Raw genomic sequence first — 57671 nt, forward strand, 5'->3', positions numbered from 1 at the left:
TTGTTGCGCCGCGCGTACACGGCGCTGGCCGCCCGCCGCGAACGCGGCAGCGAAGACGGCGCGCCGCAGGCCGATCTGCCCGGCGCGGCCGCAACGACGCCCGCACCCACCACCAGCAAAGCGACTGAAGCCAAAGGCAAGCAGAAAGCCGTGCATCACTGGACGCTCCTGCAGCGCCTGCCGCGCGCGCTGCTGACGATGGTCCTGCGCCTGCTGCCGCTGGCGGTGTTCATCGGCGCAGCGAGCGCGCTGATGTCGATCTTCACCGACGACGGCACGCCGCAAGACCGTGCGCTCGATTCGTTAATCGACATCTACGTGCTGTGCCGCCTGATCGTGATCGGCAGCGGCTTCTTCCTGCAGCCCACCGCCCCGCGCCTGCGCCTGTTGCGCATGAGCGATGCGTGGGCCGTTTTCGTGCAGCGCTGGATCGTGCGGATTGTCGCCGTGGTCGGCGCCGGTTCGGCGATCGCGGAGATCGCGCAGTCGCTCGGCTTGAACGATGCGGCGCACCTCGCGCTGATGAAGGTCGTCGCGCTCGCCGGCCACATCATGATCTCGATCCTGATCCTGAAATGCGCGAAGCCGGTCGGCGAATTGATTCGCAAACGCTTTGCAGCGAGCGAATCGCTGCAAATGTTCGGCAACGCGCTCGCCGATGCGTGGGCATGGTTCGCGGTGTTCGTGGTGATGGCACTGTGGTTCGTCTGGGCGCTCGACGTGCAGAACGGCTATCGCACCCTGCTGCATCTCGGCGGCTTTACACTGGCGATCCTGGTGGGTGCGCGGGTCATCGCGATCGTGATTTTCGGCGCCATGGCGCGGCTATTCAATGTACAGGGTGACGCGGAGAAGTCGCTCGTGCAGCAACATGCCTATCGCTATTACCCGCTGCTGCGGCGGGTCGTCTCGTGGATCATCTGCATCGTCACCGCGCTCGCGCTGCTGCAGGTCTGGGGCGTCGACGTGGGCGAGCTGTTCCAGACCGGTTCGATCGGCCATCGGCTGGCTTCGGCGATGGTCACGATCGGTGTCGCTGCGGTGATCGCGCTGGTGGTGTGGGAAAGCGTCAACGTGGCGGTCGAACGGCGGCTGGACCGCTGGACCACCAGCGGCGACCTCGTGCGTGCCGCGCGTCTGCGCACGCTGCTGCCGATGCTGCGCAGCGCGCTCTTCTGCGTGATCGCGCTGGTGGTGGTGCTCACCGGCCTGAGCGAACTCGGCGTGAACATCGCGCCACTGCTGGCGGGTGCGAGCATTTTCGGCGTGGCGCTCGGCTTCGGCTCGCAAAAGCTGGTGCAGGATTTCATCACCGGCATGTTCCTGCTGATGGAAAACGCCATGCAGGTCGGCGACTGGGTCACGCTCGCGAGCGTATCCGGTACGGTTGAATATCTGTCGATCCGCACCGTACGGTTGCGCGGCAGCGACGGTTCGCTGTACACCGTGCCGTTCAGTTCTGTCACCACAGTGAACAACACCAATCGCGGACTCGGCAATGCAGCGGTGAAGGTGAATATTGTGTTCGGCGAGGATGTCGATCTGGCGATCGCCACGCTGAAGGAAATCGGCGCCGCGCTGCGTGAAGACGAGAAGTTCAAGGACGGCATCCTGTCTGACTTCAGCTTCTGGGGCGTAGATGGCGTGGATGGCTCGGCGGTGACGCTGGCCGGCCAGATCCAATGCCGCGACACCGCGCGCTGGGGCGTGCAGCGCGAATTCAACCGGCGCATTCTCGACCAGTTCAGCGCACGCGGCATCGACATCGCGAACCCGCAGCGGCATCTGCTGACGTGGGACCCGCAGAGCGTACCGGCCAAAGTCGAATCGAACGGCGCGCCGGATGACGGCCAAGAGGCCGCAGCGACAGACGACCCGCCGTCAACGCCGCCCGCCGATGCCGAGCTGAAGGCGGCGGCCGGGAAAGCCGACGCGCCGCTGGAAGATCAACTGCCCGTCGACGCTAAGCCGGCCGGTGGCCCAGGAACGCCAGCAAATCCTGGTTCAACTTCTCCGCATGAGTAAAGTACAGGCCGTGGCCGGCGCCTTCGTAGACGTTTAGCGAAGCGCCTTCGATCAGCGCCGCAGTCGGCCGCCCGGTCAGTTCGAGCGGCGCAGAAGCGTCGCGATCGCCATGCACGACCAGCGACGGCACCCGGACGCGGGCCAGCTCCGCGCGGAAATCGGTGATGGTCTGGATCCGGGCGAGTTCGAGCATGGCCTGATGCGAGGTTTGCAGCATCATGCGGATCGTCCAGTCGCGCGGCGCGCGCGACACGGCCGGGCCGAAGTACGGTACGGCATTCGCCTCGATCCAGTCGGGGAAGGAGCGGCTCAGCGCAACGCGGCCTTGCTCGAACAGGGCGGCGTCGATGCCGTTCGGGTTGTCTTCGGTTTTCAGCAGATACGGCGTGGCTGCGGGCGCGATGAACGCAATCCGGGCGACGCGCTCCGCACCATACCGTGTCAGATAGCGTACCGCTTCGCCGCTCGCGATCGAATGCGTAACCAGCGTCACATTGGTTAGATCGAGCGTGCTGAGCACGCTGTCGAGATCGTCCGCGAGCGTGTCGAAGTCGTAGCCCCGTCCCGGATCGCTCGAACGGCCGTGGCCGCGGCGGTCATAAGCGATGCAACGGCAACCGAGACGCGACAGCGGCTCCATCTGATAGGCCCACATGTCCGAATTCAGCGTCCAGCCGGACAGGAACACAAGCGGCGTGCCGTGCCCCCAGTCGCGGTAGAAAAGGCGCGTGTTGTCCGTGGTGCGGATGGTGTTGGGGTCGTCGGTGAGATGCGGTGCGGTCGCGTTCATGGAAGCCTCTTTACCGTGGGTTGGAATCGTTGTGCCGTGCCGCCACTTTGCCGGGCCGCCGTAGGCAGGTCGATTACGTGGGAGGTAAAGAGATCGGCTTGCGAGCCGTCGATCAGCCGCCTGGTGCCCTATTGCACCTGCCACCAGCGCGGCAACAAGCGCTGCACTTCCGGCCGCCGGTAGCGGTCGTCGATCAGATGCACCACACCCTGATCCTGCTCCGTGCGAATGACGCGGCCGGCGGCCTGCACGACCTTCTGCAAGCCCGGATACAGATACATGTAGTCGTAGCCGTTGCCGAACTTCGCGTCCATCGTGCGGCGCATCTGCTCGTTGACGTCGTTCATCTGCGGCAGGCCGAGCGTCGCGATGAAAGCGCCGATCAACTGCTGACCGACCAGATCGACCCCCTCGGAGAACGCGCCGCCCAATACCGCGAAGCCCACGCCCTGGTTCATGGTGCGAAAACGCGCGAGGAACGCGTCGCGCGCCGCCTCGTCCATGCCCGGTTCCTGCGCCCATACCGGCAGTCCGGGATGACGCTCGCGCATCAACGCCACCACCTGCTGCAGATACTCGAAGCTGCTCAGGAAGCCGAGATAATTGCCCGGCTGCGCCGCGTACTGCTTGGCGATCAGATCCGCGATCGGCACGAGTGAACGCTCGCGGTCACGCCAGCGCGTCGAAACATTGGCGGCCACGCGTACCTGCAATTGCTCGGCGCGGAACGGCCCTTCGACGTCGAGCCAGGTCGTTTGCTCCGGCAGACCCAGCGTGTCGCGATAGAAATGGTGTGGATTGAGCGTGCCGGAGAACATTACCGTGGTGCGCGCAGCGGCGTAACGCCCCGCGAGGAACGGTGCCGGGATCACGTTGCGCACGCACAGCGTGGCGCTCGTTTTGTCGCGCGGCGCGTAGCGATCCGCGGTGAGCGTGATGTCGAAAATCGAATGCTCGCCGAACTGCTCCGCCAGCGCGACGAAATGCATGGCGTCGAAAAAAAAGCGCAGCGACGCTTCGTCGATCGAAAGCGGTGCTTCGGCGAGTTGGTCCGTCACTGCGCCGATCAGATTCTGTGCGGCCGAAAGCAGTTTGCCTGGGACGTCGGCGTAGACCTGATACGTGTCGGTCTGTACGCGCTTCACGGCATTCCACTCGCGTTGAAGCCGATCAAGCGGCTTCTTCAACGTCGCGGGCGCGGTTTTGCGCGCGAGCCGGAACGCTGCCTGATCGAGCGACGCGCTGTACATGCGCCGTGCGCGGTCGAGCAGGTTGTGCGCCTCGTCGACCAGCACGCCGACGCGCCACTGATTGATCTGCGTGAGCGCGTACAACATCGCGCTGCTGTCGTAGTAGTAGTTGTAATCTCCGACCACCACGTCCGACCAGCGCGCCAGTTCCTGCGCGAGATAGTACGGGCAGACGTCGTTCTCGAGCGCCGCTTCGCGCACCGACGCCCGGTCGAGCCTCTGGCCAGTCAACGCCGCGCTGCGGGCCGCGTCGAGCCGGTCGTAGAAGCCGCGCGCGAGCGGACAGGACTCGCCGTTGCAGGCCTTGTCGGGATGCTCACAAGCCTTGTCGCGCGCGACCAGTTCCAGGGTTCTCAGCGGCAAGCGCGCTAAGGACGGCTCGGCGCTGTGATGGAGCGTTTCGATCGCATCGAGGGCGAGCGCGCGGCCCGGCGTCTTCGCGGTGAGGAAGAACACGCGCTCGATCTGATCCGACGCACACGCCTTCAGCAGCGGAAAGATGGTCGCCAGTGTCTTGCCGATGCCGGTAGGCGCCTGCGCCATCAACGGCTTGCCGTCACGCGCCGCGCGATACACCGACACCGCCAGCTCGCGCTGACCACTGCGGAACTGACCATGCGGAAACTGCAAGGCGCTGAGCGCGGCATTGCGCGCGGCGCGATGGGCCTCTTCCTGCACCGCCCAATCGAGGAAGCGCTCGCATTGCTCGACGAAAAAAATCTCCAGCTCACGCGCGGTGTGCTGTTCAGTCAGCAACGTTTCCTTCTGACTACCGATATCGAAGTACACCAGCGCGACCGTCAATTCGGCGAGCCCGCGGGTCCTGCACAACAGATGACCGTACACCAGCGCCTGCGCCCAATGCAGCGCGCGGTGATTGGCGGGCATCCGTTCGAGCGCGCCGCGATGGGTCTTGACCTCTTCCAGCCGGTTCGACGCCGGGTCGTAACCGTCCGCGCGGCCACGTACGGTCAGACCGCGATGCGTGCCGGTCAGCGTGATCTCGGTTTCATAGCGGCTCGCGCGCCGCCCGGCGACTGTCACGTGGCCCGCCATGCCTTCCAGCGAAGTGGGCGCGGGCGTGAAGCGCAGATCCAGATCGCCGCGCCGCGCGGTGAATTCGCACATCGCCCGCACGGCGACCAAGTAGGTCACGTGGGAGCCTCATTGGTGATGGCTACTTTTGTTGTCACTGTGGTGACATCCGCGTTGGCCTCTTTCGGTGCCGCTACCTTGACTTCTGTCATTGCCCCATTCGTGTCCCCTGCCGTTCCCTCCAGCGTGACTTCGGACATGGGGGCACCTTCATCGGCCCATCGTACGTCGAGCACACGCACCGGCATGCCGTGCTGCGCGCAGTATGCGAGCCAGCGGATCTGGTTGTCCTGCAAGCGGTCGCCGGGGCCCTTTACTTCGATCAACTCATAACGGCGCTCGGCCGGCCAGAAACGGATCAGGTCCGGCAGGCCCGAACGGTTGCCGCGGATGTCGCGCAGCAGACGCTCGAACCATAGTTTCAGATGCGCGGCAGGTAGGCAATCGAGGGCCAACACGACCAGTTCCGACGTCAGCAAGCCCCAGAATACAAATGGCGATTGCAGACCTGCCTTGCTTTGCAAATGACGCAGAATCGTTTCTCGATAGGCATCGCTGTCGAGTTGTGCGAGACACGCGGAGAATTGTTCGGCGCGGCGCGCGTGAAAATCCGGCGCATGCAGATCGGCCGGCCCGCGCTGGAAAGGATGGAAAAACGCGCCAGGCAGCGCCGCGAACACCGGCTCCCAGCACAGCAAACCGAACAGCGAGTTGATCAGCGCGTTTTCGACGTAGTGAACCGGCGCTGAGTCGCAAGTCAAATGATCGCGTGTGACGTATTCGACCGATTGCGACTCGTCAGGCCTCGGCAGCACCAGTGTGCTGCGCTCGACCGGCCGTGCAGCAGGCACGCGCGCCACCCGCTCGCCACGCTTGCGCTGCAAACGAGGCAGCATGCGTGCGACGCGCTGCGCCTCCTCTTCGCTTTCAGGCGTGGCAGCGGCTTGCGAAGCGAGGGCGAAGGCTTCGTCGAATCGTTCGCTGCGTTCCAGCACGCGTAAGCGCCGATGGCGCGCGCCGGGCCACGCACAACGCTCATAGACGGCCAGTGCAGCGGGCCAGTTCTGCTGACGCTCGCAATGCTGGCCGATACGAAACAGTAGTTTCGCGCGACGTGTTTCGAGCCAGGCGTTCGAGGTTTCGATCGCGGCGATCGCGGCGACGATCTCGTCGACCGCCTCGGCTTCAGACTCTCCTGCGGGCAGCCATTCGAGCGCTTCGCGGCACGCATGCAACGCAAGGTAGACGTCGACATCCACGCGTTGCTGGAATGCGCGCGACGATGGCGCGAATGCAACCTTCTCGTACTGGAACACGCCGAGATCGGCAAGCACGAACTCCGACCAGTCCTGTTGCAGATTGCCGAAGAACATCAGGCGCAGACGGTCGCACAGGGGCGCGATGGCCACGTGGAAGACGCGATCGGTGGTCTGGCTGTGCCATGTGGACAACGGCTGCGCAGGGGTGCCTGGCTCCTCGTCTTCGCCTTCGTAAAACGGCCGCAGCGTTTCCAGCAGATCGGGTTTGCGCAAGCCTTTCGCGCCAGGAGTCAAGGCGATGGCGTCCGCAAAGATCAGCAGCAACTCGGGACGCGTGGTGAGCGCGAACAGATCGTCGAGCGTCAGGCCAGGTTCAGTGTCGACCCAACCGAGCACCGCCAGGGGCGCAACGGCCCGTAAAGGGCAACCGATCTCGTCATAAGAAAGACGGCTGGCGCGGAACAGCGTGCCCTTGCGCATCAGCATGCGAACCAGCAACGCGCGCGACGGCTGCGGCAAAACGGCGAAGTCGCGCAGGAAGCTGTGTTCCTGCGCGTCCAGCAGATCGTCATAACGCTCGGCGAGCCACGCCAGCGCACGCTCGAAGTTCAGCAGGTAATAGGGGGCATCAGAGCGGAGGTCTGACGGAGCATCTGTCGCCACGGGGATTTCGCGAAACCTGTATGTTTATACAGTGATGATATCAAAGTCCGTGGAGGGGGTGCCCGGCAACCTGCAAAACTATCTCGTGCCACGCACGGAACGCAGCAACATTGGATGGGCCGTTGCTAATCAGGCACCCATTGGCGACGCAGACCCGATCACTTTCTCGCAACTCCGCCGAGATACTCCGCAAGGAACGCGTCCATCGCTTCATAGAACTCGAGCTCGTTTTCTTCGTTTTGAAAACCGTGCCCTTCGTTTTCCTTGAGAATGTATTTCACATCGACACCGCGCGCCCGCAAAGCGGCGACCATCTGATCGCTCTCGGCCTGTTTGACTCTCGGATCGTTGGCACCTTGTGCGACAAGGAGCGGTGTCACGATCCGGTCCGCGAAAAACAGCGGCGACGCATCGTGCAGTGTCCGCTTGCCCTCTTCGGTCTGCGGGTTGCCGATCATCTCGTACATCATGTCGCGCATCGGCTCCCAATACGGAGGCATCGATTCGAGCAAAGTGAAGAGGTTCGATGCGCCGACATAGTCAACGGCAGCCGCGTATCGAATTTGAGCACGAGAGGCGCTGTCATGCGCGCCAGAAAGTCCCTTGTGATGGCTTACCGGACGTGTGGCCGCGACAGGCCGGGATCACCTCTTCGACTGTGCGGCATCGCATGGTGATTGAACGTTCGTCCTCCTCGTCAGCAGGTAGTAGATCGATAATCGACACGGAGCTGGCGTCCGCAGGTCGGAATAATGTCGCGATTGAATGACACTTCGTGGGCTAACAGAGGACTTAGGGGAAGGACTGCACCGACCCGAAACAGCCACAGGCGTACTGAAAAAGCGGACCGTTGCTAAACGACCAGTTGCTGTCGGCGGGGCGAACGAGAAGGATGACACGCGAAGATTTTGCCGCATACTCGTGAACGGCAATTGCCCCTGCACTTACGAGCGCTCACGCAAAAGCACGCCGACGGCCGTCGGTGGATATATATCGCGGACGCTATTGACGACGTGGCAGGCGCACAGCGAACACGGTTTCCGCCTCGTCGGACCGCGCCTCGATCTCGCCCCCATGGGCCTTGGCAATCTCGCGCGCGATATACAGTCCGAGCCCGAGGTTGCCGTCTGCGTTATATGAACCTTCCTGATTCAGGCCACGCTGGAGCGGGTCAAAGATCCGGGCCAGAGTCATTCGCTCGATGGCGGGCCCGTGGTTCCTGACCTCGAAACGAACGTCCCGCGCCTCGCCGGTCATCACCACTCGCACCGGCGCGTCTGGCGCTCCGTACTTGATCGCATTCAAGACCAGATTTTCAAGCAACTGCTGCAGACGGCGGCCGTCCCAAACACCCCGACAGTCACCTGCCACGTCCAGATCAACTCGACGGTCTGGATGCGCTGCCCGCAACAGGTCGAGTTCGTCGGAGAGCAGTTTCTCCAGGTCGGTATCAGTCGGCGCGATATTGACACCCAAACCCAGCCTGGTTCGATTGAAATCAAGCATATCGTTCAGAAGGGCCTGCATGCGAGCGCCGCTTCTGATCAAACGGGATGCGGCTACGGATACCTGCTCCCCAGCGTTCAGCGCCGCCAGATATTGGGCCGTCATCAGGATGGTCTGGAGTGGGCTGCGCATATCGTGCCCGAGCATGCCAAGCAAGAGGTTGCGAGCCTGGTCGACTTGCGCGCTGAAATACCCGACCGATTCGGCAAGTGCCTGGTCGATGGCCTCGTTGAACCGGATGACATCATCTGGATCTGGGGCCTCGGGCTGACATTCGTCCATCCAGAGCCGCAGGACGCTGGCCCGCAGGGCGCGGTACTCGGCAGCCAACTGGTTGATGTCGAACCCGCCTCGCGCCCGCAGAAGGGCGTGCGTTTGCGCAGCTGTCTCCGGCGCTCCGATCAGTACGGGGGCTCGTCCCATCGACTTTTCGGCTTGCGCCTCCCTGGACTGGGCCGTCGACAGATCCTTCGCTACGGCTTGCAGAATCTGTTGCGCATGGTCTCGCAGAGCGAGCGATTTCATGTTTGCGGCTGCCGGCAACAGGGTGCCGGCAAACGCCTCCCATTGCACCACAATCGTTTCCATGTCGCGCAGGATGAAGTCAGCCAATCGCATGTGCGCCCTCGAGGAAGGGAAAAAAGTCCATATGGCGCATTCGCCGAATTTGTATTGCGCGCAAATAGCTGCTTCGATTCTATCGGGTCCCTAAATTGCGTGATATAGGGGGCAACCTATAGGAACCCAATGTCCACTGCCAAAGCGGAGCGCTTACTCATCGCGGACGACGACCCGGATTTGGTCGAGGCGTACGTGCTGTTCTTCGAGACTTACGGTTACGCCATCCAAACGGCTGCAGACGGCATAGGCGCGCTCGCCGCGTACTCCGCCTGGCATCCTGACGTGGTGATGCTTGATATCCAGATGCCCCGTATGGATGGTCGGGCAGTGGCGAGAGAAATCCGGCGCATGAGCGTCATCCCCTGGCCGTTGCTGCTGGCGGTAACCGCACTGGGCGCGCCCTCCGAACGGGACGAATCGCTCAAGGCCGGCTTCGATCACCATTTTGTAAAACCGGCCCAACTGCCGGTCATTCTGGCTGCAATAGCGTCCCACGCAACCATTTGAGACGGGAACGTCTTGTGGGAGATCGAAGGCGGCGTTGAGCGACTGCTTTCCGGACCGCATCCGACCGACCGTTCTTGGCCGCCGAACCCGGTCCGACGTTGAACCGACGGCGTGGGCCGCCGTTGGTCGGTCCGCGTCCGGCAGAAGTCGCCCCCAGGAGACATCGGCCGCGGCAACAAGCGGCCAGTCAGTCTGCGTCGTTAATAGTTCAACCTCGGTTCGGCTAGAGCGACATTGACGATCGACGTGTCAAGGACAACGACGATGTAGCTGATGCTGGTTGCCGCCAGCACACGCGCGATCTGCGATGCTGCCGTTTATCACCGAGCATCGCTCGCACGGGAATTCAAAGCTGGGGCCAGTTTCATGAATCCAACCCATCCCCAATAAACGCGGTGATGGCGAATGAGACCATGCTCGATATCCATCACCTCGACGAGGTCGACCTGATCACCATCTGGCGTTTCGCGCGGATACTCCCACGTCAATTGCCGGCCATTGGAAAAGAACGTGCCCGTCCGGTACCAATGGCCGAGTCCGCAGCCTGCATCCCGCAGGCCAGCAGCGAAAAATGAGGCGATGGAGATTTTTCCCTTGAGGACACCATGATCGTGATTCTTCAGGACGGCAAGAATGAGCGGAGTTTCAAGAATCGCGTCATCGGCGTAGAGAGCCGTCAACCCTTCGAGATCTCGCTGCACGACACAAGCGTGCCATTGTTCGTAGATGTGTCGAATTTCGATATCGGTATTTGCGCACATGATCAGTCCCTCGATTAAAGATGACTGGTCACAGTCTATGGCTGGATCGACGCCTGATGCTTCGACCGGTGTCGAAACATGCCGAGCTTTCCGATGCTATCGTGATGGCGTGCCTGGAGATCGACACATGGATATTCAACCGACTGTGGCATCCGCCGCCCGCCTGATTGCGGACCCGACGCGAGCAGCAATGCTCATGGCGCTCACGGACGGACGCGCCCGCCCTGCTGGTGAACTGGCGTTCGCGGCTCGGGTATCAGCGCAGACCGCCAGTTCGCACCTTGGCAAACTCCTCGCCGGAGGCCTGCTAGTCGTCGAACCGGAAGGGCGGCATCGCTACTACCGGCTGGCCGGCGCTCACGTCGCTTCGGCGCTTGAACATCTTGCGACCATCGGGCCAGTCGACCCTGTACGGTGCAAGCCGCTCAGCCGCGAAGCGCAATATCTCCAGTTCGCACGTTGTTGCTACGACCACCTGGCCGGGCGTGTGGGCGTCGCCGTCGCGCAGGCCCTGCAAGCGCGCGGCTATATCGTCGCTGCAGCGGATAAGCAGTTCGATGTGACGGCGGCCGGCATCGCGTGGTTTAACAGCATGGGGCTGGATGTGGCCGCACTCAAACCAACGCGGCGAGGCGTGGCTCGCCAGTGCCTGGACTGGACCGAGCGGCAACATCATCTCGCCGGTCCCCTCGGCGTCCAGTTCACAGCGCTGCTGTGCGCGAAAGGATGGTTGCGACGGCACACCGGATCACGCGCCGTGCAGGTCACACCGCGGGGATGGGCTGGCCTCAAGGAGCAGCTCGGTATAGATGCAGATGAGGCTTCACTCCTTCCCTGATCGTCACGACGTCTCATGCACACGTCTCAAGAGCCGTCGTCGAGTGGGGCGCGAGCTGTTCGAGCACATGACTTCCTCTGCGCATCGCGTCGACAATCACCAGTATGAGAGGCACGCGCGTCCAGTGTGGCGAAACATACCTCCTGCACTGACAGGAAAAATATCGCACTAACGCCTAAACTGGTCTATGAGGCCAACCAGTGCGCCCTGATTCTATCCCGCTGCTGCAGCGAGCCCTGATCCAGGTCCTGCGGACACGGACACCGTGTCGTGCCGGACGAGGCGCGGAGATACGAGGTGAGTATCGTGAAAAGGCGTGACTTGTGCCGGCTACTGCTCGTGCTGGCGGCGCTGTGCATCAGCGCCGCAGCCACCGCGGGCAGAGGCGGCGGCGGCTGGTACCACGGAGGCGGCGGCTATGGTGGTGGCTACGGGGGCGGCTATGGCGGTGTCAACCACGGCAGCAGCTCGAGCGGCAGCAGCAGCGGCAGCAGCAGCTGGAGCAGCGGCTACCATGGTGGATATTACGGCGGCGGCTCGTACCACGGTGGCTATTACCACGGTGGCTACTACGGGTGGTACCACGGTGGCTATTACCGCGGCGGCTACTACGGTTGCTGCGGATCCGTGAGCGTCGGTTTTTACTTCGGTCCGGGCTTCATCTACGGTTATCCGTTCTATCCGTACTACTACCCCCCCTACTACACCAGCGTCTACTACCCGTACGTGTCCGGCGACCCGTCGCAACCTACGCAGTACATCGAGCAGGGGCCGGCACAGCCCGGCGGCGCGGACATGTATGACCAGGGCGGCGGCGCACCACAACTCGCCTTCTGGTACCACTGCGACAACCCGCAGGGCTACTACCCATTCGTACGGACATGTCCCAGCGGCTGGCAGAAGATACCAGCGCGGCCGCCCGACAGTTGAATGACAGGTGAGTGATGCTCGAATGCCGCATGGGTGGCGGCAGGTCGCCCTACTATCCGGCGCAAAGCGTCTCCGCACGATGCGGCGATTTGCTCCCAGACGCCAAGGCACCCGCTAGATTCCTTGCGGACTGCCTACCCATGCCACCGTCAACGACCTTACCCCCTGCGCACCCCGAATCAGCACGCCTTCGATATCCGCCGTGGCCGAGGGGCCGGTGACCAGCGCCGCATAGCGTGCATCGCGGAAGTCGTCGCGACGGTACACGTCCTGCAAGCCGTCGAGCAATTGCGCCGGATCGAGCAGCACCACCAGATGCTGCACGATGTACCCCAGCGAATTGACCACATACTCACGTTCGCTGAACCACACTGAGCCCGTTTCAGCCACGCCGAAGCGCGCTCGCACCACACCCACATCGATATCCTGCAACGAAGCGGGTTCGGTGTCGGCCGTGATGACGCGTGTGCCCGGCACTTCGGGCGTCGCCGACGCCACCGACGCCGCATCGCCGAACCGTTCACGGATCAGCGCAAGCACGTCACCCGCAGCCGGCACCTCGACGCACGTGCCACCCATCGCCTGCAATGCCGTCATGAAGCGCGCCCGCAAATCCCCGCCCGCCGAAGTGAACAACGGCACATCAGGCCGTGGCCGCGCCGGCGGCTGCGCCTCACGCACCTTCGCCAGAAAAGCTTCACGCGTTGCCATCGCCACCTCCACGATTCTTCTTGTACCAGGCGTGGAAGGTCAGCTTCGGCGCCTCGGGCAACTCACGCTGCCGCCCCCAGATATTGAGCGGGTTATACAGCACGAAATTCGGCAGCCGCCGCAGCGCGCCGCCCATCGATGACACCGTCGCCCGATACAGCGTCGGGCTCGCGAGTAGGCGCCCCGCCATTTTCAACACTTCCTGCTTCACGAACGGAACCTCGTGACGCTCGGCGATCACCGTGCGCCATTTGTAGATCTGCTCGTGAATATTGATCTTCACCGGACACACATTCGTGCAACTGCCGTTGAGCGTCGACGCGAACGGCAATGCACTGTAGCGCTTCAGATCGAAGGTCGGATTGATGATCGCGCCGATCGGCCCCGAATACGTGCCGCCATACGACAGGCCGCCACTGCGCCGGTACACAGGACAGGTGTTCATACAGGCGCCGCAACGGATGCATTTGAGCGAATACCAGAAGTCCTCCATCGCAAGCCGCTCCGAGCGACCATGATCGACGAGGATGAAATGCATCTCGGTACCCGGACGCGGCGCGCGAAAATGCGAGGTGTATTGCGTAATCGGCGAACCGAGCGCACTGCGTGACAGCATGCGGATGAACACGCCGAGGTCCGACACCTTCGGAATCAGCTTCTCGATACCGATCGACGCGATATGCAACGGCGGCACATTCGCCGACAGGTCGGCATTGCCTTCGTTCGTACACACCACGACCGTGCCCGTCTCCGCCACTGCGAAATTACAACCGGTCATGCCGGCCGTTTTCTCGCGCACGAAGTACGGCCGCGTGTTCATTCGCTGGCTTTCCGCGAGGTAGTGAATATCGCTGTTCTCTGGATCGGTGCCGATGGTTCGGCCGAACAGTTCAGCCACGTCGCCACGCAGTTTATGGACCGCGGGCACCACCATATGGCTCGGGTCCTGATGATCGAGCTGCTGGATGCGCTCACCGAGGTCGGTCTCCATCACCGTGATGCCGCGCGGCTCCAGATACTCGCGCATCTTGCATTCGTCGGTGAGCATCGACTTGCTTTTGACGAGTGTGGTCATGCCACGCTCGGACATGATCTTGTGGACCAGCGCGTTATGCTCTTCAGCCGTCGCGGCCCAATGCACCATGACGCCATTGGCTTCAGCCGCAGCGGCGAACTGTTCGAGGTAGTCGGACAGATGCGACAGCGTGTGCTCCTTGATGCCCGATGCCAGTTCGCGCAGCGTCTCCCATTCCGGGATGCCGTGCGCCTGCGCATCGCGCTTCTCGCGCAAATCCCATAGACGTTTGTCGTGAAACGCGACGTGCTCCGTCTTCCTGATGAAAGCGCCCGCGGCTTTCGCGTGATCGATCCGGCTCATGCGCGTGCTCCGTTAAGGACCTGCGCGATATGGATGAAGCGTGCGTCGGCTTTCATTCGTTCTGCGCAGCCTTGCTGGTGCATCAGGCACGACATATCGCCCGATACGATGTATTGCGCACCCGCGTTGAGATGATCGCGGACCTTATCCTGCCCCATGCGCACCGACACCGGTTCTTCGGTCACCGAGAAGGTACCGCCGAAACCGCAGCATTCATCGGGTCGCGACGGTTTGACGAATTCGATGCCTTTAACGCCTTCGAGCAAAGTGCGTGGCTTCGAAAACGGCGACCCTGCAATCTCCGAAACCGACGCTTCCTTCAGATGCCGCAACGCACTGCAACTGTTATGCAGGCCGACCCGATGAGGAAATTCGGCCCATGGAAATTCGCGCGCGCCAACCACGTCATGCAGAAATTCGACGAGTTCGTAGGCATTGGCGCGGACCTTCCTGACTTCATCGGTCTGTTCGAGCGCGATCAAATGCTCGCGCACGTGGTGGATGCAACTTGCCGACGGCCCGACGATGTAGTCGTAGCCGGCGAAGTTGCGCGCAAACACGCGTTCGGCGCCGGCTGCTTCGACCTGCGCACCGCTGTTGGCCATCGGCTGGCCGCAGCAGGTTTGCTCCTGCGGATAGTCGACCTCGATGCCAAAGCGTTCAAGCAATTCGAGCGTGGCGATTCCGACTTCGGGATAGAACGCGTCGATGAAGCACGGGATAAACAGGGCGACTTTCATAAGCTCATTGAAAAGAAGAAGCGGCAGCCGGTGATTCACCTACCCTACGACGAAAAGATGGCGGCGGGGGCTTTTCCTGCTGACGCCATGCTCGCGGTCGAATCAGTAAGACTGGTCATGTTGGTCTTACCACGAAATATAAGGAAGTCGCCGGGTGCTGTCAACCGGGAGAACGTTGGTGAAGCAGGCTGCGCAGACCTCAGCGCGGCAATGGGCGCACGTGACCCGCCGCCCGCGCGTGGGCGCAAGCGGTGGTCAGGAAACCAGCGAATCAGGAAGTCGGAGGGCGGCCGGAGACCAGCAACTCAGGAAATCGCGCTTGGCGAAGGTTTCGCCGCGTCTTCCTTGTACATTTCGCGCACATAGGTCAGATGACGCTCGGCGGCCTTGCGCGCCTTTTGCGCATCGCGCGCGATGACCGCGTCGTAGATGGCCTGATGCTGGCTCATCAGCTGTTTTTCCATCGCGTCGTCGTAGTCGATCAGGCGATGGTACTGGCGCATGCCTTCGCGAATCAGCGTATGGATACCGTGCATCACGTGAGCGAGCGCGATGTTATGCGTGGAGTCGGCGATGGCGAGGTGAAACGCGGCATCCAGTTCCGCGAGGTTCACGCGATCTTGCGACTGGGAACCGGCCTTCAATGCTTCGAATGCCTCGGTGATCTTCTGCAGATCCGCCGCCGTGGCGCGCTCCGCAGCGTACACCGTCGAAATCGATTCGAGACCCTGGCGCAGTTCGAGAATATCGGCACTGGTGCGCGGATTCTGCAGCAACAGTTCGGCGAGCGGCTTGGAGATGATCGGCGCGGTAACGTCGACGACCGTGAAGCCGCCCCGCCCCGACGTTTCGATATAACCGTCCGCTTCCAGCCTGATCAGCGCTTCCCGCAACGACGGCCGCGACACACCGAGCTGCGTGGCCAGATCGCGTTCGGCCGGCAACCGGTCGCCAGGCATCAGCGAGCCGTCCGAGATCAGTTGCTTGATCTGGTCGGACACCACGTCGGAAAGTCGTTTGCGCGTGAAGGACTGGATCGGAAGAAATGGCATGGGCAGCGCGGGTGAAGCCTAGGTTGGTGAAGCCTGGTTGGCGAAGCCGTGGACAACGGCATGGACGCACCTTCGAACGAGCGCGCCACAGTGGAGGAATTATACCGGTCGACGACTTGCCGCTCCTCGCAATACTAGCCCGCGCCCGCCGCATAGAAGCTCGCCAGATCCCGCTTGAGCGTATGCAACGCGGCATCGTCGAGATAGATCATGTGCCCGGTCGGGTAGTAGGTGATGCGCACGTTGGCGCGCAGCGGCGCGTCGACACCCAGATGCGCGAGCGCGTACTCGGTCGCATAGAACGGCGTGGCGAGGTCGAAATAGCCGTTCAGCGACATCACGCGCAGTTGCGGATTCTGGCGCATCGCTTCGGCGAGATCGCCCGCCGCATAAGGCTGGGTCAAGTGTTCGCCCCACCACTCACGGTGTTTCCAGTCCCACTGTTTCAAGGCATCGTCGTTGAAGACGCGATAGCGGTCGGCAGGCGTGAAATGCAGGTCCTGCGCAAGATGCTGATGAAGCGCAGCGTCGAAAGCGCTCGACACGCTGCTCACCGATGCATCGAAATCGGGACGCTCGGACACGCCGTCATACTCGAGCCCTTCGAAACGCGCATCGAAACGGCCGACGCTGCGCGACCGATCACGCAACAATTGCTCGCGAAAGCGCGATGGATAGAGACGCAGACGGCTGCGTTTCACGTAATCGACATCGAGCCCGGTGAACTGCGCGACGCGTGCTGCAATCTCGTCGCGCTGCGCATCAGGCAACGCGTCGCCCTGCGCGAGCGCCTGCGCGTAGGGCCCCCGTGCGAAGGCGCGGGCCTCGTCGAGAAAGGCCGGCAGACTGGCTGGCTTCGGCACAATCTTGTCGTGGTACCACGCGATGGCCGCGAAGCTCGGCAAGTAGCTTTCGCTCTGGAAATCGAAGCCGGGTGAAGAGGCCGCAGAATCGAGCACCGACGACATCAGGATCACGCCGTTGAGCGCGATATTGTTTTGGCCCAGCTGATACGCGAGCATCGCGGCGCGCGCGGTGCCGTACGATTCGCCGAGCAGGTACTTCGGCGAATTCCAGCGCTGGTTCACCGTCAGATAGCGGTCGATGAATTGCGAGAACGCGTCGAGGTCCTGATCGACGCCCCAGAATTCTTTCCCCGTGCCATGCCCGACGACCCGCGACAAGCCCGCGCCCACGGCATCGATAAACACCAGATCGGTGGTGTCGAGCAGGCTATCGGGGTTGTCGTCCAGCACATACGGCGCGGGCGGCGTGATCGCGGGACTCGCCGTACGCACCCGCTTCGGCCCGAACGAGCCGATCATCAGGAACACACTGCCCGAGCCCGGTCCGCCGTTGAACAGGAACGTGATAGGGCGTGTCGACGGCGCTTTGGTGGCGACCGTGTAGGCGACATAGAAGACGCTCGCATTGGCCTGCCCCGTTTTGTCACGTAGCAGCAGGTTGCCGGCGGTCGCCGTGTAGTCGATCTTGCGGCCGCCGAGCCGTATCGAATGCTGGGTCACCGCGGCGCTTTCCGGCGGCACGGGGATCGCCGTGGTCTCGGGTTTGGCCGTGTGCTGCGGGTTATCCTGAGGATCGTTCTGGCTGGCGGCGGCAACCCGTGGCGGACGGCCGGTACGTGCTGGATTAGCGCTCGGCTCCTTGACGGGCTGGCCGTTCGTAGCGGCAGCCTGGCCCGCAGTCTCCGCCTGAGCGTTGGGCATACTGGGCACGCCCACGGAGCTGGCTGGCGACGTGGCTGTTTCGGTGCTGGCAGTTGCAGCCGATGAGTCGTCCGGTTCGGCGGCCGCGCACATTTGACTGAACGCGGCGAGGACGGCGAGAACCAGCGCCATCGCCACGAGCGCGGCCGCCACGGATCCTGCCACCAGTGATCGGCGCAACGAGAGATAGAAGCGAAGGGCCATGTGGTTTCCGGCTGCGAGTCGATAAGCGTCGATGTCGCGGTTGTCCAGATTAAGACGAACCAGGCGAACGATTCTTGACGCAAGCATAAAAGACGTCAATCGAAAACTGGCTGCAACGCACACTGCTCTCACAACGCATCATTTCATTGAGTTAAACGAAAACAAACTGAAAGCCAGCGTTCATCCAGGACTGATCTGGAGAAACCACGTCAAAACCAGAACGCCCGAAGCGGCTAAGCGGTTTTCAATCCACCGACGAACGCGGCAATCCGCTCGCAGGCGTCGATCAGGCTTGCTTCGTCGACCACGAAACCCAGTCGAACGAAACCATTCGCCGTTTCCCCAAACGCGCTGGCGTCGAGCAGCGACACCCCCTGTGCGCGAAACAGTTGCCAGGTGAAATCGACCGTGTCGAGGCCCGTGCCGCTGACGTCGACCATCATGAACATGCCGGCCTCGGGTAGCAGGCAACGCAAACCCGCCACGCGATGCAAGCGCTCGAACACGACATCTCGACGGCGCCGGTAAATCTCGCGCATCTCGGCGACGATCGGCGCCTTGTTCTGCAAGGCTGTCAATGCGGCCTGCTGGATGAAGCCGGGCAAGCCATAGAGCATGGCCAGCGCGAGCCGCCCCATATGCTCGATCAGCGTGGCCGGACCGATCGCCCAGCCCACACGCCAGCCTGCCATTGCATGCGATTTCGACAGACTCCCGAGCGTCACCGTACGCTCCGCCATGCCGGGGAACGCAGCAATGCTCACATGCTCCCGCTCGAAGGTGAGATCCGCATAGACCTCGTCCGATAGCACCCACAGATCGTGCTCGCGGGCGAGTCGCGCGATGCGCTCGAGGTCGGCACGCGGCATCACCACGCCAGTCGGATTGCAGGGTGTGGCGAAGAAAATGGCCTGGGTGCGCGGTGTGATGGCCGCTTCGAGTGCGTCGCAGTCGAGGTGGAACGCCCGCGCGGGATCGACCGGCACCGGCACGAGCGTGGCGCCCGCGGCGCGCACACAGGCCTCGTACGTCAGATACATTGGCTCGGGGACGATCACTTCGTCGCCGGCCTCCAGCAGGCACAACGATGCGGCGAACACACCGTTCTGCGCACCCGCCGTCAGGATCACGTTGGCCGCGCTCGCGGCGCAACCGGTGGTGCGAGCGTGTTCTTCCGCGATCGCCGCACGCAGCGGCTCACGTCCGGACACGGCGCTGTAGTGCGTATCGCCCTCGCGCAACGCCGCGATTGCACGCTCGACGATCGGAGCAGGTGTGGCGAAGTCGGGGTCGCCAACGCTCAGCACGATCACGTCTTCGCCATTGGCAAGCGCCTGTTGAGCGACACGATGGATTTCCCACGCTGACGTGCGTCTGCCTTGCAAACGCTCGACCAGATTCGAATACTTCATTGACGCACCCCGTTTCGACTTGAGCCGCCAATGTAATGGGGCGCGCACGAAACGTCCAGATACGAAAAAAGAGTCACGCGAGCACTCAGTCTCACGTGACCGTTCAAAGAAGCCCGCGCTTTTACGACGGCGTAGTACGCCTATACCTGGCGGCGCAGTTCCGCCGGCGGCACTTTCATCAGATGGCGATATTTCGCCACGGTGCGCCGCGCCACCAGCACGCCCTGATCCGCAAGCATCCTGGCGAGCGTCACATCCGTCAGTGGATCGCGCGTGTTCTCTGCGGCGATCATTTCCTTGAGCAGTGCGCGCACTGCGGCGGCCGAACAGGTGCCACCGCTTTCGGTGCCGAGTTCACGCGGGAAGAAGTGCTTGAACTCGAAAATACCGCGCGGCGTGGCCATATATTTGTTGCCGGTCGCACGCGAGATGGTGGACTCATGCAGACCGAGTTCTTCGGCCACATCGCGCAGCACCATCGGCTTGAGCGCGATTTCCCCGTACTGGAAGAAGGCCTTCTGATGCGCGACGATGCATTCGGCCACGCGTTGAATCGTATCGAAACGTTGCTGCGCATTGCGGATCAGCCAGCGTGCCTCCTGCAATTGCTGCGCGAGCGGCGAGCGGCTTGCACCAGCGGATTGCGCGAACAGCTCGGCGTACATGCGATGAACGCGAGCGCGCGGCTGCACCGCCGGATTGATCGACACCACCCATTTGTTGCGCGCCTGGCGCACGATCACGTCCGGCACGACATAGTTGTCTTCAGTGCGGCCGTAGGTGTTGCCCGGCTTCGGGTCGAGCTTGCGCACCAGCGCGCAGGCCACCCGCAGTTCCTCGGCGCTGCAGCCGATCTGCTTTTGCAGTTCAGCCTGTTCGCGGCGCGCGAGGCGTTCGAGATGATGATCGACGACCTGGAGCGCGACGTCGCGTCCCGGCGTATCCGCGGGTAACGCGTTCAATTGCAGCGACAGACATTCGGACAGCGAGCGCGCGCCGAGACCGGGACGATCGAGCGATTGCACGAGGCGCAGCGCCACCAGCAAGTCTTCTTCGGTCAGTTCAGGTTGGAGTTCGACGCTATCCGCAAGGTCAGACAGCTCCTGGCGCAGATAGCCGTCGTCGTCGAGCGCCTCGATGATGAAACGGGCCACCGCGCGGTCGCGGTCTTCAAGTCGATAGAGGCGTAGCGCGTCGTGCAACTGTTCGCGCAAGGTGGGTTGGGAACGCGCCCATTCGGCGGGATCGCTACTCCCGGAGTCGCCGTTCTGGCGCGCCGAACCGCGGCTGCTGTAGTCGCCTGAAAAGTCGCCGGGGATGTCGTCCTGCCCCGCGCTCTCCATGGTGTCGCTGCCGCTGGGTAAGGATTCAGGTTCGGCCGCGGCGACCGTGTCCGTGGCCGGCATCGCGCCGGCGTCATCGCCGGAAGTTGCAGTGGCGAGCGCGACATCTTCCGTGTCTGTCGAGTCGTACTCGAGGAACGGATTGGTGTCGAGCGCGGTGCGCAACTCCTGCTGGAACTCCAGAGACGACAACTGCAACAGACGCACCGATTGCTGCAAACGCGGCGTGAGTGCAAGAGACTGCCTTGTGCGTAGTTCAATGGAAGGCATTGTAGTGAGGTCCCGTTAGTCGCTGAGAAATGCTACGTGGCCTCATTAGAGCAACTGTCATACCAGTTCGCCCAACACACTGTTTTTTCTAAGTTTTGCCGCCGCTTTACCTTCTCAGGCCCGCCAATTGCGCAGCAGGCGAGTGCCATTTTTACAAGAGCCCGGCAATTTCCGGTCGTGCGCCTTGCGGTCCGGCGGACAGCGCGCCGGACGTAGCCTGCCCCCTATTCCTCAGCCTAAATGCATGCGCCGTAACGGCTTTTCCCGCCATCGGGGCACCCGTGTGGCGTGCCGGGCATACGCCTTGCGAATGAGCACTATGTGGACAGACGCGGGTCTTTGCACCCGAATTGATCGCACGAATTGATCGCAAATACCAGACCGCATTTTTCATCAACATTCGAAGGAGAAACCATGAAGACAATCCAACTTTTGAAGACCGCAGGCAGCATCGCTTGTGTCGCATTCGCACTGAACGCTACGGCGCAGACCAGCGCTTCGGCCCCGTCGGCCGCATCCGAAACCATCGGCCAGCATGTCGACGACGGCACCATCACCACCAAGGCCAAGGCCGAACTGCTCAGCGCGAAGAACGTCAAGTCGACCCACATCCACGTGAAAACCCTCAAGGGCGTAGTGTGGCTCACGGGTTCGGTACCGTCGGCTGACGACAAGGCCGCAGCTGGAGAGGTCGTGAAAGGCGTCGATGGCGTCTCGAGCGTAAAGAACCATCTGAAGGTCGTAGCGGAATAAGAGCGGGCGATCCCTCCGCCGGCATGCAAAACGGCCCGACTTTGGTCGGGCCGTTTTGTTGTTTACCGCGTCTACGCTCAAACGAAATCGTTTAGCGCCTCAAGCATGCCTCTCGCTGAATTCGTTGAGTGGCTCGGGTGTTCTGAGTGGATCGAAGTCGGCCCAGCGCCCTTGCTGCCAGCGCCCACTCGCTCGCTCGATCGCCGTGCCCCCTGCTTCGCGCAATACACGAGCAGCGTCGAGCTGGTTGTCGGGCGACACATGCACGGCCACCAGCACGCCGGAATCGCGCAATTCCTGATGAAACGGGAAATGATGGCCGCCTTTGGCTGCTTCGTGGGTGCGCGACATCGCCCCGGCCAACGAGCCAACGTAAGCACCGACGCCCGCCGCAATCAGCGACACGAGTATGGGCGCCGAGAATGCCGCGAATATCGCAACGCCGACTACTGCGCCCACCACCGCGCCAATCGTGACGCCCATACCGGCCCCCTTCGGCGCATCCCGCGCGCCCGGATCGGTATGGGTATCGCCACCGATCGGATAACGCGCGTGCTGGCCGCGCGGATTGACAAAGAACAGCGTGACATCTTCTTCGACGAAACCCGCGTTGAAGAGCTTTTGCGCCGCATCTTCAGCGGCTGGGAAGGTTGTAAACCGTGCAGCGACGATGAGTGACATGAGGCCTCCTTGCATCGTTGATTCGCGTTTTGCGGACCGTGCCACCGTACAACGCTGCGCCTAAAAATACGCACAGGCGGTAGACACGCGCCCGGACTACGCGGCGGTGCCGCGATCGGGCTCCATGCCTTCCACTCTGAACAGTCCACTATGCAACACTACGCCATCCCCCCCGTTCTGGTCGAGTGCTTCCGCGCAAACTGAACGGATACGGTTGCGCCCCTTATTGAAAGCGGCCATCAGCGTGGCTTCGAGCGCGGAATCGGCGCCGAAATGATCTTCCAGCGCTTCAGCGGTGATCGCGCACACCACCGCTTCGCCATCGACGCGCGCCATGAAGCGCACGGTCAGATTCGCGCCGTCGAAGGCCGGTTTGTCGTCGGGAAACGTGATGTGCATAAGGGAATCCTCATAGGCCGGCCGTGGCAGGGTCGCGTTCATGACGAACCCTTCATTGAACCGGCAAGTTGCTGCGCCATGGCGAGGTGATGCTTGATGGTCGGCAACGCGTGCGCGGCCGCCGCCTTCAGTTGCGAGTCGGTGCCGCTCTGGCTCTCCTGCTGGAACAGGTCGACGGCTCGTTGATGCGCTTCCACCCCGATCTGCTCCACGTAAGCCTGATCGAATTCGCGGCCCTTCAGCGTCTGCAGTTTGCCGACCAGCGCTGCATCGGCGGACGGCGCTGTGGCGAACCCCTTCTTCGCGACGAGTGCCGCCATTGCGTGCGAGAGTTTCGTATGGTCAGCGATCATTTGCTGCGCGAATTTTTTGACGTGCGGATCGCTCGAATTCTTGAGCGCGATTTTGCTTGCCGCGATTTCGGTGGCGTCGGATTGTGAGGCATCCTGCACGAACTGCTGGTCTGCCGGCGAGAGCCTCGTGCCGCTCATCGGCGCATCGCTCGCGGGAGCATCACTGGCTTGCGCGTACACCGCGCCGATCGGCGCTGCGCCCAGCCCCAGCGCAACCGTCATCACTTGTAGGGAATACCGGAATTTCATGCATTTCTCCCTGGTCGACATATATCCACTGACGTCTGCTAAACGACGAGGTCCAGCCAGCGCGTTAGTGCGCGTTAGGCAGCCTGCCCTTTGGTTATGTCCTTCAGTCAGCAAAAGGCGTGCCTATGAGTCTGGCTCTTCATCAGGTTCAGTGTGCTGCTCATGGCGCGCTCCCTGGTCTATCGAGCAACTAGAAGCGAGTGTTCGCAATGACAGCTCCGCTCGCGCGCACCTCCGAGCACGACACCAGCGGTCGGCATCGCCTTTGCTTGCAGTCAGTCATCGGCGCAAAGCGCGCCCTATGCTTGAAACTTCTACCTACAACAATGGCTGCCACGACCAACTCTCCACACCGTACAGAGCGCGCTGAGCGCAAGGAACGCGCTAACGACAGCACCACGCAACAAGCCGTTCCCGCTGTCATGCCGCCGGGCCTGCGCCATGCCGACGACAGCAAACCCGGCTACACCCGCCGGCGCGCAAAAGACGGCTTCGTGTACGTCGACCAGAGCGGCAAGTGCATCGAGGAGGAAGAGGAAATCAGACGCATCAACGCGCTTGCCATTCCGCCCGCGTACGAAGACGTCTGGATCTGTCCCGACCCGCGTGGCCACATCCAGGCAACCGGCCGCGACGCGCGAGGCCGCAAACAATACCGGTATCACCCAAGCTGGCGCGAAACCCGCGACGCCGACAAATACGAACGCATGGCTGAGTTCGGGCGCGCGCTGCCAAAGATCCGGGCGCGCGTCGCACGCGACCTGAAACTGCCGGGCATGCCATGCGACAAGGTCATCGCCGCGATCGTGCAGTTGCTCGATACGACGCTGATTCGCATCGGCAGTGCCGAATACGCGCGCGAGAACCAGTCGTACGGCTTGACGACGCTGCGCAAGAAGCATGTAAAGATCGAAGCTGGCCAGTTGCGCTTCAGATTCCGCGGCAAGAGCGGCATCGAGCACGACGTGACCGTGGACAATCCGCGCATCAAACGCATCGTGCGCCGCTGCGCCGAACTGCCGGGCCACGACCTGTTCCAGTATCTCGACGAAGACGGCACGCGCCGCACCGTAGGATCGGCTGATATCAACGACTACCTGCGCCGCGCGAGCAATGCCGACTTCACCGCGAAGGACTATCGAACGTGGGCCGGCAGCGTCTATGCATTGGCCGCGCTGCGGCGGCTGATGTGCAGCAGCGCGACCGAAGCGCGCCACCATGTCGTTGCGACCGTCAAGGAGGTGGCGGCCTTGTTGCGCAATACGCCCGCAGTTTGCCGGCGCTGCTACATCCACCCCGCGGTAATCAGCGCGTTTGAGGCGGATGAGTTGCACAGTTTGCCACCCGGCCAAGCGCGCCGAGGTCTGAGAGTGGATGAAGCGGCTTTTGCTGCTTTGCTCGCCCATGCGGAGAAACGCGCGGCGATGCTGGCACGCAAAGCCGGCGCCAAGGGCCGCACGGTGCGGGAAGCTGCGGTGACGGACAGCATCAATGGCTCGCTGACCAACCTGCTGAAAAAGTCACGCTCGGTGCGCAAAGAGGCGGCGGTAAAAAGCCAACACTAAGTAGTGAAATAGTGAGGCGAGAATCGTGTCTTCCACCAAGCATATGCTCGCGCGCTTTCGTAAGATCTACAAACCAACTTATTGGCTTGCACCTGAGGCTGCCGCCGTGGCGGGCGTACTCGCCGCCGCAGCGGCGGCGGCTGCCGCACCGCTGCTCGTATCAGCCGTGCTGCCGGTGGCCGCGTCACCGTTCATCACGCCGCTGCTGGCCAGTGCAGCACTGGCAGCGGAAGAAGTATCCGCGCTGCCGCCGCTATCGGACCGTTTGCAACCGGCGGCCACGCTCAGTAACACGATCGCGGCCACGATCAGCGCCCTCTTGCCGACGCTCTGTCTGGATAGTTGGTTCATCACACTCCTCCGTCATCAGTCGGCCAGGTGAAACCGCGCCGGCATCATGCAAGCGCAGACTCACCCGGCATCTTCGGCGTTAATGACCTTTGGTATCGCTGCTTGCATCCGCACCGGGTGTGGTAGTCGTATCGTTCATCGGCTTCCTGAACGGACGGATTTTGCCGGTTGCAGCATGAGACTGTCTGGCTCGTCGACAGCGTCCGCATTGCCGGTCCATTGCCCGGCCTTGTCGAGCGAAGTAGCCACGCTACTCGCGCTGTACCCCAGCCGTACAGCAAGGGCTATGCCGCGCGGCATGTTGCTCCGAGTTGTCGAAATAGTTTCAAACCGGCCAGCATCCTTTACGTGTCGTTTCCAGCGCGCCACCTGACTACGACACCGCATTGGGCCGACAGCAAGGCTGCAGCGACGCCGGAAATGGGAGGAACGCCGGTTGCTCAGTGCTCCCCACCTCAAACCGGTTTAGGAGAAACATCATGATCAACCAGACACAGACCCTGAGCGGCATGCGCCAGGGACAAGGCGCACGTATCGTCGGCAAGGGCAGCACGAGTGCCGACGGTCCCGGTCCGGACGTGATGGCGGCAGCCACGCTCGACGGCAACAAGGTGATCAGCAGCGATGGCGAGGATATCGGCAAGGTCAAGGACATCATGCTTGACGTCGGCTCCGGTCGCATTGCGTATGTGGTGCTGTCGAGCGGCGGCTTTCTCGGCATCGGCGACAAACTGCTGGCGATTCCATGGAGCGCATTGACCCTGGATACCCAACAGAAGTGCTTCCTCCTTGATATGACAGCCGAGCGCGTGAAAAACGCACCCGGCTTCGATAAGGATCACTGGCCGGCGATGGCTGACCAGACGTGGGCCACGTCCGTTCATCAGTACTACGGCAGCGAGCCGTACTGGGGGCGCGATACCTACAGTCGGCGCGACGATCTGGGGGTGGGTGACATTCCGGCCGGGTCGTCGGATGCGCCGGAAGCAGGCGGGGTGAAGCTGTAATTCGCACAGCGTTGCGGACAACGCCGGCTCGTTGCTTCTAGCTGCGTCTGCAGTGATGCGCCGGCGTACCGCTCACGCGGCATGTCGGCGCGTTTCGCTTTGAATCAACCGACTGCACACGCGTCGTTCGCATGCTGGCCCCACCGGATGCTCATGCACGAAACACTGTGGTTTCTCATCGTCGGCGCCGTGCTCGTCTTTATGGGCGTGGCAGCGACGACACTCCGGCGGCTACCCGTTAGCGCCGCCATGTTCTACCTCGCCATCGGGTACGCACTCGGGCCACCTGGCATGGACCTGTTGCGCCTCGATATCGTCGCCGATGCACGTCTGCTGCGAACCATCACCGAAATCGCGCTGCTGGTTTCGCTGTTCGCCATCGGCCTGCGTTTGCGACTCGGGGTACTGGAGAAACTCTGGACCGTACCACTGCGTCTCGGCTTCCTCGCCATGCTGGCGACCATTCCACTACTTATGCTGTTCGGCGTGCACGTATTGCATCTTGGCTGGGGGCCGTCCCTGCTCCTCGCAGCGATCCTCGCACCAACCGATCCGGTGCTGGCCCACGATGTCCAGGTCCACAATCCCGGCGATCACGACCTCCTGCGCTTCGCGCTCTCCGGCGAAGGCGGACTGAACGACGGCATCGCACTTCCCTTCGCCATGCTCGGTCTCGCGATATGCGCGGCGCCCGCTGCTCACGTCGGCGACCTGCTGAGTTTCTGGCTCGCCGGCAGCATCGTGTGGGGCGTGGTCGGCGCAATCGCAATCGGCGGCCTGCTCGGTTGGGTCACCACGAATGCGGTCGCCTGGTTGCGCACGCGCCACGCGCAAGCGCTCGGTCTCGAGGGATTCTTCGCCTTGGGGCTGATTGAACTCTCGTTCGGCGCCGCGCAGCTCGCGCACACGTATGGTTTCCTGGCAGTATTCGCCGCAGGCGTCGCAATGCGCCGCGTCGAGCATCGTGCGAGCGGCGGTGTTTCAGCTCGCAAAGCGATCGGCACGGTCGATTCCGAAGACGTCGAAGCGACCGCGGCGAACCCGAGCAAAGCGCACGCGTATATGACGGAATCGGTCATGGGCTTCACGATCGAACTCGAACGCATCGCCGAGGTGGCGGTCATGGCGATGGTCGGTAACGTGCTCGCCACGCTGCAAGTGCCCCTTTTCACGTGGCAGACGGTTGCGCTCACCGTTGCGCTGTTCGTGCTCGTGCGGCCGGTGTCGGTGGAGTTGTCGTTGCTGGGGTCGAACGCGACGCATGCGCAGCGGCGTTTGATGAGCTGGTTCGGCATCCGCGGCATCGGTTCGTTTTACTACCTCGTGTACGCGCTCGAACATGGCGCGGCGTCCGACGTCACGCCGTTGGTGCCACTGGCACTGGCGGTCGTCGCGGCATCGGTGGTGATTCATGGTGTCTCGGCTACGCCTCTGATGAACTGGTATCACGGTCTGCGCAGCAGCGAAAACTAGCGCTCATCTGCTAGATCGTAATTTGGAGTCGCTAAAATATGACTCCTTCACCCTGCAGCGGGCTCCTCCCCATTCGATGAACGCTCCCAAAGATTCAAGACGTGCAGCACGGACGAGCGCTGCTGACTCGCTGTTTGCTTTTCTCAAGTCGTTGCCGCTCGGCGACAGGCTGGTAGAAGGCGGCATGATGGCCGCGCAGGCGGTGGCCGGCGCAAGCCTCGCTTTCGCGATCGGCCAGTGGCTGCATACCGAACAAGCGTTCTGGGCCGCAATTACAGCGATCGCGGTCAGCCAGCATAGTTATATCGACACCCGCAATCTGTCGCGCGATCAGTTCATCGGCGCGATGGTCGGCGGCGTTTGCGGCCTCGTCGGCGCAACGCTCGGCGGCGGCCATCTCGCGGCTTACGCCGCCACGGTTGCCGTAGCAATCGTGATTTGCTGGGTCGTGAACGTGGGCAGCGCGGCGCGTCTGGGCGGCGTTACCGCGACCATCATGCTGTTGGTGCCGGGCATGGGTTCGCCTTGGGACAAGGCTCTGTCGCGCCTCGGCGAAGTGACGCTCGGCACGGTCTGTGCATTGCTGGTGACCTTCGTCATGTCGAGGATAGAGAAGCACTGGTTCGGCAGACCCGACAAGGCCTAGCCGGCTTGCTGATCGCTCTCTTGCGGTTGACGCCGGTAACGTCCCGGCGTCACACCGACGCTCTGCTGAAACGCCTTGCCGAAGGCGGCTTCTGATTGATACCCCACTGCTTCACCGATCTCCGCGGCGCTGCGCTGCGTACGCAGCAGCAGATCGCACGCGATCGTCATGCGGATCTGCGTGAGGAAGTCCATCACCGTCATGCCCGCGCGCTCGCTGAAGTGGCGTGCGTAAGTCGCACGGGACATCGCCGCGAGCTCGCCTAGCTCGGCGATCGTCCACGCCCGCTCGGGTGCGCTCAGCATGCTTTGTACAGAAGTGCCCAGACGCGCATCGGCCAGCAGCGCCAACACGCCTGGGCTGGATGCATTCTGTTCGCCATGCACACGCAAGGCCATCGCGAAGAGTGCGAGGCTCAATGCGGTGACGATTGCGAGCGCGCCGGGCTGACGTTGCCCGGCTTCGGCTCGCATCAGTGCGATCAGCGTCTGCAACGCGCCGAGCGTTTGCACGCCGCCGAGCGACACATGAAATGGATCGGGCAACGCATCGAGCAGCAACGCGGAGGAACCCGGTGCATAGACCAACCGGCCGCATAGAAGATCGAGATCGGCGCCATGACCGGTGTCTTTGCGTGCGTCGCTGCTGGCCTCGTTGACGACTTGATCGTGCGGATCATCGCCGCCATCATTGCGGCGCAGCGGCAGCATGCCGTCATGACCCAACGTCAGCGGCGCCGTGACCGCCGCACGTCCCATGTCGCGCACCCGATGCGCGGCGCCACGTGGAAACAGCACGAAATCCCCCGCGTGCAGCGCAACCTGCACCCCGCCCGCAGTCTCGACTACGCATGCCCCGCCGAGCACCAGATGAAAAGGCGCAATACCCGCCTCCACCGGCGCATGATCGATGTCGAAGCCCCCCGTGAGAAGGCAGCGCAGATCGAGGCTGGCTTGCGGTCTGGCAAGGTCGATCAGGCGGCTGAGCGTATCCATGAGACGATCGCGCTAAAAGTTGAGCGAATCGAGTATTCAGGATATCGCGGCACAGCGCAATACTTTGTCCCACGGCACCGGCATTCGCCGGCGCGTTACGAACCAAGGAGCACTGTCATGTTGAACTGGATCGATTACCGCAAGGAACTGTTCGGCCGCATCGGCGAGATCGCGAAACTGTCGCCGGACACCGTGAAGGCCTATCAAACGATGTCGAGCGCGGGCCAGAAGGCCGACCTTCTCGGCGCGAAGACGCGCGAGCTGATTTCGCTCGCGGTAGCCGTGACCGTGCGATGCGACGGCTGTATCACGGTGCACACCGCTGAAGCGCTGAAACACGGCGCGACACGTGAAGAGATCGCCGAAGCGCTCGGCGTGGCGGTCGCCGTAAACGCGGGCGCCGCCATGGTGTACTCGGCGCGCACGATGGATGCGGTCGCCGCTTATCAAGCGGACAGCAAACCGGCGGCATGAGGTACGCGGTGTAGCTGTGTGGCGGCAACGCCAGCCGCATCGCTACACCGTTATCCATCAGTAGCTGCCCGCGACGTGGCATCCCTGCCTGCCCGCGACGCACCGCGTCCTACCTACCGTTGCGCCGGATGACGCGCCTCTTCAAGCTGCTTGCGGCGCGACTCGCCCTGCCGCTCCAGCATCCAGCCCGGGTACTCAGCCGGCAACGTGCTGACCTGATCGAGCTTCGCAAGCTCGTCCGCGGTTAGCGTGACGCCGGTGGCGGCGATATTGTCGTCGAGTTGTTCGACTTTCTTCGCGCCGACGATCACGGAAGTCACCGCACGTTGATGCAGCAGCCACGCGAGCGCGATCTGCGCCACCGACACCTTCTTCGCCTCGGCGATATCGCGCATCACGTCGATGCAGTCATAAGCACGTTCGCGATTGACCGGCGGAAAATCGAATGTCGTGCGACGGCTGCCGGCTTCGCCCTGCTGCTCGCGCCCATATTTGCCGCTCAGCAAGCCGCCCGCAAGCGGACTCCACACCATCAGCCCAAGACCCTCGCTGTGCAGCATCGGCACGAGCTCGCGTTCGAGATCCCGGCCCGCCAACGTGTAATAAGCCTGCAGCGTTTCAAACCGCGCGAGGCCGAGGCGCTCTGCAATACCCAAGGCCTTTACGATCTGCCACGCAGCCCAGTTCGACACGCCGACATAGCGCACATGGCCATGCTGGACCAGCGTATCGAGCGCGCGCACGGTTTCTTCGATCGGCGTGGCCGGATCGAAACCGTGGATCTGATACAGGTCGACGTGGTCGAGTTGCAGGCGCTTCAGACTCGCCTTGACACCGTCGATGATGTGATAACGCGACGCCCCGCGCGCGTTCGGAAACTCTGCTGTCTGGCCAAAAACTTTGGTTGCGACCACGACTTTGTCGCGCGGCACTTTAAGGTTCTTCAGCGCCTGGCCCGTGATCTGCTCGGAGATGCCCTCGGCATAAACGTCGGCGGTGTCGATGAAATTGATACCCGCGTCGAGCGCCCGGCCGACCAGCCGCTCCGCGTCCCCCTGCTGCAGATCGCCGATCTGCTTCCAGATGCCCTCGCCGCCGCCGAAGGTCATTGTGCCGAGGCATAGCTCTGAAACAAACACACCGGTACGGCCTAACTGGTTGTATCGCATCGTCGAAACTCCATCGTGGATTCGTGGATGAGTGAGCCGTAGAGAGTACTGCAGTTGGCAAGTTTCGACAGGACCCGGTGTGAGTCATGGCCCGTCCCCCGATGAACGGATGTTTCAAAGCCCTTACGGATCACACAGCACCCGCGGCAGCAATTTCCCCCTTCGACAAATCGCCTGGCTCCTCTGCAAGCGAGGCGCTACGCGGGTCTACGGCGAGCGTCGGTGATTCGGAACAGCTTCGTAAGTTATGCGGTGGGCATTAGGAAAGTTTCGGTAAGGCGTGTATAAGTCGGACCATTCCGCTCGCATGGTGTAGTGCCTTCGCTAAGGACCGCGCGCATGAAGAAAAAGAAAACGTTTGGAATCGGCCTTGGCAGCGTCGTGCTGCTCTCCAAAGCATTGACTCCTTCCGCGATGGCCGCGTGCAGCAATACCGCCCCGCCGAGCAATACGACCGTCACGTGCACCGGCAGCGGCATCGCTGCCGTTATTGCGCAAACCGGCAGCACGGGTGTGACGATCAATGCCGATAGCACCACCTCGGGCAGTTTCGTGCGGAGCGCCACCCCGGTCGTCTTCAGCGTCGACACCAATAGCGCGATCAGCAGCGGCGGCAACTTGTCGCTGACGGGCGGCGGCGGGTCGGGCACCGTGCGCGGCGCCGTCCTGCTCGGCGTGAACAACGGCAATCAGATCACCAACGCGGGCGGCGCGGTCATCACTACGAGCGGTGCGTACAACGACGGCATGGCCGCCAACGGCAGCAGCAACACCCTGACCAATCGCGGCTCAATCACCACCAGCGGCCCTAACGCTTACGGCATGACAGCCGCGTGGGGGCAAACGAACTCCGGCCAGTTGAACAACACGTTGATCAACAGCGGCTCGGTCGCGACCTCGGGCAGCAACGCGCGCGCGGCGTCGATTCTGGGGGGCAGCGGCACCATCAACAACAGCGGCACGCTGTCCACCACTGGCACGGCGAGTCCAACCGCTTATCTGCAAGGCAACAACGACCAGTTGATCAACAGCGGCACGATCAGCGCGAGCGGCAGCGGTTCAGATGCCGTGTTTTCGAACACGGCGGGATCGAGCTTCGTGGCGACGATCCAGAACCTCGCGGGCGGCAGCATCATCAGCCAGAACGGCTCCGGCATCCGCACGCTCAACGGCAACAGCACGATCATCAATGCCGGGCTCGTGCAGAGCGGCATCGGCACGGCGATCACGATGGGCAACGGCAACGATTCGCTGATCCTGCAAACCGGCTCCGTGATCAACGGCACGGCCGATGGCGGAGCGGGAACGAATACGGTGACCTTGCAAGGCTCGGGCACGGCGTCGAATGCGTTTACCAACTTTCAGACCTTGCAGATGCAAGGCGCGTTGTGGAACTGGACCGGCAGCGGGACCTTCTCGCTCGCGCATGTGCAGACCGGCACGCTCAATCTGACCGGCACACTCGGTGCAAACGCGACAGCGCTGGTCGATAGCGGCGCGACCTTGCAGGCGAACGCGCAGAACCTGCCCTCCAGCGTGACCGACAACGGACTCGTGCGGTTCGCCCAGGACAACGCGGGCACGTACGCGGGATCGATCAGCGGCACGGGCGCAGTCGATAAAACCGGCGCCGGCGTGTTGACGCTCGCACCGGCTGCGGCGAATGGCAACACCTACTCGGGCGGCACGACAATCGATCAAGGGACGATCGCCGCGGGCGCGGACAATGCGCTCGGCGCGAACACCGGCGGCCTCACGTTCAACGGCGGCACGTTTCAATTGACGACGAGTTTCGACCTCGCCGGCACGCGTGCCATCACGTTGGCAGCGGGCGGCGGCACGATCGACACGCAATCCTTCGACACCACGCTCACCCAGGCAGTGAGCGGAACCGGCGCCTTGACGAAAGCCGGCAGCGGCAGTTTGCTGATGACAGGCGTAAGCACCTATAGCGGCCCCACCACGGTCGCCGCGGGCACGCTCGCGATCGGCGATGCAGTCCATGCCGGCGCCGCGCTCATGGGTGGCGGAGCCACCACGGTCGCCGCAGGCGCAACGCTCGGCGGCTATGGCAGCGTGACGGGTGCAGTGACGAACAACGGCACGCTCGCAGTGGCGAATGCATTGCCATCCTTTGCGAGCGGAGGGAACGGCGCGTTCTCGATCAACGGGTCACTAGCGAACGCCGGGCTGGTGCAGATCGACGGACCTGCCAGTGCAGGTGTGGGCAACCGGTTGAATGTGACCGGCAACTATGTCGGACAGAGCGGCATCATCGGACTGAACACGGTCGTCGCGGGCGACGGTGCAGCGTCCGATCGACTCGTGCTGAGCGGCGGCACGGCCACCGGTTCGACGCGCCTGCAAGTCACGAATGTCGGCGGCCAGGGCGCACAAACGGTAGCGGATGGCATTCAACTGATTCAGGCGACCAACGGCGCCACCACTGACGCGAGTGCCTTCATGCTGGCCGCACCGGTGAAGGCCGGCGCGTATGCCTACTATCTCGCCAAAGGTGGTGTGAGCGGTGGCACGACGGACAACTGGTATCTGCGCAATACGGTTGCGCCGCTGCCCCCCGCGGCGACACCTACGCCGCCAGTCACCACACCAGGACAACCCGTTACCACGCCAGGCCAACCCGTCACCACACCAGGCGAGCCTGTCACTACGCCTGGCGAGCCGCCCGCCGACCTTCCCGGCGTACCGGTTGCGGCCGAAGGCACTCCGCCTCTGCCCGCCGCGCCGCCCGCGGGCTCGGCCGCCACGCCGCTGTATCGCGTCGAAGTGCCGGTCTACGCAGCGGCGCCCGGCGTCGCGCGTGAACTCGGCCTCATGCAGATCGATACGTTTCATGACCGGCAAGGCGATCAGGCCTTGTTGAACGACAGCGGCAAACTGCCTGCCGCGTGGGGCCGCGCGTGGGGCGGCCATAGCGTGCTGAGCCAGGACGGCGCGGCGAGTCCGCAATTCGACGGTTCCGTATATGGCATTCAGGCCGGGCAGGATCTTTACGCGGATCGCAGCGCAAGCGGCCAGCGCAATCACTACGGTTTGTTCGTGGGTTTCGCGCGGGCGACCGGCGACGTCGACGGCTTCGCGCTCGGCATGCCCAATCTCGCTGTGGGCCACCTCGCGATCAATGCGTACAGCCTCGGCGGCTACTGGACGCATATCGGCCCGAGCGGCTGGTACACGGACGCCGTGCTGATGGGCAGTTCGTTGACCGTCGATCCGGTCTCGCGCGACGGCATCGGCACAACGACGCACGGCAACGCCGTGACCGGTTCACTCGAAGGCGGTCTGCCGATTCCGCTCGGCGCCGGCCTCACGCTCGAACCGCAAGCGCAACTCGTGTGGCAGCACCTCGCGCTATCCGATTTCAACGACGGCGTATCGAGCGTCGGCTTCAACAGCGGCAATACTTTCGTTGGACGAATCGGCGCGCGCCTGCAAGGCCAGTTCGATGCCCTCGCCACGGCATGGCGGCCTTATCTGCGCGTCAGCTTCTTGCGCACGTTCGGCTCCGACGACAAAGTCACCTTCGGCGGAGGAACCGTGATTCCGGGCACCGTCGGGCAAACTGCGGCGCAACTCGGCGCGGGCGTGGTCGGCAATTTCAGCAGGTCGGGTAGCGTATTCGCGACGCTCGGCTGGGTGACGAACCTGGGTGGCGCGCATCAGAGAACGGTGACGGGCGATGCGGGTGTGCGCTGGGTCTGGTAGTTTTGTGCAGCGCTGTGCGTTGAGTACGGTGCGGTGCGGTCCGCACCGTCCGTTATCGCCGCCGCATTCCGTGCGATCTCTGCCGCCCAACCGTCTGCAAATCCGGTAGAAATCTGCCAGACTGATCCCAGCCCCCCCGGAACAGACCGGCGCTTGCTGCCCTCTGGATATGGCACGCCGCGCCCCCATCTATGCAAGCATGACTTCGGCCTCGATATCCGCCACCGCCTTCGGCGCGCCTACTGACGCTTCGGCTTTCGATTCGGCATCGGAGACGACTCCGGATGCCGTTTTGAACCCCGCTTCGGGCCTTTTCACACCCAGCGCGCTGGATGATTTCCATCCCGCGGTCGCCGGCTGGTTCCTCAAGACCTTCCCTGCCCCCACCGACGCTCAGGCTGCCGCCTGGCCGCAGATTCGCAGCGGGCGCTCGACCCTGGTCGCCGCGCCCACCGGATCGGGCAAGACCCTCACCGCCTTCCTGTCCGCCCTCGACGAACTCGTCCAGCAAGGCCTCGCCAACGGCGGCGCCTTGCCCGACGAAACCCTGGTGGTCTACGTCTCGCCGCTAAAAGCGCTGTCCAACGACATTCGCCTGAATCTGCAGATGCCGTTGCAAGGCATTGCCGCGGAACTCGACGCGCTCGGCCTGCCGCCGCTCGACATCCGCACCGCCGTGCGCACCGGCGACACCACGCAACAGGAGCGCAACGCGCTGAAAAAGCGCGCGCCGCATATTCTCGTGACCACGCCGGAATCGCTGTATGTCCTGCTCGGCTCGGATTCCGGCCGCCGCATGCTGTCGACGGTACGCACGGTGATCGTCGATGAAATTCATGCGCTCGCCGGCAGCAAGCGCGGCAGTCATCTGGCGCTCAGCCTCGAGAGGCTCGACGCGCTGTGTCAGCGGCGCTTGCCGCGGATCGGCCTATCGGCGACGCAAAAGCCGGTCAGCGCCGTGGCGCGCTTTCTGGTGGGCGGCGCAAGCATCGAAAGCGGCATTCCCGCGGACTGCGCAATCATCGACGTCGGCCACATCCGCGAGCGCGATCTCGCCCTGGAAATTCCGCCCGTGCCGCTCGAAGCGGTGATGCCCAACGAGGTGTGGGAGCGCGTCTACGACCGCCTCGCCGAACTGGTCGCGATGCATCGCACCACGCTGATTTTCGTCAACACGCGCCGCATGGCCGAGCGCGCCGCGCGCCATCTGACCGAGCGGCTCGGTAAAGAGGTGGTCGCCGCGCATCACGGCAGTCTCGCCAAGGAGCATCGCTTCGACGCCGAGCAGCGCCTGAAGCGTGGCGAGTTGCGGGTGTTGATCGCTACTGCGTCGCTGGAACTAGGCATCGATATCGGTGACGTCGATCTGGTCTGCCAGATGGGTTCGCCACGCGCGATCGCGCCGTTCCTGCAACGAGTGGGGCGCTCGGGCCACCATGTCGGCGGCATGCCGAAGGGCCGGCTCTTTCCGGCTTCACGCGACGATCTGATCGAATGCGCGGCGCTGCTCGATTGCGTGCGGCGCGGCGAACTCGACGCATTGCGGATTCCGCGTGCGCCGCTCGATGTGCTCGCACAACAGATCGTCGCCGAGGTGTCGAGCGCCGAATGGAGCGAAGACGCGTTGTTCGAGATGACGCGGCGCGCGGCACCTTACGCCGAGCTGGAGCGCGAGCAATACGACGCTGTGCTGCGCATGCTCGCCGATGGCTATACGAGCCGCCATGGTCCGCGTGGCGCCTATATTCATCGCGACGCGGTGAGCGGCACCTTGCGCGGCCGGCGCGGCGGCAAACTGGTCGCCGTGACCTCAGGCGGCACGATTCCCGAGAACGCCGACTATGCGGTGGTGCTCGAACCGCAGGCGATCAATATCGGCACCGTCAACGAGGATTTCGCCGTCGAAAGTCTGGCTGGCGATGTGTTTCAACTCGGCAATGCGTCGTACCGGATTCTGCGGATCGAAAGCGGCCGGGTGCGGGTCGAGGACGCACAGGGGCAGCCGCCGAATATTCCGTTCTGGCTCGGCGAGGCGCCGGGGCGCAGCGATGAGCTATCGTTCGGCGTCGCGCGCTTGCGTGAGCAGATTGGGCGCTTGCTTGATGGAAAGAACGCGGATGCCGTGGTGTCGATCGACGAGGCGCGTTCGACTGAGGCTGAGGCTGAGGCTGAGGCTGAGGCTGAGGCTGAGACTGAGACTGACACCAGGACCGACACCGAAGTCATGGCCGCGCGCCTGCAACGCGCCATCGACTGGCTCATCGACACCCTCAATCTCGACGAAGCCGCCGCGCGGCAAATCGTCGACTATCTCGCGCGAGCACGCGCGGCCCTCAGCGTGTTGCCGACGCAAAACACGCTGGTCATGGAGCGTTTCTTCGACGAATCCGGCGGCACGCAACTCGTGATCCATGCACCGTTCGGCAGCCGCGTGAACCGTGCGTGGGGCCTCGCGTTGCGCAAGCGTTTTTGCAGGACCTTCAACTTCGAACTGCAAGCCGCCGCCACCGAAGACGCCATCGTCCTCTCGCTGACCGGCAGCCATTCGTTCATCCTCGACGACGTGTGGCGCTACCTGCATTCGAACTCGGCCGAGCATCTGCTGATCCAGGCGCTGCTGGACGCGCCGCTGTTCGGCGTGCGCTGGCGCTGGAATGCGACCACCGCGCTCGGCTTGCCGCGCTATACAGGCGGGCGCAAAACGCCGCCGCAATTGCAACGCATGCGTAGCGAAGATCTGCTGGCGAGCGTGTTTCCCGAGCAGGCCGCCTGTCTGGAGAACATCGTCGGTGAACGCGAACTGCCGCATCATCCGTTAGTCGACCAAACCGTCGACGACTGTCTGCACGAAGCGATGGACAGCGAAAGCTGGCTGGCATTGCTGCGTCGTATCGAACAGGGCGGCGTGCAACTGATCGCCCGCGATTTGCCGGCCCCCTCGCCGCTTGCCGCCGAAATTCTCAACGCAAAGCCCTACGCCTATCTCGACGACGCGCCGATCGAAGAGCGCCGCACGCAAGCTGTGCTGAACCGCCGCTGGAGCGATCCATCCAGCGCCGACGACCTCGGTGCGCTCGACGCCGCAGCAATCGACAGCGTGCGCGACGAAGCCTGGCCGCAAGCGCGCACCACCGACGAGATGCACGAAGCGCTGACCGGCCTCGCCTGCATCACCGAGGCCGAAGCGCGCAACGAAGAGGGCTGGCCCGCGTGGCTCGGATCGCTTGCCGAATCCGGCCGGGCGACCCGTGTGCGGATCGCCGACGGCGAAGCGCTGTGGCTGCCCGCCGAGCGCCTGACCTGTTTCCAGGCGCTCTACCCTGACGCTCCGTTTGAACCGCCGCTGACCGCACCGAAGGGCTACACCGACACGTGGAGCGCGGACGACGCGCTGCTCGACGTGCTGCGCGCCCGGCTGACCGGCTTCGGCCCGCTCCCGGTGCGTGCAATTGCACAGGCGCTGAGCTTGCCCGCGGCATCCGTCGAACAAACATTGACGCGTCTCGAAGCGGAAGGCTACGTGATGCGCGGCCGCTTCTCGCCGGGCGCAACCGAAGAAGAATGGTGCGAGCGTCATTTACTGGCGCGGATCCACCGTTACACGGTGAAACGCTTGCGCCGCGAAATCGAACCGGTGGAACGGCACGATTTCATGCGCTTTCTATTCGAGTGGCAGCATTTGACACCGGACACGCGCAGCGAGGGACGCGACGCGCTGGCCGCCGTGCTCGACCAGATGGAGGGTTTTCAGGCTGCGGCGGCCGCATGGGAAGAAGACATCCTGCCGGCACGCGTCAAGGCGTACTCGAACGTTTCGCTGGACGAACTATGCCGTGCCGGCAAGATCGTCTGGACCCGCCTGACCGAGCGGGCACGCAGTGCTGCGGGACCGGTGCGCAGCACGCCGATCGTGCTTTTGCCGCGCGCTCAGGTGCGCGTATGGCGCGCACTGATCGACCCGTCGAAACAACCGGAGCTATCGGCTCGCGCGCAAATCGTCCATGACACATTATTGCAACATGGTGCGATGTTCTTCGACGAATTGCTGACCGAGGTCAGCGGCTTGCGCATGGAGCTGGAGAACGCGCTGGGCGAGCTGGTTGCAGCTGGCCTCGCGAATTCCGACAGTTTCGCCGGCTTGCGGGCGTTATTGAAACCCGTCGCCAAACGCAGTGCCTATTCGAGTAGCCGGCGAGTCAGGTCGAGCGCATTGATCGGAGGAATGGACGATGCGGGACGCTGGGCCCTGGTCAGTCGGCGGCCCGTCGTTACTGCGGCGGAAACCTCGCCGGCGCGTCGTCAGCAGTTCGCCCCCGACATACTTGAGCACGTCGCGATGACCTTGCTGCGCCGTTATGGTGTGGTGTTCTGGCGTTTGCTCGAACGCGAGGCCGAATGGCTGCCGCCGTGGCGGGATCTGTTGCGCGTGTTTCAGCGGCTCGAAGCGCGCGGCGTCGTTCGCGGCGGTCGGTTTGTGAATGGCCTCGCTGGCGAACAGTTTGCTTTGCCGGAAGCGATTCCACTGTTGCGGGAGGTTCGACGGCATGCGAACGACGGTGCTTTTGTGTGCGTCGCCGGAACGGATCCTTTGAATCTTGCGGGTACGTTGCTGGTCGGCGAGCGGGTGCCTGCTGTTGCAGGGAATCGGGTTTTGTATCGGGATGGGGTCGTTGTCGCGACGCTTGTTGCCGGCACTTTCTGGTTCGATCCCTCGGTGGAAGCGATTCCCGTCGAGCGGGAGCGCGCCCGGAGCGTGTTGGCCCGGCGGTTCTGAGGCCGTTTTGAAGCGGTTTCGAGGCTTCGCGCCAGCGCGCACCTCACACAAAACCCTAAAGCCGAAGGCCATCTCAACCGTTAATGCTTATAAGCCCGGTTTATAAGCCCGAACTCTAGCCGCTTCGCTACAATGGGGCCAGTCTTTAAGTATGATGAAGACTGTTTGCCGTCAACCCGCCTTCACAGTGGGCTCATCGGCACACACCGCCCCGGGGATCTCATGAACGACGACCAACACGAGCAGGTGCTTTTTGCCCAGTTCGGCACTAGCAGCCCTTGCTGGCGTCTGTCGAACGACAGCAACGCATTGGAACTCACGCCCGTTACCGGCGACGTGCCAGCCAATGTCGCCATTCCGCTGAATCCCCAGCAGGCTTCGCAAATCCGTTGCCTCACCGGCGTCACCTCGCACCTCATCCTCGACGTGCGGCTGTTCGGCGAACCGCTGCGCCTGCACCTCGTCGGCAAAAAACTCGCCAGCAATACGTGGGCAGGCACGGCCTCGGCCTATGACGACACGGAATCCGTCGCACGCGATCTGGTCCATGGCCTCTCGTTCGCCGAACAGGTCGTCTCCGAAGTCAATTCGGTCGTGGTGATCGTCGACAGGCATGGCCGTATACAGCGCTTCAACCGTCTCGCCGAGGAACTCACGGGCGTCAAGGAAGAAGACATCGTCGGCCGCAATGTGTGGGCGCTCTTCATGTCCACGGAAGCGGGCGCGGCCTCCAGTCAGAACATCTCGGGCTTCTTCAATCGCGGCGTTTCGTACGAAGTCGAGCGGCGCGTGAAAACCATTCACGGCGAACGGCTCTTCCTGTTTCGCAACAAGTTCGTGCAAAGCGGCAGCGGCGTCGAGGAACAGTTCCTGATCTGCTCGGGGACCGACATCACCGAAGAACGGCTCGCGCAGGAACGGCTCACCGAACTGGCGAACACGGATTCGCTCACTGGCCTCGCCAATCGCAACGCCATCCAGGACAAGATCCGTACCGCGATCGAAGAAGCCGGGCCGGACGAATCCGTCGGCGTGCTGTTCCTGGATCTCGACAACTTCAAGAAGGTCAATGACCACTACGGCCACGTCTTCGGCGACCGGTTGATCCGCGACGTGTCGACAGCCATCAGTGCCTGCCTGAACGACGGCGATGCGCTCGCGCGCCTCGGCGGCGACGAATTCATCGTGCTCGCGGCCAAAGGCACCGCTCACGATCTCGAAGCCACCGCGCAGCGCATTCTCGAACGCCTGCGTACGCCGTTCAGCCTGGGGCTCGTCGAGGTCTACACCGGCTGCTCGATCGGTATCGCGCGGTATCCGGAACACGGCGACGGCCTCGAATCGCTGATCCGTTCCGCGGACACGGCGATGTACGTTGCCAAAGATGAGGGCAAGCGCACCTCTCGCGTGTTCTCGCCCGACATGAACCGCAAGGTCGCCGAGTACATGTGGCTCGACACCAACTTGCGGCGCGGTCTCGAAGAGGGCCAGCTGACGCTGCACTATCAGCCCAAGCTCGTGCTAGCCACCGGCGTGGTGCAGGGCGCGGAGGCGCTGGTGCGCTGGAACTCGCCGGAGCGCGGGCAGATCATGCCGGCCGAGTTCATCCGCTATGCCGAAGAGTCCGGACTGATCGGCGTACTCGGCCGCTGGGTCATGCAAACCGCTGCCAGGCAAGCGGCCAAATGGAAGGCGGACGGCTACAACCTGCGCATCGCGATCAACGTGTCGGCACGGCAACTGGTCGATACCGCCGTGGTGCGGCATTTCAGTGAAGCGCTGCAATGCGCGAATCTCGATCCGTGCCTGATCGACCTCGAACTCACCGAGAGCTGCCTGATCGAGGACGAAGCGGCTGCGATCGATCTGATCAAGCAGTTCCGCCAGGTTGGCGCGCAGGTTCATCTGGACGATTTCGGCACCGGCTATTCGTCGCTCTCGCAGTTGGGCCGCATTCCGCTCGACGTGATCAAACTCGACCGCAGTTTCGTCCGCTCGATCAATGCCGACACCAAAGCGCAAGCACTGGTGCGCTCGATGGTGGTGGTCGCGCAGGAACTGAATTTCAAGGTGGTCGCCGAAGGCATCGAAACCGAATCGGAAGAGTCGTTCATGAAGGGGCTGGGCGTCGACTACGTGCAAGGCTTCCTGTACGGTCAGGCCATGCCGGCCGCGGAATTCGAGCGCTGGTTGCAGGATAGGCAGAAGCTCAGACTGATTGCCTGAGCTTCGCGCGCCCCGAAGGAAGTCGCCTGCCCCGCAGGAAATCCCCTTGGGGGATTGGAGGGCGCCCCGAAGGAGGTTCCCTTGGGGGGCCCCGGCGTTGTGGATCGTTATGGGTCGATGTCGTCGAGACTCGGAGCGATTCAGGCGAAATTGGCCGCGCTGGAGGCCGTCTGGCGCAGGTTCGAAGTACGGCGGTTTTGCAGCATCACCAGCCGCTCCATGAAGGCGAGGTCCTTCTCCTCGATCGTGAAGGCTGCGTCCACCCAGTCCTCGGTAATTTCCATCAGCTCGGCGCGCGAAAGTTGCAGCACACGCTGGCGCGCCCGCAGCATCGCGCGGATTCCGTTCATCTTCGGCCTGAGCGTGTCGATGAAGGTGCGCGTCGCCATATAAGCGTCGCCCGGCTCGAACAGGCTGTCGACCAACCCCTTGCCGAAGTGCCACTCAGCCGTATGCGACTCGCCCACGCCGATCAACTCCTCGGCAAGCCGCATACCCACCTTGCGCGCGACCAGCGAATAACCGCCCATGCCCGGGAACAGGTTGAATGCGATCTCCGGGAAGCCCATGCGCGCATCGTTCTGCGCCAGCAGGAAATGGTGCGCCAGTGCCGCCTCGAAGCCCCCTCCAAGCGCCGTGCCCTCCACCATCGCGATCGAAATCGCCCCCGTGTCGAAGCCGCGCGCCGCCGCGTGCACACAATCGACACAGGCTCGCGCGTACGCCATCAGCGCCTGGCGCCTGCCAGAGCGAATCGAGTCGGCGAAGAAATCGAGGTCGCCCCCTACGTTGAACATGGTCGGAATCAACGAGCCGGTCACCCAGAAGTCGATCGGCAAGCCGGACTCTCGTGCTGCCTGTGCGAGACCCAGAATGTCGTGCACCAGTTCGAGATTAAAACAGGGACGCGGCTGCGCCCGCAGCATCATCCACATGATGTTGCGGCCTTCTTCGTAGTAAGCGGAGACTTGCGACAAATTGCCGGCCTCGAGGAACGGGCGGCAGGCGTGGTGATTATGCAGATTCATTTTGATCGGTCCTTTTAAGGTTAAACGCTGGTAGTGCAATGCGAGCCTAAAGCAGACCGGAATCGGATGGGAGCGGGGTAACCAACAGATGAATGCAACACACGCGTGAAGCCCCGTCAGATGGAGCGCTGCGGGGAGGACAGTCATGGTGTAAAGGATGATGGAGACGCAAACGCTTGCGCACCGAAGATGGGCGAAATTCGCCCGTAAATGAGCACCCGGCCGCAATAAATTAGCGAACGAACAATGCTTGAATTTCTTGCCGGATCGGAAAGAAAAAGAAATAGCTTTCGATTAGGTAATGCAATCGAAAATATAGCTTGTGAATGTTTGTTTTTTTATTTGTGGGCTAACAGACGGAATATGCAGTCTGCATATTCAAACGCGGGCGCCCGGAGCGCCCGCGATTCGAAAGCAACGTTATTGCGCAAACATCAAGGCGCAACGCTCACGGTGCGGCCGCGATCACTTCGGCAACCGCTGCCGTCAGCTTCTTGCCATACGGCACGTGCAGGAACTCGTTCGGGCCGTGTGCGTTCGACTTCGGCCCGAGCACGCCGCACACCATGAACTGCGACTTCGGGAAGCCCGACTTCAGTACGTTCATCAACGGAATCGTGCCGCCCTGCCCCATATAGGCAACGTCCGCGCCGTAGTGCGCGCGCGACGCGTCGTTAAGCGCGGTGGCAAGCCACGGGGCGAGATCGGGCGCGCTCCAGCCGCTCGCCGCGCCGGCGTCCGGCTTGAAGGTGACCTTGGCGTTGTACGGCGGATCGAATTCGAGCAGCGCCTTCAGTTCGGCCACGGCCTTTTCCGCTTCGATCAGCGGCGGCAGGCGCAGCGACAGTTTGAACGCCGTGCGCGGACGCAGCACGTTGCCGGCGTCGGCCAGCGCGGGCAAGCCGGCCGCGCCGGTCACCGATAGCGACGGACGCCACGTCGAGTTGAGCAAGGCCTCTTGCGGATTAGTCGTGGTCGGCAGAACCTGGCGGCCGTCCTGGCCGCAGGCCCACGGCAGCTTTTTCCAGACATCGTCGCCGAGAATTTGAGCCGTCGCTTCCGCTTCGCGCAGACGGTCCGCCGGGATCGAGACGTGAAAGCCCTTCGGCAGCAGTGTGCCGTTGGCCGAGTCTTCGAGGCGGTCGAACAGTTGACGCATGATGCGGAAACTCGACGGCGCAATGCCGCCGTAACCGCCCGAGTGAATGCCTTCGTCGAGCACCTGCACTTCCAGGTCGCCGGCGACCAATCCGCGCAACGACGTAGTGAGCCACAGCTGATCGTAGTTGCCCGCACCCGAATCAAGACACACGACGAGACCGACTTTGCCGAGCCGTTCGCGCAAGGCGTCGACGTACGGCAGCAGATCGTAGCTACCTGATTCCTCGCAGGTTTCGATCAGGCCGACGCAGCGCGGACGCTCGATGCCTTGCGCGTCCAGCGCGGCCAGGGCTGTGAGGCTCGCGTAGATCGCGTAGCCGTCGTCGGCGCCGCCGCGGCCGTACAGCTTGTCGTTTTCGAGTTTCGGTGTCCACGGGCCGAGGTCGTTGCGCCAGCCGTCGAATTCAGGCTGCTTGTCGAGGTGGCCGTACAGCACGATGGTTTCTTCGCTGCCCGATCGCGTCGCGGCCGTTTCGAAGAAAATCACCGGCGTGCGGCCCGGCAGACGGATCACTTCAAGCTTCAGACCGCGCACGGGTTGCTGTTCGGCCCATCGCGCCGCGTCGGTGACCACGCGCTCAAGATAACCGTGCTTGACCCACTCGGGATCGAACGCCGGACTCTTGGCCGGCACCGCGATATAGTCGGTGAGCGCAGGCACGATCTCGTCGTTCCATTTGCGGTCTACGAATTCGCGTAGCGTGTCCTGGTTGATGCGCTGAGTCTGCTGGGTCGTATCGTCGGAGATCATGGTGGCGGTCCGTGGGGAATCTGTTCAGTCGAAACGTGAATGATAGTCCTGATGCGCGCTGCGCAAAGAAGACAATCGCGCGACAATCGCAGTATATGTCGCGTCCTGGGGAGCCAGACTATGGGTAGCAATGTCGTGGTTCAGGCCATCGCCGCGGTGCTCGCGCTCGCGCTGTATTTTCTGCCGAGTATTCTCGCGGACCGGCGCAAGCGTCACGACGTGCTGACGCTGGCGCTCTTCAATGCGTGCCTTGGCTGGACCGGTTTCGGCTGGCTGCTCGCCCTCTATTGGTCGTTGCAGCCGAACCCGCCGAAGAACGTGGCGGGTGAAGTCGTGGAGACCCGGAAGATCATGCGGATGCGGGCGTTTTCTTCGGCGCTTCTGGTGCGCGTGCAAAGGCGCGCCACGATGCGTGACCGCGGCGAGAAATAATCAGGCCGCCCGCCCCATTCTGCCCCACAGCACCGAGCCAGCAGGAATCGAGCGCGGCTCAGCCCGTACGCTCTCGTGCGCGAACATCTCGCGGCGCAGTTCGCCATGTTCGTCGAACCACTCGCAAATCAGCCAGTCGCCAGGATTGAGCGCCACCGGACCTGCATACGTCACAGTCATGCGCGCGCCACCTTCCTTCAACGTGACGACGTCGCCGGCATTGAAGCGTGCGGCAGGCGATGTTTCGAATGCGTCAATGATAGCGGTCAGCATATTCAACCCCCTACGGAACCCGTTGAGCGGAATTAAGTTATCGCCTGGTGCCTTGCAACATAGAACCCTGCCGAAGGAAAACTCTAAAAAGCTGGCCAAGATTAACAATCGAAATTAACCACGGCAAGTGCTTTTTATTGATACCGTTTTCATCGTCACTGAAATAGGATTCCCGCTCCGGCGATTGACAGGTCAAGCCGGGAAAACCCTTCAAATCGGCGCCAGGCCGCCACCCGTGCGGCACTGCACGATAGCAAGACTTACGGCGGAGAACCCTATCCGCAAGTAGAAAATGCGGGCAGGATTTGTCATATCTAACGCGCCGCCATGAAACCGATTCGGGTTTATTCCGATCACCGGGAAAGCGGAATTATCTATGAACGGGAAACTCACCGGTAAATGCACCGACGCCAAAACCCGTTTTGTATAAAGTGCATAATAGTTTCCAGCGGTCACCGTTGAAAACGATTTCGCGCCCGCTATTTTCAAACCGCCTGCGCAGCCCGGCGCAATGCCAGTTGTTGATGCCGCACCAGCAGCACGCTCAAACCGATACACACGAACATCAGACACGCGTTGATCGCGAGGCTGTACTGGAACGCGTGCGCATAGGCAGCCGGCGTCTCGCGACCGCCGATCACACCGAAAAACGCACCGCTGATCGCCGCCGTGCCGAACGCCGAACCGATCTGCAAGGTCGACGACACCACGCCCGAGGCGAGGCCCGCCTTCTCCGGCGCGACTTCCAGCAACACGATGCGCATGATCGACGGCAACAACAGGCCGTGACCGACGCCCGCGCACACCAGTCCGCAGTAGAACAGCAGGTCCGGCGTGGCGGCATGGGTCGCGGACCAGCCAGTGACCGTGAAGCCGACAGTCATCATCGAGAAACCGAGTGCCAGCACATGGCCGCCAATGCGCTTGACCACCGCGGGCGACGTCAACGGCCCGACCACGAAACCGATCGCGAACGGCATGATGGCCATGCCCGAAGCGAGCGGTGTCCAATGCAAGCCGGTTTGCAGGAAGATGCCGTAGGTCAGGAAAAACGCGCTGTTGCAATAGAACAGGAACGCGAGCACGAGACCCAGAGCAAAGGCCGGGTTGCGAAACAATTGCAGATCCACCAGCGGATGGCCGCCGCCGCGCTCGACGCGCCGCTCGGTCGCCACGAATAGCGCGAACGCGGGCACGGCCAGCGCGAACATCACGAAGGTCCACGCGGGCCAGCCGGCTTCACGGCCATGGGTCATCGGATAGATGAGCAGCAGCAGCACGATCGAGAGCAGCGCGACGCCCTTCAGGTCGATGCCGGTGCGCGTGGCCGGCTGATTTTCCGGCACGAACTTCCAGGTGCCGATGAAGGCCACGATGCCGATCGGAATGTTGATCAGAAAAATGATGCGCCAGTCGAGCCCGAACGGATGATAGGTAATCAGCGCGCCGCCACCCAGCTGGCCGACGATCGACGAAAGCCCGAATACAAAACCGTAGAGGCTCATGACCTTGGTCTGCCGATGCAGCGGCACAACCGCGCGGATGGTCGCGAGCACTTGCGGCGCCATGACCGCGGCCGCGATGCCCTGTACGATCCGCGAGATCACCAGCATGTGCCCGCTGGTGGCGAAGCCGCACAGCGCGGAGGCGACCACAAACGCCGCCATCCCCGTCATGAACATACGACGCCGGCCGAACAGGTCGCCGAGGCGTCCGCCTGTGATCAGCAGCACGGCGTAAGCAGATGCGTAAGCGGACACCACGAGTTGCAATTGCGCGTCGGTGGCGTTCAGACCGGTGTGAATCGACGGCAACGCGAGGTTGACGATGAAATAGTCGAGCGGTGCGAGGAAGGCGCCGACGAACAGCACGGCGAGCGCGAGTCCCTGGCGCTCGAAACCGGATGCAGCTTTCGCGGCAGAGGCACCCGCACTGGCGGCCACGGCACCCACGCCTGGGCAGACGGCGGCTCCCATCCCACCGGCTGTCGGCCTTGCCGCGGCCTCAACGAATGCCGCCGGAGCGGGCTTGATGGCTTCGCTATTCATGACTGTTCGTTCAAGAAATAGGTAAAAAAAATTAGACGAGCGCGCGCATGGCGACGTCCACGATTCCGATCAATGCATCTTCCTGGTGAGCGACTCGCCCCAATACGCGCAGTCCTTGCATGACGCACAACAGGAAATCGCCGACGGCCTTTTCGTCGAGCGTGGAATTGAAGGCGCCGCTCGCCTGGCCGCGAATCACCGACGCCGCCAGCAAAGTCGCCATACGGCGTTGAATTGCCGCGACGCGGGTACGCAGCGCCTCGTCGCCGGGTTGCATCTCTAGCGTGGTGTTGGTAATGAAGCAGCTGCGCTCGCCAGTCAGCGCACAGGCGACCCGGGCGTAATGCAGCAAAGCGTTGCGTAGCGCCTCTTCCGCCGGCACCGGAGCGTTCAGCCGTTCGGCCAGCCGCGCGACCGAACCTTCCGCGTAGTGATCGAGCGCGGCGAGCATGATGCCGTGCTTGTCGCCGAATACGCCGTACAGACTGCCGCGCAACAGGCCGGTGGCCTTGCAGAGGTCGTCGATCGACGTGGCGTGATAGCCGTGATTCCAGAAAACCTGGCTCGCGCTCGCTAAAACAGTGTCCGTGTCGAACTCGCGCGGCCGCCCCCGAGGACAGGCCTCGCCACCTTTTTTCACGGATTGCTTCCAGTTGCCAGATTGCTTCATCTGACGGATATTATGACTAACCGTTCAACAAATCAAGGCGAGATTGGAAGTTGACACTGTCCGGCGAATTCAGGCGCCCACTTCTCGCGCCAGCGGCTCGGCGGGCAGCGCCTTCACAGGCCGGACCACGGTCCACGCGCCGGCCTGCGCCTTCGAAAACTCGCTCGGTTAAAGCACCTCGCACACGCTGTGGGTCGAACCAGTCAGCTAATTACCCCACTTCTGCGCGGCGGTCGTGAACAGCTGATTGATCTCATTGCCGCTGGCGGCTTCTTTCGTGTAGTTGAAGGTGCCGTGATCATGCATCTCGTGCGCCGCACGGAGAAACGCGCCCAACGCCGCACGCGCCAGCGAGCCGCCCACACTCACCCGTCGCACGCCTAGCGAGCGCAAGTCGTCGAAGCTGAGCAGGACGCCCTGCAGTCCCATCAATACGTTGACCGGCCGGTCGAGCGCGCCGACCACGCTGGCGATCTCTTCGCGCGTCTTCAGGCCGGGTGCGTAAAGCACGTCCGCACCGGCCTCCTGGTAAGCCTGCAGACGCCGGATCGTATCGTCGAGATCGGGCCGGCCCACCAGATAGTTCTCGGCGCGCGCCGTCAGTGTGAAAGGAAACGGCAAAGTGCGCGCCGCTTCCGCCGCCGCACGCACGCGCTCCACGGCGGCCTCGAACGGGTAGATCGGGTCGTCGGCGCGGCCGGTCGCATCCTCGATCGAACCGCCGACCACGCCTGCCGCCGCGGCCTGCATAATCGTTTCGGCGCAGTCTTCCGGGGCGTCGCCGAAACCATTTTCCAGATCGGCGCTAACCGGCAAATCGCTCGCCCCCGCGATTTCGGCGAGATGCACCATCATCTGTGCGCGGCCGATGGCGTTATCCGGCAAGCCACGCGAAAACGCATAGCCTGCGCTGCTGGTGGCGAGCGCCTTGAAACCGGCCAGCGCCAGCAGCCGCGCGGTGCCGATGTCCCAGGGATTCGGGATGATGAAGGCCTCGCCCGCTGCGTGATATGACTGGAATTGCCGTGCTTTTTCAGTTTGCGTTGTCATCGACGGTCCCTTTGAAAACGGCGACCGGCGTTTCGCGCCCACGCGCTGCCGGATCGTCGTCATGTACGTTAAGTGGCAAATGAGAGTGGGAAATAAATGGAAGTCGCAGCCAGCGGCCTCGCGACCGCTGCCAGCCGGCCCTGCAGTTGCCTGCGGTGGATGAACCACACGCTCAGGTTTCGAGCTTTGCGTCCATCGTGATGGTGGCGTTCAGTACCTTGGAGACCGGACAGCCCGCCTTGGCGTCCGCGGTGGCCTTCTCGAACGCCGCTTTATCGCCACCGGGGATTTTCACGGCTACATCGAGATGCACCGCGGTGATCGAAAAGCCGCCGCCGTCCTTGTCGAGCGTGACGGTTGCCGTGGTGCCGATACGTTCAGGCGTGATGCCGGCCTTGCTCAGTTCCGCCGACAGCGCCATCGAGAAACAACCGGCGTGCGCGGCCGCAATCAGCTCTTCCGGATTCGTGCCGATACCGTCCGCAAAGCGTGTGGCAAACGAGTATTGCGTGTCCTTGAGGACGCCACTGTCGGTGGAAATCGAGCCCTTGCCGTCTTGCAGGCCGCCTTGCCAGACTGCTGATGCCTTGCGCTTCATCGCTCTCTCCTGTTGTGCCCTGCTTCGCGCCGCTCCTCAACAGTACGTGATGCCGCCCGCAACGGTCCAGCCCGGATTTTCGTGGTGTCGGCATCGGTCGTGAGTCCCCCAAAGGCGAATTCCCTCGGGGCATGCCGCGCGGCGCTAGAGGCGCGGGGTTGGACCGAACTTCATCATAGGCGCTTCCGTGTGCCAGTGTCGTGACGACGCCGGCTTACGGTTCGCAGATGCGCGCGTCGCAAGCCGCGCCTTGCCGTGGGCGGCACAGCGGCTACTCCGCGAACGGCAAGCTCTCCTGTCCCACCGCCCGCATGTCGAATACGTTCAGGGTCATCGCCACCAAGGCGTAGTAGCCGAGCAGGCCTACCAGATTGATCACCACCTGGTGGCCGAAGCGCCCGACCGCCTTTCTATAGGTCACATCCGACACGCGTTTGGTGTCGTACAGTTCGCCCGCAAAGTCATGGATCAACGCATCATCGGCGTTCGCGAAGGACGGGCGATGCCCCTGGCGAATCGCCTCGGCGTCCGCTTCGGCCACACCGGCTTCCAGGGCGATCGGATAGTGGATGTACCACTCGGCCTGCGCCTGCCAGCGTGCCGCTGTCACCAGAATCGCGAGCTCCGAGAGCCGTAGCGGCAAGCCGGTGCGATAGCGGCAGAACGCGCCGAGCCGCTGCGCCTGCTGCGCCAGTTCCGGACTATGAATCCAGCCCAGAAACGGCCCGTTCAGATTGCCACGCGGGCCGGACAGGATCTCATCGAGCACGGCCTTCTGTTCGGGCGTGGCATCGGAGAGTTCAAAGTGGGGCAAACGCTCGGTCATCGCAAGTCTCGCAGGAATGGAAAGGGTGTCAGATGGCGGCCAGCGCGCCTTCGATCGCATCGGTCAAGCGGCTGACGATCTCGTCGATGTCGCGCGCGGTGCAGATGAACGGCGGCGCCAGCAGCACATGATCGCCGCTCTTGCCGTCGACCGTGCCGCCCATCGGATACACCATCAAACCACGCGCGAACGCCTCACGCCGGATCGCCGCGTGCAGTTTCAACTTCGCGTCGAACGGTGTCTTGGTGGCGCGGTCCTGCACCAGCTCCACACCGACAAAAAGCCCTCGCCCGCGGACGTCGCCGATATGCGGATGCTGCGCATAGTGCTCGCGCAACCGGCCACGCAACTGCTCGCCGCGCGCCTGGACGTTCGGCAGCAGATGGTCGTCGGCAATCACGCGTTGCACTTCGAGCGCCGCGGCGCAGGCGGTGGCGTGGCCGATATAGGTATGCCCGTGCTGAAAAAAGCCCGAGCCGCCGACGATCGCCTGATAAATCCGGTCGCTGACCAGCGTTGCGCCGATCGGCTGATAGCCGGCGCCGAGCCCTTTGGCGATGGTCAGGATGTCCGGCGCGATGCCATCTTCCTCACACGCATAGAGGTAGCCTGTGCGGCCCATGCCCGACATGATTTCGTCGAGGATCAGCAGCACGCCATAGCGATCGCACACCGCGCGGATCTTGCGGAAATACTCGCGCACCGGCGGCACGGCGCCGGCGGTTGCGCCCACCACCGTTTCGGCAACGAAGGCGGCCACCGTCTCGGCGCCGAGTTCAAGAATCTTCTGCTCGAGTTCGTCAGCGAGCCGCTGCGCGAATTGCTCGTCGGTTTCGTCGGCGCGCTGCTCGCGATACGCGTAACAAGGACTCACGTGGTGCGCTTCGATCAGGATCGGCAGAAACGGCTCGCGCCGCCATGCATTGCCGCCAATCGCCAGCGCACCGAGCGTGTTGCCGTGATAGCTCTGGCGACGCGCGATGAAATGACGCCGCTGCAACTCGCCCTTCTCGACGAAATACTGCCGCGCCAGTTTAAGCGCGGCCTCGATCGCTTCCGAGCCACCCGACACGAAGTACACGTGTTCGAGCCCTTGCGGCGCGCTCGCCACCAGACGATCAGCAAGTTCCTCGGCGACCTGGGTCGTGAAGAACGACGTATGCGCGTACGGCAATTGCTGCGCCTGCCGTTTGATCGCATCGATCACGCGCTGATTGCTGTGGCCGAGGCACGAGACGGCCGCGCCACCCGAGGCATCGATATAGCGTTTGCCGGTGGAATCGATGATTTCGATGCCGTCACCGGCGACAGCCACCGGCAATGACTGCTTCGGCGAGCGATGAAATACGGTGGACATGGTTTTCACTTTCCTTTCTGTTGGCGACAGCAACTCAGGCGTCGGCTTGCGTGGTCGGCATGCATGCGATGACGGTGTCGAACGCACATTGCCCCTGTCGATAGACTTTCATCGCGACAGCATCGCTGCCGATTTCGAAAAGCGTAGTCGCGAGCGTGTTTTCGTCGTCGGGATCGAGCGGGTCATCGCGGTAAATCGGCAGGCCTGAAGGCGCGCGATCCTGCAATACATCGACCAATGCGGCGGGGGTGATTGGACCTGCGAGCGTGGTCAGCAAATGGTCGACGCGCGCCTGCCGGTCACGCGAAGAATCGGTGACGATCTGCGCCTCGGCTTCGCAACCGGGATGAATCAGATGGTTCGCATGGCCAGCGATGGTGGACACCGTTTGCACGGAACATCGCTGTGCGCTTGCTTCGACGCTCAGGAGACGCCCGTCCCCCGCACAACCGAGCGTGTGATGAAAGCCGCTCGCAGCCGGCGTGCCGCGCAGGATGAGCAGCGTCTCGTCGAGCGAGACCGCATCGAGCACCGCTCGCGCGAGAATCATGCGTGGCACGCCGGTGGCCGGTACGCGAATGCGCAGATTGTTGATGGCCTGCACGAGACCGGCGCGGTTGGCCGCGAAGGTGTGCCCCGGCAACGATCCGGGGTAATAGAAACTAACGAAACCAGGCTTGCCGGCAGCTTGCACCTCGACCAGAGCGCAGCGCTCGCGCAGAAAGGCATCGCCGTCTTCGTTGTGGGCAATGAAGCGTGCATTGCCGTCGACGGCGGCCAAAGTCGTGCAGCCGTCCGGCGCGTTGTGAATCAACTCGCCGCGGCAGTTCCACAAAAAGATGTCTTCCGCCGACCAACCCAGTCCTGCCGCCATACCGTCCAACTCGACCAGCAGCGCAGGAAAATGCGCCTGGGCCGCCTCGCGCAACCGCTGGACGAACGGCTCTCCGCGCCAGCGCCGAACCGCGCGCCACGCACTGCTCTGTTCCATATAGCCGGCGAACACCGGTCTGGCGAGTTCGCCCAGCCGGTAGCCGATGTCATACGGCTCACCGCCCACCTGAAAGACACTTAAATCCTGCTTCGACGCCACGGCTCGCACCTATTCAACAATCGGTACGCATTTATACTTCAAAACAACATTTGTTGTCAAACAGCGTGATGATGAATCAAACGGAGCGGCCGTGCTCCGTGGCAAGTTGCGGCGTGCTTCAGAGGAAAAACTTCAAGGCACGTAAGCGCCCTTTTCATGCAGCGATTGCTCGGCGATGGCAAGTTGCTCGACCGCTCCCGCCCCTTCCAGGGCGAGCAGATGCGCAACCAGCGACTCAGAAATCGCCGTGGCCGCCACCAGCGAAGGAAAGAACGACGGGCTCTCGTGCGAAAAGATCAGCACCTTGTCGGCGTTCAACGCGATCGGCGAGACCGCGCTGTCTGTGATCGCGATCAGCTTGCTGCCCTTTTCCAGCGCGGCTTCGGCCACGCGCGCCGCTTCGACTGAATACGGCGCGAAACTGATGACGATAGTCGCGCTATCACGCTCGACCGTGCGCAGTTGCATCTCCAGCGTGCCCGCTTCGCCGTTGAGCAGCGATACCGACGGACGGAACAGCCGGTAGCCGTAGACAAGACCGAACGCCACCGCATAACAGGAGCGAAAGCCGGCGACATGCACATGCGGCGCGCGGCGCAACAGACGCGCCGCTTCCACGATCACGCGGCCGTTATGCGCGGCAGTGACTTCAAGATTGTGTTGTTGCGCGATCAGCAGGTCGTTGGCCAGCGCATCTTTTGATTTGACGAGTGAACGGGCGCGGCTGGTGAGCGGCTCGGGCCGCGTGCGCACGCGCGCGACAAACAGGTTACGCAATTCGTTCCAGCCGGGAAAACCCAATTGCTGCGACAGACGCACCAGCGAAGCCGGTTGCACCTGTGCCCGTTCGGCTACTTTGCGCATCGACGAGACCGCTACTTCGTCGGGATGGTCGAGCAGGAACCCGGCTCCCATCTGGAACTGTGGACTCAGTTCGGAGAAGCGCGCCCGGATCAGGGCGGCGAGCTGGTCGAAACTGTCTGGCATGCGGTGTACCGGGCGAGCGGTCGATAAGGATGACAACAAATGTTACCACCCGGTGCATCGCATCCAACAGAACTTCCAGTGTGCGGTTCACTTTCTTCCCCGATTTGTTCGAGTGTCGCCATATGAACGCCCTTCGTCGTCGATAAACTGAGCGCACCATGCCATGTGCGTCCGTACGACGCTACAAGCTCACATGCGGCGAGATGTTTTAGACCCGTGCGAACGCCTCAAAAAAACCCCTATTGCCGACATCGACTCAAGCTCCCCGTTCTTGTCACAGTCAGCGGCCACGCACAAGGACAATCACGCTTCTCCCTGCTCATCTTGCCCAATCAAGATTCTCGCTGGCGACGCAAACATATAGCGTGGTACGTCCAGATTTTGTGGTGCCGGCTTGTTCCTGAACACACGACCAGCAAGGTCGTATGTGGAACCATGACAAGGGCACAGGAAACCACCCGGCCAGTTGTCCGGCAGATTGGCCTGCGGACCCGGCTGAAATCTCGGTCGCGGAGTGCATCCAAGATGCGTGCAAACTCCAATGACGACCAGAAGGTTCTGATGATTTGGTCGCGAGCGGTATTCATTCCTGCAATAGCTCGGCAACGGCATGGAGAACGGATGGTCAGTGGAAGGGTCGGCGACTAGCGGATTGGCTTCGACTACATCATTCATCATGGCTTTGGTTCGATTGACGACAAATACCGGCATACCGCGCCACGCGACTGTCGCCATATCACCGGGCATCAGACGGCTGATGTCCACTGTGACAGGTGCGCCTGCTGCTCGGGCCTTCGCCGATGGCGCGAACGAATCAATAAATGGCACAAGGGTCGCGACACAGCCGACGCCGCCTGCAACCGATGTCGCAATCAACCATTTCCGGCGGCTATCGTCCGGGTGTTCTTTCGTATCTGCTTTCACCTCGCTCTCCATGCATTCGAGGCACATGTCTGTTTGATTTTTATTTCGCCGGAGCGTTCTGCACTGTGACCGAAAATGCTCCAATATTTCGGTGACTGTCATGTTGTGCCTGCTGAAAGACATCTCGGTGTCGGCTCAGGTTATAGATAACCTCTGGCAAACTACCGCGTGAGACCAACGACGCGCCGTGCATCACGGTTTACTGTTGGTATGCCAAATCCGCGCGGCGATTCTGTGCCCACGATGCTTCATCGTGTCCGGTTGCGACCGGCTTTTCCTTTCCGAAACTGACCGCCTCGAGCTGCGAGTCGGGAACGCCAAACAGAACCAACTCACGGCGGACCGCCTCGGAACGCTTCTGACCCAGCGCCAGGTTGTATTCGCTCGTGCCTCGCTCATCGGTGTTGCCCTGGATACGCACGTGGCGTTGTGGATGGCTCTTCAGATATTGCGCGTGCAGCTTCAGGAGCGGTTCATATTCGGGCTTGACGGTATAGTCGTCGAAGTCGAAGTAGACGCTGCGCTTGGCAAGCGGACTGTTCGGGTCGTTCAGCGGGTCGACACTGACCTGAGTAACGGCGCTCGGGTTCGTTTGTGCGCCGATGCCACCACTCGTACCAGTTGCGTTGGCACCCTCGTTGAGTTTGACGCCCGAGTGACATGCTGTTAGTGACCCAACCAGCAGAACTGCGAGCAACTTGAGAATTCTCGATGTCATTTTGGTTTCTCCTTACGTGGTTTAAACACTTCCGGCAACGACGAATCGTCATGGCCGCAACCTCCCCGGACGGTCACCAACCCTGGCAATCACTTGTCATCGTCACGCTCATGAAGGAAAAATCGACCACTGCGCAAATACTCAAACCACCCGCTACCACGCGACACGCCATCTCGCCACACTGGGTAATACGCTGGTCCATGGACCACCGGAGGAGGTCGATATGCCATCGGCAGAAAATCATTCTCAACGACCGACATGTCGCTCGCGACGGATATTGTGTTGACCACAACCGGGTTCAGCATCACGATGTCGAAGCTCTCTTCCGGACGAGCGCTCGCTGGCGGAATCACGCATACAGTCGACGAGACGATGAGCAAAGCGAATGGTCCGTATTTCATGGCTTTTTTCTCTCCAATCCGCCGACTTGTGAGTGATGCCGACAGGAACACCATTAGAGCGTCATCGCACTCAATCGCAACATCGAACGTTGCTTCATTTTGACCTCCGTCGAACTCCTTGAAATACGGGAGCATCCGTCGCTGGTATTCCTCGGTATTCCTATCCGATGTCGATTGCCACGAAAATTGGAAGACGATCACGCTGAACCAGCAGCGCGACGTTCCCGCCAGCGTGGTCTAGCTCGTCACGCAACTGAGCTGCGCTTGACACCGGTGTATTGTTGACCCGCGAGATGATGTCCCCCGGCTGAACGCCGGCTAGCTCTGCGGGACCCGTGCTCTCCTCGACGCGGATACCGCCGGTCACTCTGGCCTTTTGCCGTTCTTCTGATGTCAGACTGCGCACCGTCAGGCCAAATTGTCCGACCGTAGTTTTAACGGGTTTGGCCGAGGCGACCAAGTTTCCTCTCATTGCACCCAACACGACCGAAGTTTCATGGGCCTTTTGGTCACGCCAAAACTTCACGCGTACCGCAGTCCCCGGGCCCAAGTCGGCCACGACTAGAGGCAATTGCGTCGAGTCGGTAATTGCCACGCTGTTCACTCGCAATATAACGTCCCCGGCCCGCAAACAAGATTTGGCTGACGGCCCGTTTTTATCAACCGAACTGATGAGCGCGCCGACCGGCTGGGCCATGCCGAAGGACCGCGCGAGAGGCGCGCTGACCTCCTGAATGGTCACGCCCATGCGGCCGTGCTCAACTTTCCCGCGAAGCTGCAATTGCTGCTCTATTCTCATCGCGACGTCAATCGGAATCGCAAACGAAAGTCCCTGAAAACCATGATGAACCGGCATATCAATACCGATGACGTCGCCGTTCAAATCGAAGAGCGGCGCACCTGAGTCGCCAGTATTCAGGGTGAGGTCGGTCTGAATCAAGGGAACATACGTTTCGTCCGGGAGCAACCGTCCCTCGCTGCTGATGATGCCGGCAGTGGTTGTATTTTCAAATCCGTAAGGCGAACCAACAGAGACGACCCATTGCCCGACCTTCACATCGGATGGGTTTCCGATTTTCACTGTTGGCAAGTCATGCGCATCAATTTTTAGCAACGCTATATCGCTTGGCGGGTCGACACCGATGACCGATGCCTTGAATTCGCGACGGTCCGTGAGCCTGACGTTGATTTGCGATGCACCTGCAACCACCTGGGCGCCAGTGAGAATGTATCCGTCCGGGCTGATGATGAAGCCAGAGCCGAGGGCTCCCAATGACAATGTGCCTTCACTGGAACGGTTGGGGGAGAATTGTCTGAAGAACTGGACGAACGGGTCATGCTCGTCCGATGCGGGCGGCCAAAGCGGTGTCAGATTGGCGACATGGCTCGCGCGAGCCGCGCTGATATTAACCACGGCGGGCCCGTTCTGCC

Annotated in this window: 48 protein-coding genes and 1 pseudogene (2 of these 49 cut by a window edge); 15 read left to right on the plus strand and 34 right to left on the minus strand. The window is 62.5% G+C overall.

Annotation, left to right across the window (positions count from 1 at the left end):
• On the plus strand, nucleotides 1-2025 hold the 3' portion of the coding sequence (locus KHO31_RS26415) for a mechanosensitive ion channel family protein (protein WP_211624468.1). 537 nt of this gene lie to the left of the window's left edge; only the last 2025 of its 2562 coding nucleotides appear in the window; its start codon lies off the left edge, out of view; the stop codon is at nucleotides 2023-2025.
• Here the strand turns inward: KHO31_RS26415 and KHO31_RS26420 are convergent.
• From KHO31_RS26420 to KHO31_RS26440, 5 genes and pseudogenes are all read right to left on the minus strand, one after another.
• On the minus strand, nucleotides 1964-2815 hold the full coding sequence (locus KHO31_RS26420) for an alpha/beta fold hydrolase (protein WP_201072706.1): 852 nt from the start codon (nucleotides 2813-2815) through the stop codon (nucleotides 1964-1966). The two genes, KHO31_RS26415 and KHO31_RS26420, sit on opposite strands and share 62 nt — an antisense overlap.
• A 128-nt stretch (nucleotides 2816-2943) precedes the next feature.
• Entirely contained in the window at nucleotides 2944-5220 is a 2277-nt protein-coding gene (locus KHO31_RS26425; RefSeq protein WP_201072705.1) for an ATP-dependent DNA helicase, read from the minus strand.
• Nucleotides 5217-7082 (minus strand): VRR-NUC domain-containing protein, encoded by a 1866-nt coding sequence (locus KHO31_RS26430; RefSeq protein ID WP_211624470.1) that lies wholly within the window; start codon nucleotides 7080-7082, stop codon nucleotides 5217-5219. The genes KHO31_RS26425 and KHO31_RS26430 overlap by 4 nt, the downstream gene beginning before the upstream one ends.
• Before the next feature lie 158 nt (nucleotides 7083-7240).
• Nucleotides 7241-7657 (minus strand): annotated as a pseudogene (locus KHO31_RS26435) (alpha/beta hydrolase family protein); the annotation flags it as partial.
• Nucleotides 7658-8084: 427 nt separating this feature from the next.
• Nucleotides 8085-9206, minus strand: a complete 1122-nt coding sequence (locus KHO31_RS26440) for a sensor histidine kinase (RefSeq protein ID WP_201072703.1) — start codon at nucleotides 9204-9206, stop codon at nucleotides 8085-8087.
• Between the two features lie 129 nt (nucleotides 9207-9335).
• Here KHO31_RS26440 and KHO31_RS26445 point away from each other — a divergent pair, with 129 nt between their 5' ends.
• A complete protein-coding gene (locus KHO31_RS26445) occupies nucleotides 9336-9716 on the plus strand; it encodes a response regulator (RefSeq protein ID WP_211624472.1) in 381 nt (126 codons plus the stop codon).
• Nucleotides 9717-10036: 320 nt separating this feature from the next.
• On the opposite strand, the gene KHO31_RS26450 is transcribed toward KHO31_RS26445, so the two are convergent.
• Nucleotides 10037-10477 carry a nuclear transport factor 2 family protein gene (locus tag KHO31_RS26450; protein ID WP_211624474.1) on the minus strand — a complete coding sequence of 147 codons (441 nt, stop codon included), beginning with the start codon at nucleotides 10475-10477 and terminating at the stop codon, nucleotides 10037-10039.
• 127 nt (nucleotides 10478-10604) lie between these two features.
• On the opposite strand from KHO31_RS26450, the gene KHO31_RS26455 reads away from it, so the two are divergent.
• On the plus strand, nucleotides 10605-11315 hold the full coding sequence (locus KHO31_RS26455; protein WP_201072700.1) for an ArsR/SmtB family transcription factor: 711 nt from the start codon (nucleotides 10605-10607) through the stop codon (nucleotides 11313-11315).
• A gap of 297 nt (nucleotides 11316-11612) precedes the next feature.
• Nucleotides 11613-12245, plus strand: a complete 633-nt coding sequence (locus tag KHO31_RS39465; RefSeq protein ID WP_236071481.1) for a hypothetical protein — start codon at nucleotides 11613-11615, stop codon at nucleotides 12243-12245.
• 114 nt (nucleotides 12246-12359) lie between these two features.
• Here KHO31_RS39465 and KHO31_RS26465 read toward each other — a convergent pair whose 3' ends face one another.
• The 7 genes from KHO31_RS26465 to KHO31_RS26495 all read right to left on the minus strand — a co-directional run bounded on the left by KHO31_RS26465 (nucleotide 12360) and on the right by KHO31_RS26495 (nucleotide 21082).
• A complete protein-coding gene (locus KHO31_RS26465) occupies nucleotides 12360-12956 on the minus strand; it encodes a LutC/YkgG family protein (RefSeq protein WP_201122420.1) in 597 nt (198 codons plus the stop codon).
• Complete coding sequence (locus KHO31_RS26470; RefSeq protein WP_201138857.1) at nucleotides 12943-14334, minus strand: lactate utilization protein B; 1392 nt, start codon at nucleotides 14332-14334, stop codon at nucleotides 12943-12945. Before KHO31_RS26470 ends, KHO31_RS26465 begins: the two co-directional genes overlap by 14 nt.
• A complete protein-coding gene (locus KHO31_RS26475; protein WP_201072696.1) occupies nucleotides 14331-15074 on the minus strand; it encodes a (Fe-S)-binding protein in 744 nt (247 codons plus the stop codon). Before KHO31_RS26475 ends, KHO31_RS26470 begins: the two co-directional genes overlap by 4 nt.
• A gap of 305 nt (nucleotides 15075-15379) precedes the next feature.
• Complete coding sequence (locus KHO31_RS26480; RefSeq protein ID WP_201072694.1) at nucleotides 15380-16126, minus strand: FadR/GntR family transcriptional regulator; 747 nt, start codon at nucleotides 16124-16126, stop codon at nucleotides 15380-15382.
• 134 nt (nucleotides 16127-16260) lie between these two features.
• On the minus strand, nucleotides 16261-18057 hold the full coding sequence (locus KHO31_RS26485) for a S10 family peptidase (protein WP_201072692.1): 1797 nt from the start codon (nucleotides 18055-18057) through the stop codon (nucleotides 16261-16263).
• A 233-nt stretch (nucleotides 18058-18290) separates the two neighbouring features.
• On the minus strand, nucleotides 18291-19469 hold the full coding sequence (locus KHO31_RS26490; RefSeq protein WP_211624476.1) for a pyridoxal phosphate-dependent aminotransferase: 1179 nt from the start codon (nucleotides 19467-19469) through the stop codon (nucleotides 18291-18293).
• A 140-nt stretch (nucleotides 19470-19609) separates the two neighbouring features.
• Nucleotides 19610-21082, minus strand: coding sequence for an RNA polymerase factor sigma-54 (locus tag KHO31_RS26495; protein WP_201138860.1), 1473 nt, complete (start codon nucleotides 21080-21082; stop codon nucleotides 19610-19612).
• 414 nt (nucleotides 21083-21496) lie between these two features.
• Here KHO31_RS26495 and KHO31_RS26500 point away from each other — a divergent pair, with 414 nt between their 5' ends.
• Nucleotides 21497-21835: a BON domain-containing protein gene (locus KHO31_RS26500; protein WP_201072686.1), complete on the plus strand. Its 339-nt coding sequence runs from the start codon at nucleotides 21497-21499 to the stop codon at nucleotides 21833-21835.
• A 99-nt stretch (nucleotides 21836-21934) separates the two neighbouring features.
• On the opposite strand, the gene KHO31_RS26505 is transcribed toward KHO31_RS26500, so the two are convergent.
• The 3 genes from KHO31_RS26505 to KHO31_RS26515 all read right to left on the minus strand — a co-directional run bounded on the left by KHO31_RS26505 (nucleotide 21935) and on the right by KHO31_RS26515 (nucleotide 23517).
• Entirely contained in the window at nucleotides 21935-22516 is a 582-nt protein-coding gene (locus KHO31_RS26505) for a hypothetical protein (protein WP_201072684.1), read from the minus strand.
• Nucleotides 22517-22612: 96 nt separating this feature from the next.
• Nucleotides 22613-22957 carry a DUF1488 family protein gene (locus KHO31_RS26510; protein ID WP_211624478.1) on the minus strand — a complete coding sequence of 115 codons (345 nt, stop codon included), beginning with the start codon at nucleotides 22955-22957 and terminating at the stop codon, nucleotides 22613-22615.
• A complete protein-coding gene (locus KHO31_RS26515) occupies nucleotides 22954-23517 on the minus strand; it encodes a DUF4142 domain-containing protein (RefSeq protein ID WP_201072680.1) in 564 nt (187 codons plus the stop codon). The genes KHO31_RS26510 and KHO31_RS26515 overlap by 4 nt, the downstream gene beginning before the upstream one ends.
• 326 nt (nucleotides 23518-23843) lie before the next feature.
• Between KHO31_RS26515 and KHO31_RS26520 the strand changes: the two genes are divergently transcribed.
• The 5 genes from KHO31_RS26520 to KHO31_RS26540 all read left to right on the plus strand — a co-directional run bounded on the left by KHO31_RS26520 (nucleotide 23844) and on the right by KHO31_RS26540 (nucleotide 28559).
• On the plus strand, nucleotides 23844-25082 hold the full coding sequence (locus KHO31_RS26520) for a DNA topoisomerase IB (RefSeq protein ID WP_201122425.1): 1239 nt from the start codon (nucleotides 23844-23846) through the stop codon (nucleotides 25080-25082).
• 25 nt (nucleotides 25083-25107) lie between these two features.
• Nucleotides 25108-25464 carry a hypothetical protein gene (locus KHO31_RS26525; protein WP_201072676.1) on the plus strand — a complete coding sequence of 119 codons (357 nt, stop codon included), beginning with the start codon at nucleotides 25108-25110 and terminating at the stop codon, nucleotides 25462-25464.
• A gap of 448 nt (nucleotides 25465-25912) precedes the next feature.
• Nucleotides 25913-26440 (plus strand): PRC-barrel domain-containing protein, encoded by a 528-nt coding sequence (locus KHO31_RS26530; protein WP_201072674.1) that lies wholly within the window; start codon nucleotides 25913-25915, stop codon nucleotides 26438-26440.
• Nucleotides 26441-26593: 153 nt separating this feature from the next.
• A complete protein-coding gene (locus KHO31_RS26535) occupies nucleotides 26594-27913 on the plus strand; it encodes a cation:proton antiporter (protein WP_201072672.1) in 1320 nt (439 codons plus the stop codon).
• A 76-nt stretch (nucleotides 27914-27989) separates the two neighbouring features.
• The gene (locus KHO31_RS26540; protein WP_201072670.1) at nucleotides 27990-28559 is read left to right on the plus strand and encodes an FUSC family protein; all 570 of its coding nucleotides are present in this window, start codon (nucleotides 27990-27992) and stop codon (nucleotides 28557-28559) included.
• Here KHO31_RS26540 and KHO31_RS26545 read toward each other — a convergent pair.
• On the minus strand, nucleotides 28556-29554 hold the full coding sequence (locus KHO31_RS26545; RefSeq protein ID WP_201122427.1) for an AraC family transcriptional regulator: 999 nt from the start codon (nucleotides 29552-29554) through the stop codon (nucleotides 28556-28558). The two genes, KHO31_RS26540 and KHO31_RS26545, sit on opposite strands and share 4 nt — an antisense overlap.
• Nucleotides 29555-29671: 117 nt before the next feature.
• On the opposite strand from KHO31_RS26545, the gene KHO31_RS26550 reads away from it, so the two are divergent.
• A complete protein-coding gene (locus tag KHO31_RS26550) occupies nucleotides 29672-30028 on the plus strand; it encodes a carboxymuconolactone decarboxylase family protein (RefSeq protein ID WP_201072666.1) in 357 nt (118 codons plus the stop codon).
• Nucleotides 30029-30141: 113 nt separating this feature from the next.
• Here the strand turns inward: KHO31_RS26550 and KHO31_RS26555 are convergent, their stop codons facing one another.
• The gene (locus KHO31_RS26555; RefSeq protein ID WP_201072665.1) at nucleotides 30142-31197 is read right to left on the minus strand and encodes an aldo/keto reductase; all 1056 of its coding nucleotides are present in this window, start codon (nucleotides 31195-31197) and stop codon (nucleotides 30142-30144) included.
• Nucleotides 31198-31536: 339 nt separating this feature from the next.
• On the opposite strand from KHO31_RS26555, the gene KHO31_RS26560 reads away from it, so the two are divergent.
• The 3 genes from KHO31_RS26560 (at nucleotide 31537) to pdeR (ending at nucleotide 41923) form a co-directional block, all read left to right on the plus strand.
• Complete coding sequence (locus tag KHO31_RS26560; protein WP_211624479.1) at nucleotides 31537-34923, plus strand: autotransporter domain-containing protein; 3387 nt, start codon at nucleotides 31537-31539, stop codon at nucleotides 34921-34923.
• A 169-nt stretch (nucleotides 34924-35092) separates the two neighbouring features.
• Nucleotides 35093-39697, plus strand: a complete 4605-nt coding sequence (locus KHO31_RS26565; protein WP_211624481.1) for a DEAD/DEAH box helicase — start codon at nucleotides 35093-35095, stop codon at nucleotides 39695-39697.
• Between the two features lie 222 nt (nucleotides 39698-39919).
• Complete coding sequence (gene pdeR / locus KHO31_RS26570) at nucleotides 39920-41923, plus strand: cyclic di-GMP phosphodiesterase (protein WP_201085044.1); 2004 nt, start codon at nucleotides 39920-39922, stop codon at nucleotides 41921-41923.
• A 140-nt stretch (nucleotides 41924-42063) separates the two neighbouring features.
• Here pdeR and KHO31_RS26575 read toward each other — a convergent pair whose 3' ends face one another.
• Together KHO31_RS26575 and KHO31_RS26580 are read right to left on the minus strand one after the other, a co-directional pair.
• Nucleotides 42064-42951 (minus strand): crotonase/enoyl-CoA hydratase family protein, encoded by an 888-nt coding sequence (locus tag KHO31_RS26575; RefSeq protein WP_201072661.1) that lies wholly within the window; start codon nucleotides 42949-42951, stop codon nucleotides 42064-42066.
• 448 nt (nucleotides 42952-43399) lie between these two features.
• Entirely contained in the window at nucleotides 43400-44863 is a 1464-nt protein-coding gene (locus KHO31_RS26580) for a M20 family metallopeptidase (RefSeq protein WP_201072660.1), read from the minus strand.
• 120 nt (nucleotides 44864-44983) lie between these two features.
• Here KHO31_RS26580 and KHO31_RS26585 point away from each other — a divergent pair, with 120 nt between their 5' ends.
• The gene (locus KHO31_RS26585; RefSeq protein WP_201072658.1) at nucleotides 44984-45295 is read left to right on the plus strand and encodes a superinfection immunity protein; all 312 of its coding nucleotides are present in this window, start codon (nucleotides 44984-44986) and stop codon (nucleotides 45293-45295) included.
• Here the strand turns inward: KHO31_RS26585 and KHO31_RS26590 are convergent, their stop codons facing one another.
• The 14 genes from KHO31_RS26590 to KHO31_RS26655 form a co-directional block, all read right to left on the minus strand.
• Nucleotides 45296-45568 carry a YodC family protein gene (locus KHO31_RS26590; RefSeq protein WP_201085042.1) on the minus strand — a complete coding sequence of 91 codons (273 nt, stop codon included), beginning with the start codon at nucleotides 45566-45568 and terminating at the stop codon, nucleotides 45296-45298. It lies immediately after the preceding gene.
• Nucleotides 45569-45778: 210 nt separating this feature from the next.
• On the minus strand, nucleotides 45779-46057 hold the full coding sequence (locus KHO31_RS26595) for a hypothetical protein (protein ID WP_201072654.1): 279 nt from the start codon (nucleotides 46055-46057) through the stop codon (nucleotides 45779-45781).
• A complete protein-coding gene (locus KHO31_RS26600) occupies nucleotides 46054-47616 on the minus strand; it encodes an MFS transporter (protein ID WP_211624483.1) in 1563 nt (520 codons plus the stop codon). The genes KHO31_RS26595 and KHO31_RS26600 overlap by 4 nt, the downstream gene beginning before the upstream one ends.
• Nucleotides 47617-47647: 31 nt before the next feature.
• A complete protein-coding gene (locus KHO31_RS26605) occupies nucleotides 47648-48286 on the minus strand; it encodes a TetR/AcrR family transcriptional regulator (protein ID WP_201072651.1) in 639 nt (212 codons plus the stop codon).
• 207 nt (nucleotides 48287-48493) lie between these two features.
• Nucleotides 48494-49336: an isocitrate lyase/PEP mutase family protein gene (locus KHO31_RS26610; protein ID WP_201072649.1), complete on the minus strand. Its 843-nt coding sequence runs from the start codon at nucleotides 49334-49336 to the stop codon at nucleotides 48494-48496.
• A gap of 172 nt (nucleotides 49337-49508) precedes the next feature.
• Nucleotides 49509-49934, minus strand: a complete 426-nt coding sequence (locus KHO31_RS26615) for an OsmC family protein (protein ID WP_097396500.1) — start codon at nucleotides 49932-49934, stop codon at nucleotides 49509-49511.
• Between the two features lie 271 nt (nucleotides 49935-50205).
• Nucleotides 50206-50760 carry a carboxymuconolactone decarboxylase family protein gene (locus tag KHO31_RS26620; protein WP_201122433.1) on the minus strand — a complete coding sequence of 185 codons (555 nt, stop codon included), beginning with the start codon at nucleotides 50758-50760 and terminating at the stop codon, nucleotides 50206-50208.
• A gap of 28 nt (nucleotides 50761-50788) precedes the next feature.
• Nucleotides 50789-52117 (minus strand): aspartate aminotransferase family protein, encoded by a 1329-nt coding sequence (locus KHO31_RS26625; RefSeq protein ID WP_201138861.1) that lies wholly within the window; start codon nucleotides 52115-52117, stop codon nucleotides 50789-50791.
• A gap of 34 nt (nucleotides 52118-52151) precedes the next feature.
• Nucleotides 52152-53210: a C45 family autoproteolytic acyltransferase/hydolase gene (locus KHO31_RS26630; protein ID WP_201072643.1), complete on the minus strand. Its 1059-nt coding sequence runs from the start codon at nucleotides 53208-53210 to the stop codon at nucleotides 52152-52154.
• 132 nt (nucleotides 53211-53342) lie between these two features.
• The gene (locus tag KHO31_RS26635) at nucleotides 53343-54197 is read right to left on the minus strand and encodes a MurR/RpiR family transcriptional regulator (protein ID WP_201072641.1); all 855 of its coding nucleotides are present in this window, start codon (nucleotides 54195-54197) and stop codon (nucleotides 53343-53345) included.
• Between the two features lie 303 nt (nucleotides 54198-54500).
• On the minus strand, nucleotides 54501-55133 hold the full coding sequence (gene petA / locus KHO31_RS26640) for a ubiquinol-cytochrome c reductase iron-sulfur subunit (RefSeq protein ID WP_201073001.1): 633 nt from the start codon (nucleotides 55131-55133) through the stop codon (nucleotides 54501-54503).
• Nucleotides 55134-55320: 187 nt separating this feature from the next.
• Nucleotides 55321-55839, minus strand: coding sequence for a peptidoglycan-associated lipoprotein Pal (gene pal / locus KHO31_RS26645; RefSeq protein WP_201072638.1), 519 nt, complete (start codon nucleotides 55837-55839; stop codon nucleotides 55321-55323).
• A gap of 89 nt (nucleotides 55840-55928) precedes the next feature.
• On the minus strand, nucleotides 55929-56375 hold the full coding sequence (locus tag KHO31_RS26650) for a hypothetical protein (RefSeq protein ID WP_201072636.1): 447 nt from the start codon (nucleotides 56373-56375) through the stop codon (nucleotides 55929-55931).
• 25 nt (nucleotides 56376-56400) lie between these two features.
• On the minus strand, nucleotides 56401-57671 hold the 3' portion of the coding sequence (locus tag KHO31_RS26655) for a trypsin-like peptidase domain-containing protein (protein ID WP_211624485.1). 184 nt of this gene lie beyond the right edge of the window; the window shows 1271 of its 1455 coding nt (coding positions 185-1455); the start codon falls outside the window, past its right edge; the stop codon is at nucleotides 56401-56403.

The sequence above is a fragment of the Paraburkholderia domus genome, assembly GCF_905220705.1.
Taxonomy (GTDB): Bacteria; Pseudomonadota; Gammaproteobacteria; order Burkholderiales; family Burkholderiaceae; genus Paraburkholderia; species Paraburkholderia domus.

Coding starts and splice junctions, on each gene's coding strand:
- KHO31_RS26485 (WP_201072692.1), bottom strand. CDS start 18,057: ATGGCCCTTCGCTTCTATCTCTCGTTGCGCCGATCACTGGTGGCAGGA.
- KHO31_RS26600 (WP_211624483.1), bottom strand. CDS start 47,616: ATGAATAGCGAAGCCATCAAGCCCGCTCCGGCGGCATTCGTTGAGGCC.
- KHO31_RS26565 (WP_211624481.1), top strand. CDS start 35,093: ATGGCACGCCGCGCCCCCATCTATGCAAGCATGACTTCGGCCTCGATA.
- KHO31_RS26575 (WP_201072661.1), bottom strand. CDS start 42,951: ATGAATCTGCATAATCACCACGCCTGCCGCCCGTTCCTCGAGGCCGGC.
- KHO31_RS26515 (WP_201072680.1), bottom strand. CDS start 23,517: ATGAAATTCCGGTATTCCCTACAAGTGATGACGGTTGCGCTGGGGCTG.
- KHO31_RS26585 (WP_201072658.1), top strand. CDS start 44,984: ATGGGTAGCAATGTCGTGGTTCAGGCCATCGCCGCGGTGCTCGCGCTC.
- KHO31_RS26540 (WP_201072670.1), top strand. CDS start 27,990: ATGAACGCTCCCAAAGATTCAAGACGTGCAGCACGGACGAGCGCTGCT.
- KHO31_RS26495 (WP_201138860.1), bottom strand. CDS start 21,082: ATGCCTTCCATTGAACTACGCACAAGGCAGTCTCTTGCACTCACGCCG.
- KHO31_RS26530 (WP_201072674.1), top strand. CDS start 25,913: ATGATCAACCAGACACAGACCCTGAGCGGCATGCGCCAGGGACAAGGC.
- KHO31_RS26620 (WP_201122433.1), bottom strand. CDS start 50,760: ATGACCGAGCGTTTGCCCCACTTTGAACTCTCCGATGCCACGCCCGAA.
- KHO31_RS26560 (WP_211624479.1), top strand. CDS start 31,537: ATGAAGAAAAAGAAAACGTTTGGAATCGGCCTTGGCAGCGTCGTGCTG.
- pdeR (WP_201085044.1), top strand. CDS start 39,920: ATGAACGACGACCAACACGAGCAGGTGCTTTTTGCCCAGTTCGGCACT.
- KHO31_RS26635 (WP_201072641.1), bottom strand. CDS start 54,197: ATGCCAGACAGTTTCGACCAGCTCGCCGCCCTGATCCGGGCGCGCTTC.
- KHO31_RS26470 (WP_201138857.1), bottom strand. CDS start 14,334: ATGAGCCGGATCGATCACGCGAAAGCCGCGGGCGCTTTCATCAGGAAG.
- KHO31_RS26480 (WP_201072694.1), bottom strand. CDS start 16,126: ATGCCATTTCTTCCGATCCAGTCCTTCACGCGCAAACGACTTTCCGAC.
- KHO31_RS26440 (WP_201072703.1), bottom strand. CDS start 9,206: ATGCGATTGGCTGACTTCATCCTGCGCGACATGGAAACGATTGTGGTG.
- KHO31_RS26510 (WP_211624478.1), bottom strand. CDS start 22,957: ATGAACGCGACCCTGCCACGGCCGGCCTATGAGGATTCCCTTATGCAC.
- pal (WP_201072638.1), bottom strand. CDS start 55,839: ATGACATCGAGAATTCTCAAGTTGCTCGCAGTTCTGCTGGTTGGGTCA.
- KHO31_RS26545 (WP_201122427.1), bottom strand. CDS start 29,554: ATGGATACGCTCAGCCGCCTGATCGACCTTGCCAGACCGCAAGCCAGC.
- KHO31_RS26580 (WP_201072660.1), bottom strand. CDS start 44,863: ATGATCTCCGACGATACGACCCAGCAGACTCAGCGCATCAACCAGGAC.
- KHO31_RS26605 (WP_201072651.1), bottom strand. CDS start 48,286: ATGAAGCAATCTGGCAACTGGAAGCAATCCGTGAAAAAAGGTGGCGAG.
- KHO31_RS26615 (WP_097396500.1), bottom strand. CDS start 49,934: ATGAAGCGCAAGGCATCAGCAGTCTGGCAAGGCGGCCTGCAAGACGGC.
- KHO31_RS26610 (WP_201072649.1), bottom strand. CDS start 49,336: ATGACAACGCAAACTGAAAAAGCACGGCAATTCCAGTCATATCACGCA.
- KHO31_RS26550 (WP_201072666.1), top strand. CDS start 29,672: ATGTTGAACTGGATCGATTACCGCAAGGAACTGTTCGGCCGCATCGGC.
- KHO31_RS26535 (WP_201072672.1), top strand. CDS start 26,594: ATGCACGAAACACTGTGGTTTCTCATCGTCGGCGCCGTGCTCGTCTTT.
- KHO31_RS26490 (WP_211624476.1), bottom strand. CDS start 19,469: ATGAAGTATTCGAATCTGGTCGAGCGTTTGCAAGGCAGACGCACGTCA.
- KHO31_RS26590 (WP_201085042.1), bottom strand. CDS start 45,568: ATGCTGACCGCTATCATTGACGCATTCGAAACATCGCCTGCCGCACGC.
- KHO31_RS26625 (WP_201138861.1), bottom strand. CDS start 52,117: ATGTCCACCGTATTTCATCGCTCGCCGAAGCAGTCATTGCCGGTGGCT.
- KHO31_RS26505 (WP_201072684.1), bottom strand. CDS start 22,516: ATGTCACTCATCGTCGCTGCACGGTTTACAACCTTCCCAGCCGCTGAA.
- KHO31_RS26445 (WP_211624472.1), top strand. CDS start 9,336: ATGTCCACTGCCAAAGCGGAGCGCTTACTCATCGCGGACGACGACCCG.
- KHO31_RS26455 (WP_201072700.1), top strand. CDS start 10,605: ATGGATATTCAACCGACTGTGGCATCCGCCGCCCGCCTGATTGCGGAC.
- KHO31_RS26555 (WP_201072665.1), bottom strand. CDS start 31,197: ATGCGATACAACCAGTTAGGCCGTACCGGTGTGTTTGTTTCAGAGCTA.
- KHO31_RS26475 (WP_201072696.1), bottom strand. CDS start 15,074: ATGAAAGTCGCCCTGTTTATCCCGTGCTTCATCGACGCGTTCTATCCC.
- KHO31_RS26420 (WP_201072706.1), bottom strand. CDS start 2,815: ATGAACGCGACCGCACCGCATCTCACCGACGACCCCAACACCATCCGC.
- KHO31_RS26520 (WP_201122425.1), top strand. CDS start 23,844: ATGGCTGCCACGACCAACTCTCCACACCGTACAGAGCGCGCTGAGCGC.
- KHO31_RS26465 (WP_201122420.1), bottom strand. CDS start 12,956: ATGGCAACGCGTGAAGCTTTTCTGGCGAAGGTGCGTGAGGCGCAGCCG.
- KHO31_RS26650 (WP_201072636.1), bottom strand. CDS start 56,375: ATGCTCCCGTATTTCAAGGAGTTCGACGGAGGTCAAAATGAAGCAACG.
- KHO31_RS26450 (WP_211624474.1), bottom strand. CDS start 10,477: ATGTGCGCAAATACCGATATCGAAATTCGACACATCTACGAACAATGG.
- KHO31_RS26500 (WP_201072686.1), top strand. CDS start 21,497: ATGAAGACAATCCAACTTTTGAAGACCGCAGGCAGCATCGCTTGTGTC.
- petA (WP_201073001.1), bottom strand. CDS start 55,133: ATGGAGAGCGAGGTGAAAGCAGATACGAAAGAACACCCGGACGATAGC.